This window comes from Spiroplasma endosymbiont of Halictus nicosiae (assembly GCF_978018445.1).
In genome coordinates this window covers 576,715-634,385 of record NZ_OZ389573.1, presented here as the reverse complement: position 1 = coordinate 634,385, position 57,671 = coordinate 576,715, and the positions used below count along the sequence as shown (strand labels likewise).

General features: G+C 24.4%; 96 protein-coding genes and 1 pseudogene (2 of these 97 only partly in view). 50 read left to right on the top strand and 47 right to left on the bottom strand.

Features of this window, described 5'->3' with window-relative positions:
* The 4 genes from ACZ91P_RS04390 to ACZ91P_RS04375 form a co-directional block, all read right to left on the bottom strand.
* Positions 1 to 61 carry the start of a spiralin repeat-containing protein gene (locus tag ACZ91P_RS04390; RefSeq protein WP_465158952.1) on the bottom strand. The gene continues 125 nt to the left of window position 1, outside the view, so 61 of the gene's 186 nt are visible here — the first part of the coding sequence; the start codon lies at positions 59 to 61; its stop codon lies off the left edge, out of view.
* A 234-nt stretch (positions 62 to 295) separates the two neighbouring features.
* On the bottom strand, positions 296 to 436 hold the full coding sequence (locus ACZ91P_RS04385; RefSeq protein WP_465158203.1) for a hypothetical protein: 141 nt from the start codon (positions 434 to 436) through the stop codon (positions 296 to 298).
* A 142-nt stretch (positions 437 to 578) separates the two neighbouring features.
* Complete coding sequence (locus ACZ91P_RS04380) at positions 579 to 2,180, bottom strand: hypothetical protein (RefSeq protein ID WP_465158202.1); 1,602 nt, start codon at positions 2,178 to 2,180, stop codon at positions 579 to 581.
* Between the two features lie 287 nt (positions 2,181 to 2,467).
* Complete coding sequence (locus ACZ91P_RS04375) at positions 2,468 to 3,019, bottom strand: DJ-1 family glyoxalase III (RefSeq protein WP_465158201.1); 552 nt, start codon at positions 3,017 to 3,019, stop codon at positions 2,468 to 2,470.
* A 78-nt stretch (positions 3,020 to 3,097) separates the two neighbouring features.
* Here ACZ91P_RS04375 and ACZ91P_RS04370 point away from each other — a divergent pair, with 78 nt between their 5' ends.
* The 13 genes from ACZ91P_RS04370 (at position 3,098) to ACZ91P_RS04310 (ending at position 7,909) form a co-directional block, all read left to right on the top strand.
* Positions 3,098 to 3,355, top strand: coding sequence for a hypothetical protein (locus ACZ91P_RS04370; protein WP_465158200.1), 258 nt, complete (start codon positions 3,098 to 3,100; stop codon positions 3,353 to 3,355).
* Positions 3,356 to 3,435: 80 nt separating this feature from the next.
* The gene (locus ACZ91P_RS04365) at positions 3,436 to 3,672 is read left to right on the top strand and encodes a hypothetical protein (protein ID WP_465158199.1); all 237 of its coding nucleotides are present in this window, start codon (positions 3,436 to 3,438) and stop codon (positions 3,670 to 3,672) included.
* A 518-nt stretch (positions 3,673 to 4,190) separates the two neighbouring features.
* Complete coding sequence (locus ACZ91P_RS04360; RefSeq protein ID WP_465158198.1) at positions 4,191 to 4,475, top strand: hypothetical protein; 285 nt, start codon at positions 4,191 to 4,193, stop codon at positions 4,473 to 4,475.
* Between the two features lie 127 nt (positions 4,476 to 4,602).
* Entirely contained in the window at positions 4,603 to 4,761 is a 159-nt protein-coding gene (locus ACZ91P_RS04355; protein ID WP_465158197.1) for a hypothetical protein, read from the top strand.
* 13 nt (positions 4,762 to 4,774) lie between these two features.
* Positions 4,775 to 4,963 carry a hypothetical protein gene (locus ACZ91P_RS04350; protein WP_338988976.1) on the top strand — a complete coding sequence of 63 codons (189 nt, stop codon included), beginning with the start codon at positions 4,775 to 4,777 and terminating at the stop codon, positions 4,961 to 4,963.
* 3 nt (positions 4,964 to 4,966) lie between these two features.
* Complete coding sequence (locus ACZ91P_RS04345; protein WP_465158196.1) at positions 4,967 to 5,101, top strand: hypothetical protein; 135 nt, start codon at positions 4,967 to 4,969, stop codon at positions 5,099 to 5,101.
* A gap of 28 nt (positions 5,102 to 5,129) precedes the next feature.
* Positions 5,130 to 5,267 carry a hypothetical protein gene (locus ACZ91P_RS04340; protein WP_465158195.1) on the top strand — a complete coding sequence of 46 codons (138 nt, stop codon included), beginning with the start codon at positions 5,130 to 5,132 and terminating at the stop codon, positions 5,265 to 5,267.
* A gap of 47 nt (positions 5,268 to 5,314) precedes the next feature.
* Positions 5,315 to 5,476, top strand: a complete 162-nt coding sequence (locus tag ACZ91P_RS04335; protein WP_465158194.1) for a hypothetical protein — start codon at positions 5,315 to 5,317, stop codon at positions 5,474 to 5,476.
* On the top strand, positions 5,476 to 5,853 hold the full coding sequence (locus tag ACZ91P_RS04330) for a hypothetical protein (RefSeq protein WP_465158193.1): 378 nt from the start codon (positions 5,476 to 5,478) through the stop codon (positions 5,851 to 5,853). The genes ACZ91P_RS04335 and ACZ91P_RS04330 overlap by 1 nt, the downstream gene beginning before the upstream one ends.
* A 63-nt stretch (positions 5,854 to 5,916) precedes the next feature.
* Positions 5,917 to 6,168 carry a hypothetical protein gene (locus ACZ91P_RS04325; protein WP_465158192.1) on the top strand — a complete coding sequence of 84 codons (252 nt, stop codon included), beginning with the start codon at positions 5,917 to 5,919 and terminating at the stop codon, positions 6,166 to 6,168.
* Between the two features lies 1 nt (position 6,169).
* Positions 6,170 to 7,558, top strand: a complete 1,389-nt coding sequence (locus ACZ91P_RS04320) for a recombinase RecT (RefSeq protein WP_465158191.1) — start codon at positions 6,170 to 6,172, stop codon at positions 7,556 to 7,558.
* A 14-nt stretch (positions 7,559 to 7,572) separates the two neighbouring features.
* Positions 7,573 to 7,767 carry a hypothetical protein gene (locus ACZ91P_RS04315; protein WP_465158190.1) on the top strand — a complete coding sequence of 65 codons (195 nt, stop codon included), beginning with the start codon at positions 7,573 to 7,575 and terminating at the stop codon, positions 7,765 to 7,767.
* Between the two features lie 52 nt (positions 7,768 to 7,819).
* Positions 7,820 to 7,909: a lipoprotein gene (locus tag ACZ91P_RS04310; protein ID WP_465158189.1), complete on the top strand. Its 90-nt coding sequence runs from the start codon at positions 7,820 to 7,822 to the stop codon at positions 7,907 to 7,909.
* Here ACZ91P_RS04310 and ACZ91P_RS04305 read toward each other — a convergent pair.
* Entirely contained in the window at positions 7,880 to 8,629 is a 750-nt protein-coding gene (locus ACZ91P_RS04305) for a hypothetical protein (RefSeq protein ID WP_465158187.1), read from the bottom strand. The genes ACZ91P_RS04310 and ACZ91P_RS04305 overlap by 30 nt on opposite strands.
* 181 nt (positions 8,630 to 8,810) lie before the next feature.
* The gene (locus tag ACZ91P_RS04300; protein WP_465158186.1) at positions 8,811 to 8,996 is read right to left on the bottom strand and encodes a hypothetical protein; all 186 of its coding nucleotides are present in this window, start codon (positions 8,994 to 8,996) and stop codon (positions 8,811 to 8,813) included.
* A 395-nt stretch (positions 8,997 to 9,391) separates the two neighbouring features.
* Between ACZ91P_RS04300 and ACZ91P_RS04295 the strand changes: the two genes are divergently transcribed.
* The 3 genes from ACZ91P_RS04295 to ACZ91P_RS04285 all read left to right on the top strand — a co-directional run bounded on the left by ACZ91P_RS04295 (position 9,392) and on the right by ACZ91P_RS04285 (position 10,531).
* Positions 9,392 to 9,748 (top strand): transposase family protein, encoded by a 357-nt coding sequence (locus ACZ91P_RS04295; protein WP_465158185.1) that lies wholly within the window; start codon positions 9,392 to 9,394, stop codon positions 9,746 to 9,748.
* A 62-nt stretch (positions 9,749 to 9,810) separates the two neighbouring features.
* On the top strand, positions 9,811 to 10,035 hold the full coding sequence (locus ACZ91P_RS04290) for a hypothetical protein (protein ID WP_465158184.1): 225 nt from the start codon (positions 9,811 to 9,813) through the stop codon (positions 10,033 to 10,035).
* Between the two features lie 55 nt (positions 10,036 to 10,090).
* Complete coding sequence (locus ACZ91P_RS04285) at positions 10,091 to 10,531, top strand: hypothetical protein (protein ID WP_114565104.1); 441 nt, start codon at positions 10,091 to 10,093, stop codon at positions 10,529 to 10,531.
* A 41-nt stretch (positions 10,532 to 10,572) separates the two neighbouring features.
* On the opposite strand, the gene ACZ91P_RS04280 is transcribed toward ACZ91P_RS04285, so the two are convergent.
* Entirely contained in the window at positions 10,573 to 10,881 is a 309-nt protein-coding gene (locus tag ACZ91P_RS04280) for an HPF/RaiA family ribosome-associated protein (protein ID WP_465158183.1), read from the bottom strand.
* Between the two features lie 100 nt (positions 10,882 to 10,981).
* Here ACZ91P_RS04280 and ACZ91P_RS04275 point away from each other — a divergent pair, with 100 nt between their 5' ends.
* The 9 genes from ACZ91P_RS04275 (at position 10,982) to ACZ91P_RS04235 (ending at position 15,117) form a co-directional block, all read left to right on the top strand.
* Positions 10,982 to 11,218, top strand: a complete 237-nt coding sequence (locus tag ACZ91P_RS04275; protein ID WP_465158182.1) for a hypothetical protein — start codon at positions 10,982 to 10,984, stop codon at positions 11,216 to 11,218.
* Positions 11,219 to 11,740: 522 nt separating this feature from the next.
* Positions 11,741 to 12,025 (top strand): hypothetical protein, encoded by a 285-nt coding sequence (locus ACZ91P_RS04270; protein WP_465158181.1) that lies wholly within the window; start codon positions 11,741 to 11,743, stop codon positions 12,023 to 12,025.
* A 127-nt stretch (positions 12,026 to 12,152) separates the two neighbouring features.
* Entirely contained in the window at positions 12,153 to 12,311 is a 159-nt protein-coding gene (locus tag ACZ91P_RS04265; RefSeq protein ID WP_158613866.1) for a hypothetical protein, read from the top strand.
* Between the two features lie 13 nt (positions 12,312 to 12,324).
* The gene (locus ACZ91P_RS04260) at positions 12,325 to 12,513 is read left to right on the top strand and encodes a hypothetical protein (RefSeq protein ID WP_465158180.1); all 189 of its coding nucleotides are present in this window, start codon (positions 12,325 to 12,327) and stop codon (positions 12,511 to 12,513) included.
* Positions 12,514 to 12,516: 3 nt separating this feature from the next.
* Positions 12,517 to 12,678 (top strand): hypothetical protein, encoded by a 162-nt coding sequence (locus ACZ91P_RS04255; protein WP_465158179.1) that lies wholly within the window; start codon positions 12,517 to 12,519, stop codon positions 12,676 to 12,678.
* A 347-nt stretch (positions 12,679 to 13,025) separates the two neighbouring features.
* Positions 13,026 to 13,436 carry a hypothetical protein gene (locus ACZ91P_RS04250; RefSeq protein ID WP_465158178.1) on the top strand — a complete coding sequence of 137 codons (411 nt, stop codon included), beginning with the start codon at positions 13,026 to 13,028 and terminating at the stop codon, positions 13,434 to 13,436.
* 30 nt (positions 13,437 to 13,466) lie between these two features.
* On the top strand, positions 13,467 to 13,718 hold the full coding sequence (locus tag ACZ91P_RS04245) for a hypothetical protein (protein WP_465158177.1): 252 nt from the start codon (positions 13,467 to 13,469) through the stop codon (positions 13,716 to 13,718).
* Position 13,719: 1 nt separating this feature from the next.
* Complete coding sequence (locus ACZ91P_RS04240; protein ID WP_465158176.1) at positions 13,720 to 14,415, top strand: recombinase RecT; 696 nt, start codon at positions 13,720 to 13,722, stop codon at positions 14,413 to 14,415.
* A 213-nt stretch (positions 14,416 to 14,628) separates the two neighbouring features.
* The gene (locus ACZ91P_RS04235; protein ID WP_465158175.1) at positions 14,629 to 15,117 is read left to right on the top strand and encodes a hypothetical protein; all 489 of its coding nucleotides are present in this window, start codon (positions 14,629 to 14,631) and stop codon (positions 15,115 to 15,117) included.
* A gap of 146 nt (positions 15,118 to 15,263) precedes the next feature.
* Here ACZ91P_RS04235 and ACZ91P_RS04230 read toward each other — a convergent pair whose 3' ends face one another.
* The 3 genes from ACZ91P_RS04230 to ACZ91P_RS04220 form a co-directional block, all read right to left on the bottom strand.
* Positions 15,264 to 15,569 (bottom strand): hypothetical protein, encoded by a 306-nt coding sequence (locus ACZ91P_RS04230; RefSeq protein WP_465158174.1) that lies wholly within the window; start codon positions 15,567 to 15,569, stop codon positions 15,264 to 15,266.
* Positions 15,539 to 15,790, bottom strand: coding sequence for a hypothetical protein (locus tag ACZ91P_RS04225; RefSeq protein WP_465158173.1), 252 nt, complete (start codon positions 15,788 to 15,790; stop codon positions 15,539 to 15,541). The genes ACZ91P_RS04230 and ACZ91P_RS04225 overlap by 31 nt, the downstream gene beginning before the upstream one ends.
* Positions 15,791 to 15,896: 106 nt before the next feature.
* Positions 15,897 to 16,139: a hypothetical protein gene (locus tag ACZ91P_RS04220; RefSeq protein WP_465158172.1), complete on the bottom strand. Its 243-nt coding sequence runs from the start codon at positions 16,137 to 16,139 to the stop codon at positions 15,897 to 15,899.
* Positions 16,140 to 16,425: 286 nt separating this feature from the next.
* Between ACZ91P_RS04220 and ACZ91P_RS04215 the strand changes: the two genes are divergently transcribed.
* On the top strand, positions 16,426 to 17,406 hold the full coding sequence (locus tag ACZ91P_RS04215; RefSeq protein ID WP_465158171.1) for an IS30 family transposase: 981 nt from the start codon (positions 16,426 to 16,428) through the stop codon (positions 17,404 to 17,406).
* A gap of 235 nt (positions 17,407 to 17,641) precedes the next feature.
* Here the strand turns inward: ACZ91P_RS04215 and ACZ91P_RS04210 are convergent, their stop codons facing one another.
* The 5 genes from ACZ91P_RS04210 to ACZ91P_RS04190 all read right to left on the bottom strand — a co-directional run bounded on the left by ACZ91P_RS04210 (position 17,642) and on the right by ACZ91P_RS04190 (position 20,730).
* Complete coding sequence (locus ACZ91P_RS04210) at positions 17,642 to 17,818, bottom strand: hypothetical protein (protein WP_164028212.1); 177 nt, start codon at positions 17,816 to 17,818, stop codon at positions 17,642 to 17,644.
* Between the two features lie 4 nt (positions 17,819 to 17,822).
* Positions 17,823 to 18,002 carry a hypothetical protein gene (locus ACZ91P_RS04205; protein ID WP_465158170.1) on the bottom strand — a complete coding sequence of 60 codons (180 nt, stop codon included), beginning with the start codon at positions 18,000 to 18,002 and terminating at the stop codon, positions 17,823 to 17,825.
* A 221-nt stretch (positions 18,003 to 18,223) separates the two neighbouring features.
* Complete coding sequence (locus ACZ91P_RS04200) at positions 18,224 to 18,577, bottom strand: hypothetical protein (protein ID WP_465158169.1); 354 nt, start codon at positions 18,575 to 18,577, stop codon at positions 18,224 to 18,226.
* A gap of 973 nt (positions 18,578 to 19,550) precedes the next feature.
* Positions 19,551 to 20,231, bottom strand: coding sequence for a hypothetical protein (locus tag ACZ91P_RS04195; protein WP_465158168.1), 681 nt, complete (start codon positions 20,229 to 20,231; stop codon positions 19,551 to 19,553).
* 199 nt (positions 20,232 to 20,430) lie between these two features.
* Positions 20,431 to 20,730, bottom strand: coding sequence for a hypothetical protein (locus ACZ91P_RS04190; protein WP_465158167.1), 300 nt, complete (start codon positions 20,728 to 20,730; stop codon positions 20,431 to 20,433).
* A 235-nt stretch (positions 20,731 to 20,965) separates the two neighbouring features.
* On the opposite strand from ACZ91P_RS04190, the gene ACZ91P_RS04185 reads away from it, so the two are divergent.
* Entirely contained in the window at positions 20,966 to 21,580 is a 615-nt protein-coding gene (locus tag ACZ91P_RS04185; protein ID WP_465158166.1) for a hypothetical protein, read from the top strand.
* Between the two features lie 522 nt (positions 21,581 to 22,102).
* Complete coding sequence (locus tag ACZ91P_RS04180; protein ID WP_465158164.1) at positions 22,103 to 22,567, top strand: hypothetical protein; 465 nt, start codon at positions 22,103 to 22,105, stop codon at positions 22,565 to 22,567.
* A 188-nt stretch (positions 22,568 to 22,755) separates the two neighbouring features.
* Here ACZ91P_RS04180 and ACZ91P_RS04175 read toward each other — a convergent pair whose 3' ends face one another.
* Positions 22,756 to 22,932: a S1 RNA-binding domain-containing protein gene (locus ACZ91P_RS04175; RefSeq protein ID WP_465155259.1), complete on the bottom strand. Its 177-nt coding sequence runs from the start codon at positions 22,930 to 22,932 to the stop codon at positions 22,756 to 22,758.
* 303 nt (positions 22,933 to 23,235) lie between these two features.
* Between ACZ91P_RS04175 and ACZ91P_RS04170 the strand changes: the two genes are divergently transcribed.
* Positions 23,236 to 23,748 carry a lipoprotein gene (locus ACZ91P_RS04170; protein ID WP_465158163.1) on the top strand — a complete coding sequence of 171 codons (513 nt, stop codon included), beginning with the start codon at positions 23,236 to 23,238 and terminating at the stop codon, positions 23,746 to 23,748.
* A gap of 35 nt (positions 23,749 to 23,783) precedes the next feature.
* Here the strand turns inward: ACZ91P_RS04170 and ACZ91P_RS04165 are convergent, their stop codons facing one another.
* Genes ACZ91P_RS04165 through ACZ91P_RS04150 form a run of 4 tightly spaced genes read right to left on the bottom strand, consistent with a single transcriptional unit; the run spans position 23,784 to position 25,795 of the window.
* Entirely contained in the window at positions 23,784 to 24,089 is a 306-nt protein-coding gene (locus ACZ91P_RS04165) for a hypothetical protein (protein ID WP_465158162.1), read from the bottom strand.
* Positions 24,055 to 24,789 (bottom strand): hypothetical protein, encoded by a 735-nt coding sequence (locus tag ACZ91P_RS04160; RefSeq protein WP_465158161.1) that lies wholly within the window; start codon positions 24,787 to 24,789, stop codon positions 24,055 to 24,057. Before ACZ91P_RS04160 ends, ACZ91P_RS04165 begins: the two co-directional genes overlap by 35 nt.
* A complete protein-coding gene (locus ACZ91P_RS04155) occupies positions 24,789 to 25,331 on the bottom strand; it encodes a hypothetical protein (protein ID WP_465158160.1) in 543 nt (180 codons plus the stop codon). The genes ACZ91P_RS04160 and ACZ91P_RS04155 overlap by 1 nt, the downstream gene beginning before the upstream one ends.
* Before the next feature lie 20 nt (positions 25,332 to 25,351).
* A complete protein-coding gene (locus ACZ91P_RS04150; RefSeq protein WP_465158159.1) occupies positions 25,352 to 25,795 on the bottom strand; it encodes a hypothetical protein in 444 nt (147 codons plus the stop codon).
* A gap of 58 nt (positions 25,796 to 25,853) precedes the next feature.
* Here ACZ91P_RS04150 and ACZ91P_RS04145 point away from each other — a divergent pair, with 58 nt between their 5' ends.
* Positions 25,854 to 25,985, top strand: a complete 132-nt coding sequence (locus ACZ91P_RS04145) for a hypothetical protein (protein WP_465158158.1) — start codon at positions 25,854 to 25,856, stop codon at positions 25,983 to 25,985.
* 69 nt (positions 25,986 to 26,054) lie between these two features.
* On the opposite strand, the gene ACZ91P_RS04140 is transcribed toward ACZ91P_RS04145, so the two are convergent.
* The 16 genes from ACZ91P_RS04140 to ACZ91P_RS04065 form a co-directional block, all read right to left on the bottom strand.
* Positions 26,055 to 26,324, bottom strand: coding sequence for a hypothetical protein (locus tag ACZ91P_RS04140; protein ID WP_465158157.1), 270 nt, complete (start codon positions 26,322 to 26,324; stop codon positions 26,055 to 26,057).
* 15 nt (positions 26,325 to 26,339) lie between these two features.
* On the bottom strand, positions 26,340 to 27,275 hold the full coding sequence (locus ACZ91P_RS04135; RefSeq protein ID WP_465158156.1) for a hypothetical protein: 936 nt from the start codon (positions 27,273 to 27,275) through the stop codon (positions 26,340 to 26,342).
* Between the two features lie 82 nt (positions 27,276 to 27,357).
* Positions 27,358 to 27,507: a hypothetical protein gene (locus ACZ91P_RS04130; protein ID WP_465158155.1), complete on the bottom strand. Its 150-nt coding sequence runs from the start codon at positions 27,505 to 27,507 to the stop codon at positions 27,358 to 27,360.
* A gap of 79 nt (positions 27,508 to 27,586) precedes the next feature.
* Positions 27,587 to 28,195, bottom strand: coding sequence for a hypothetical protein (locus ACZ91P_RS04125; RefSeq protein ID WP_465158154.1), 609 nt, complete (start codon positions 28,193 to 28,195; stop codon positions 27,587 to 27,589).
* Positions 28,196 to 28,368: 173 nt separating this feature from the next.
* Positions 28,369 to 28,884 (bottom strand): hypothetical protein, encoded by a 516-nt coding sequence (locus ACZ91P_RS04120; protein WP_465158152.1) that lies wholly within the window; start codon positions 28,882 to 28,884, stop codon positions 28,369 to 28,371.
* Positions 28,885 to 28,986: 102 nt separating this feature from the next.
* Positions 28,987 to 30,141 carry a hypothetical protein gene (locus tag ACZ91P_RS04115; protein WP_465158151.1) on the bottom strand — a complete coding sequence of 385 codons (1,155 nt, stop codon included), beginning with the start codon at positions 30,139 to 30,141 and terminating at the stop codon, positions 28,987 to 28,989.
* A gap of 637 nt (positions 30,142 to 30,778) precedes the next feature.
* Positions 30,779 to 30,919: a hypothetical protein gene (locus ACZ91P_RS04110; RefSeq protein WP_465158150.1), complete on the bottom strand. Its 141-nt coding sequence runs from the start codon at positions 30,917 to 30,919 to the stop codon at positions 30,779 to 30,781.
* On the bottom strand, positions 30,919 to 31,200 hold the full coding sequence (locus tag ACZ91P_RS04105; protein WP_465158149.1) for a hypothetical protein: 282 nt from the start codon (positions 31,198 to 31,200) through the stop codon (positions 30,919 to 30,921). Before ACZ91P_RS04105 ends, ACZ91P_RS04110 begins: the two co-directional genes overlap by 1 nt.
* 217 nt (positions 31,201 to 31,417) lie before the next feature.
* Complete coding sequence (locus ACZ91P_RS04100) at positions 31,418 to 31,654, bottom strand: hypothetical protein (RefSeq protein WP_465158148.1); 237 nt, start codon at positions 31,652 to 31,654, stop codon at positions 31,418 to 31,420.
* Positions 31,641 to 31,910, bottom strand: coding sequence for a hypothetical protein (locus ACZ91P_RS04095; RefSeq protein ID WP_465158147.1), 270 nt, complete (start codon positions 31,908 to 31,910; stop codon positions 31,641 to 31,643). The genes ACZ91P_RS04100 and ACZ91P_RS04095 overlap by 14 nt, the downstream gene beginning before the upstream one ends.
* 1,883 nt (positions 31,911 to 33,793) lie before the next feature.
* Positions 33,794 to 34,546, bottom strand: coding sequence for an NAD(+) synthase (gene nadE / locus ACZ91P_RS04090; RefSeq protein ID WP_465158146.1), 753 nt, complete (start codon positions 34,544 to 34,546; stop codon positions 33,794 to 33,796).
* On the bottom strand, positions 34,546 to 35,850 hold the full coding sequence (gene obgE, locus ACZ91P_RS04085) for a GTPase ObgE (RefSeq protein ID WP_465158145.1): 1,305 nt from the start codon (positions 35,848 to 35,850) through the stop codon (positions 34,546 to 34,548). Before obgE ends, nadE begins: the two co-directional genes overlap by 1 nt.
* Positions 35,851 to 36,300: 450 nt before the next feature.
* Positions 36,301 to 36,921: a tRNA (adenosine(37)-N6)-dimethylallyltransferase gene (locus tag ACZ91P_RS04080; RefSeq protein WP_465158144.1), complete on the bottom strand. Its 621-nt coding sequence runs from the start codon at positions 36,919 to 36,921 to the stop codon at positions 36,301 to 36,303.
* 268 nt (positions 36,922 to 37,189) lie between these two features.
* Entirely contained in the window at positions 37,190 to 38,206 is a 1,017-nt protein-coding gene (locus ACZ91P_RS04075) for a hypothetical protein (protein ID WP_465158143.1), read from the bottom strand.
* Positions 38,207 to 38,651: 445 nt separating this feature from the next.
* Positions 38,652 to 38,906: a hypothetical protein gene (locus ACZ91P_RS04070; protein ID WP_465158142.1), complete on the bottom strand. Its 255-nt coding sequence runs from the start codon at positions 38,904 to 38,906 to the stop codon at positions 38,652 to 38,654.
* Between the two features lie 264 nt (positions 38,907 to 39,170).
* Positions 39,171 to 39,437, bottom strand: coding sequence for a hypothetical protein (locus ACZ91P_RS04065; protein ID WP_465158141.1), 267 nt, complete (start codon positions 39,435 to 39,437; stop codon positions 39,171 to 39,173).
* A 73-nt stretch (positions 39,438 to 39,510) separates the two neighbouring features.
* Here ACZ91P_RS04065 and ACZ91P_RS04060 point away from each other — a divergent pair, with 73 nt between their 5' ends.
* Together ACZ91P_RS04060 and ACZ91P_RS04055 are read left to right on the top strand one after the other, a co-directional pair.
* A complete protein-coding gene (locus ACZ91P_RS04060; RefSeq protein ID WP_465158140.1) occupies positions 39,511 to 40,296 on the top strand; it encodes a DNA adenine methylase in 786 nt (261 codons plus the stop codon).
* A 157-nt stretch (positions 40,297 to 40,453) separates the two neighbouring features.
* Entirely contained in the window at positions 40,454 to 40,933 is a 480-nt protein-coding gene (locus ACZ91P_RS04055; RefSeq protein ID WP_465158138.1) for a DUF3627 domain-containing protein, read from the top strand.
* On the opposite strand, the pseudogene ACZ91P_RS04050 reads toward ACZ91P_RS04055, so the two are convergent.
* Positions 40,870 to 41,538: pseudogene (locus ACZ91P_RS04050) on the bottom strand (IS30 family transposase); the annotation flags it as partial. The gene ACZ91P_RS04055 and the pseudogene ACZ91P_RS04050 overlap by 64 nt on opposite strands.
* Positions 41,539 to 41,604: 66 nt before the next feature.
* Between ACZ91P_RS04050 and ACZ91P_RS04045 the strand changes: the two are divergent.
* The 4 genes from ACZ91P_RS04045 to ACZ91P_RS04030 all read left to right on the top strand — a co-directional run bounded on the left by ACZ91P_RS04045 (position 41,605) and on the right by ACZ91P_RS04030 (position 44,249).
* On the top strand, positions 41,605 to 42,615 hold the full coding sequence (locus ACZ91P_RS04045) for a hypothetical protein (protein WP_465158137.1): 1,011 nt from the start codon (positions 41,605 to 41,607) through the stop codon (positions 42,613 to 42,615).
* 212 nt (positions 42,616 to 42,827) lie between these two features.
* On the top strand, positions 42,828 to 43,328 hold the full coding sequence (locus tag ACZ91P_RS04040) for a hypothetical protein (protein WP_465158136.1): 501 nt from the start codon (positions 42,828 to 42,830) through the stop codon (positions 43,326 to 43,328).
* Positions 43,329 to 43,764: 436 nt separating this feature from the next.
* Entirely contained in the window at positions 43,765 to 44,049 is a 285-nt protein-coding gene (locus tag ACZ91P_RS04035; protein WP_465158135.1) for a lipoprotein, read from the top strand.
* On the top strand, positions 44,022 to 44,249 hold the full coding sequence (locus ACZ91P_RS04030; protein WP_465158134.1) for a hypothetical protein: 228 nt from the start codon (positions 44,022 to 44,024) through the stop codon (positions 44,247 to 44,249). The genes ACZ91P_RS04035 and ACZ91P_RS04030 overlap by 28 nt, the downstream gene beginning before the upstream one ends.
* 24 nt (positions 44,250 to 44,273) lie before the next feature.
* Here ACZ91P_RS04030 and ACZ91P_RS04025 read toward each other — a convergent pair whose 3' ends face one another.
* The 10 genes from ACZ91P_RS04025 to ACZ91P_RS03980 form a co-directional block, all read right to left on the bottom strand.
* Entirely contained in the window at positions 44,274 to 45,992 is a 1,719-nt protein-coding gene (locus ACZ91P_RS04025; RefSeq protein WP_465158133.1) for a hypothetical protein, read from the bottom strand.
* Complete coding sequence (locus ACZ91P_RS04020) at positions 45,961 to 46,425, bottom strand: hypothetical protein (RefSeq protein ID WP_465158131.1); 465 nt, start codon at positions 46,423 to 46,425, stop codon at positions 45,961 to 45,963. The genes ACZ91P_RS04025 and ACZ91P_RS04020 overlap by 32 nt, the downstream gene beginning before the upstream one ends.
* Positions 46,403 to 47,656 (bottom strand): hypothetical protein, encoded by a 1,254-nt coding sequence (locus ACZ91P_RS04015; protein WP_465158130.1) that lies wholly within the window; start codon positions 47,654 to 47,656, stop codon positions 46,403 to 46,405. Before ACZ91P_RS04015 ends, ACZ91P_RS04020 begins: the two co-directional genes overlap by 23 nt.
* A gap of 13 nt (positions 47,657 to 47,669) precedes the next feature.
* A complete protein-coding gene (locus ACZ91P_RS04010; protein WP_465158129.1) occupies positions 47,670 to 47,939 on the bottom strand; it encodes a hypothetical protein in 270 nt (89 codons plus the stop codon).
* A 15-nt stretch (positions 47,940 to 47,954) separates the two neighbouring features.
* Positions 47,955 to 48,890 carry a hypothetical protein gene (locus ACZ91P_RS04005; RefSeq protein ID WP_465158128.1) on the bottom strand — a complete coding sequence of 312 codons (936 nt, stop codon included), beginning with the start codon at positions 48,888 to 48,890 and terminating at the stop codon, positions 47,955 to 47,957.
* A gap of 12 nt (positions 48,891 to 48,902) precedes the next feature.
* Entirely contained in the window at positions 48,903 to 49,319 is a 417-nt protein-coding gene (locus ACZ91P_RS04000) for a hypothetical protein (RefSeq protein WP_465158127.1), read from the bottom strand.
* 86 nt (positions 49,320 to 49,405) lie between these two features.
* Complete coding sequence (locus ACZ91P_RS03995; protein ID WP_465158126.1) at positions 49,406 to 49,684, bottom strand: hypothetical protein; 279 nt, start codon at positions 49,682 to 49,684, stop codon at positions 49,406 to 49,408.
* 11 nt (positions 49,685 to 49,695) lie between these two features.
* On the bottom strand, positions 49,696 to 50,214 hold the full coding sequence (locus ACZ91P_RS03990; protein ID WP_465158125.1) for a hypothetical protein: 519 nt from the start codon (positions 50,212 to 50,214) through the stop codon (positions 49,696 to 49,698).
* 18 nt (positions 50,215 to 50,232) lie between these two features.
* Entirely contained in the window at positions 50,233 to 50,496 is a 264-nt protein-coding gene (locus ACZ91P_RS03985; protein ID WP_465158124.1) for a hypothetical protein, read from the bottom strand.
* A gap of 36 nt (positions 50,497 to 50,532) precedes the next feature.
* Entirely contained in the window at positions 50,533 to 50,934 is a 402-nt protein-coding gene (locus ACZ91P_RS03980) for a hypothetical protein (protein ID WP_465158123.1), read from the bottom strand.
* A gap of 768 nt (positions 50,935 to 51,702) precedes the next feature.
* Here ACZ91P_RS03980 and ACZ91P_RS03975 point away from each other — a divergent pair.
* From ACZ91P_RS03975 to ACZ91P_RS03910, 14 genes are all read left to right on the top strand, one after another.
* Complete coding sequence (locus tag ACZ91P_RS03975; RefSeq protein ID WP_465158122.1) at positions 51,703 to 51,867, top strand: hypothetical protein; 165 nt, start codon at positions 51,703 to 51,705, stop codon at positions 51,865 to 51,867.
* On the top strand, positions 51,848 to 51,988 hold the full coding sequence (locus ACZ91P_RS03970; RefSeq protein ID WP_465158121.1) for a hypothetical protein: 141 nt from the start codon (positions 51,848 to 51,850) through the stop codon (positions 51,986 to 51,988). Before ACZ91P_RS03975 ends, ACZ91P_RS03970 begins: the two co-directional genes overlap by 20 nt.
* Positions 51,943 to 52,257 (top strand): hypothetical protein, encoded by a 315-nt coding sequence (locus ACZ91P_RS03965; RefSeq protein ID WP_465158120.1) that lies wholly within the window; start codon positions 51,943 to 51,945, stop codon positions 52,255 to 52,257. Before ACZ91P_RS03970 ends, ACZ91P_RS03965 begins: the two co-directional genes overlap by 46 nt.
* A 156-nt stretch (positions 52,258 to 52,413) precedes the next feature.
* Positions 52,414 to 52,674 (top strand): hypothetical protein, encoded by a 261-nt coding sequence (locus tag ACZ91P_RS03960; RefSeq protein ID WP_465158119.1) that lies wholly within the window; start codon positions 52,414 to 52,416, stop codon positions 52,672 to 52,674.
* Positions 52,674 to 53,072, top strand: coding sequence for a hypothetical protein (locus tag ACZ91P_RS03955; RefSeq protein ID WP_465158118.1), 399 nt, complete (start codon positions 52,674 to 52,676; stop codon positions 53,070 to 53,072). Before ACZ91P_RS03960 ends, ACZ91P_RS03955 begins: the two co-directional genes overlap by 1 nt.
* A gap of 11 nt (positions 53,073 to 53,083) precedes the next feature.
* Entirely contained in the window at positions 53,084 to 53,542 is a 459-nt protein-coding gene (locus tag ACZ91P_RS03950) for a hypothetical protein (protein ID WP_465158117.1), read from the top strand.
* A 212-nt stretch (positions 53,543 to 53,754) separates the two neighbouring features.
* Positions 53,755 to 54,786 carry a hypothetical protein gene (locus ACZ91P_RS03945; protein WP_465158116.1) on the top strand — a complete coding sequence of 344 codons (1,032 nt, stop codon included), beginning with the start codon at positions 53,755 to 53,757 and terminating at the stop codon, positions 54,784 to 54,786.
* A gap of 98 nt (positions 54,787 to 54,884) precedes the next feature.
* Positions 54,885 to 55,463, top strand: coding sequence for a hypothetical protein (locus tag ACZ91P_RS03940; RefSeq protein ID WP_465158115.1), 579 nt, complete (start codon positions 54,885 to 54,887; stop codon positions 55,461 to 55,463).
* Positions 55,445 to 55,846: a hypothetical protein gene (locus tag ACZ91P_RS03935; RefSeq protein WP_465158114.1), complete on the top strand. Its 402-nt coding sequence runs from the start codon at positions 55,445 to 55,447 to the stop codon at positions 55,844 to 55,846. Before ACZ91P_RS03940 ends, ACZ91P_RS03935 begins: the two co-directional genes overlap by 19 nt.
* A gap of 86 nt (positions 55,847 to 55,932) precedes the next feature.
* The gene (locus tag ACZ91P_RS03930) at positions 55,933 to 56,349 is read left to right on the top strand and encodes a hypothetical protein (protein WP_465158113.1); all 417 of its coding nucleotides are present in this window, start codon (positions 55,933 to 55,935) and stop codon (positions 56,347 to 56,349) included.
* Positions 56,350 to 56,361: 12 nt separating this feature from the next.
* Positions 56,362 to 56,769 (top strand): hypothetical protein, encoded by a 408-nt coding sequence (locus ACZ91P_RS03925; protein ID WP_465158112.1) that lies wholly within the window; start codon positions 56,362 to 56,364, stop codon positions 56,767 to 56,769.
* A complete protein-coding gene (locus ACZ91P_RS03920; RefSeq protein ID WP_465158111.1) occupies positions 56,673 to 57,254 on the top strand; it encodes a hypothetical protein in 582 nt (193 codons plus the stop codon). Before ACZ91P_RS03925 ends, ACZ91P_RS03920 begins: the two co-directional genes overlap by 97 nt.
* Positions 57,255 to 57,269: 15 nt before the next feature.
* Positions 57,270 to 57,539, top strand: coding sequence for a hypothetical protein (locus tag ACZ91P_RS03915; protein ID WP_465155212.1), 270 nt, complete (start codon positions 57,270 to 57,272; stop codon positions 57,537 to 57,539).
* Positions 57,540 to 57,552: 13 nt separating this feature from the next.
* Positions 57,553 to 57,671, top strand: the beginning of a protein-coding gene (locus ACZ91P_RS03910) for a hypothetical protein (RefSeq protein ID WP_465158110.1). 1,135 nt of this gene lie beyond the right edge of the window; only the first 119 of its 1,254 coding nucleotides appear in the window; it begins with the start codon at positions 57,553 to 57,555; its stop codon lies off the right edge, out of view.

Sequence of the window (57,671 nt, the reverse complement as noted above, 5' to 3'; positions counted from 1 at the left end):
CTTGATCATTTGTAACAATAAAATCATTTGTTGTAATTGTAATTTGTAATTTATTATTAATGGTACCAATTTAAACGCTTGATATGTTAACTTTGGATTTGACACAATTAACATTTTGTTAATTTCCACACTAGAAATATCTTTGCGTGCTAATAAAATACTACTAAAAGTAAATGAACCTTGAATTAAACTACTACTTGTTGTCGCAGTGACTGTAAAAGTAATAATCGTATTAGGAACTTGTTTATTTTGTGGAACTTGGATTAAGTACCACCTAAAATAAAACCTTCTTGAACTAAATTTTAATATTAATAATTTTATCACGAGTAACAGTTGTTGTCTTGTCGTTATTAATATTTTTATTATTATATCAAATTTCATATTTAGCAATTTTAACTGCTGTTGGGTCTTCCTTTATATTATATCGTGTTTGCATAAAAGTATGAAGATTATTAAGATGTCAGGTCCTGTCTGGTTAGTATTAATTTGAAATGTTTGTAAAATATTTTTTTCATATTGTTGTGGCGGATTACAAGCAATTAAATTAAAACTAGGTGATATTATAGTTCCTAAACTAGTTAATTATTCATATTATCTGATAATCACAAATCAAAACGAGATTGGCCACTAGTTTCATAAGCAATTTTGTCATTAGTTTTTGTTGTAACTTTAAATTTAACATTTGTAAAACTTAATTTAAAGTCAACAACAGTATTTAAAATTTGTGTTAAGTTAGGAGTATTATTTTCATCAATAATTGCACTAAAATTTTCTCACTTACCATCTTGCCCAGGAGTTTTAAATTGTAATTTAACTGTTCCGGCACTCATTGTAACATCATTACTTTTTAACTCAGTATTACTTACTCCAAAATCACGTAAAATATTAGAACCAGCATAATTCATTAATTGTGGACCTAAGAAAAACTCAATTTTAGGAAGAAAAATAGTGACAATTGTGCTAATCCCTTGTCATGTCTTTGGCTGAACAAGATTTGTCTTAACAGCATCAATTCCTTTATCACCTTTTGCAGCAAAAATATCTAAAATACTTCTAATTAATAAAGCTGGTTTTAAACTAAGTAAATTTTTTACTTTACTTTGGTTAATTTCATCACTAAAAAATAGTACATCTAATCATAATCAATATTTACTATCCGTTTTTTTGTAATCACTTCGATAACCAGTTAAAGTATGAAATATTAAACTGTCTAAATTTGTATTAGTATTTTGATAAAAATACTCTGTTTCACCAAAAGCAATTTTAATATTTTCTTTTAAATTGGTATTAACTGGTGAGAATAAATATTGGATTAATGGCAGAACTGTATTATGTGTTGATTCAATTTTTTCTTTTCCTTTTTTAACAAATCATTGTAATAAAGCAATTAAATCAGGTGCCATATTATGTAAAAGATCTTTAACTGTTCCTTTTCCAACAAGAGTTTGATTAAAAGAAATATCTTTTTTAAGATAATCACTAATATCAAATTGTAAAGTCTTAAGATTTTCAGCAATAATATTTAATAGTGTGTCAAATTTTTCAAGAAAATCTGGTTCATTAATTTTAGTTAAATCAATCTCCATAATTTCTTTCTCTGGTAAAGGCAATAAGCCAATAAAAGTATATAAATCAGCAAAAGTTATATTTACTCCTTTTACTAATGACGGCAATGGTAAATTAATATTTTGTAATTTACTACTCATATTGTCAATTTTATTGACAGTATTTTTTAAAAGAATTAACTCATTTGTAACTCATTGAATTTTAACATTGAATTCTTCTTTATCTTTTTTTAAAATACTAACACTAGCAGTTCCATTAACAACATCTAAACCTTTTTTAGAGTCTTGTTGTTGTAAAATAGTTGACATATTATCTTGTGCTATTTTTTCATCTGAATGATTATTATCAATAATCTTTGGTTGCACAAATGTTGCATCATTTTTAACAGCTAATTTATAACTGCCTAAATTAAGACGACTACTTAACATTGTTGCGAACTCCTCACTTGTTGCATTTGATGATGAAGCAAAAAATGATGTTTCAACATATTGTGACAATTCGCGCTTAAGATTTTCAAGATTTGCATCTTCTTTTTTACTAGTACGTGCTGTCATTAAAGCAGCATTTGACCCTACTAATGAAATAGCTCCTAAAAAGGCTAGTAACTTTTTCATTTTCTTTCCTCCTTATTGTAGTTCAGTTTTAAATAAAACAAAATATAAACTAATATTTATTTAAATTATAGTTAAAAAAACCGTATTGTTATTTAAATATAACAAAGTAACATATCTACCTCAACTAAAATTTTAAACTCTTTTTTATCTGAACAAAGGATTAAGAAAATTTATCAGAATGACTTTTAAGAGTTGCTAAAAAATTTGTACAAAATTAATGTGCTCATTTGAGGTATATTAATTTTACTCTTTTACAATTTATTATGCAAACATTTAATATAACTAAATTAATCACGAATTACTAATTCATTTTGAAGTTTCATTACTTTTTCTGCTCCTAAAACTCGATCAGCAATTGCTAAAGCAAAATTCATTGTTGAACCAACTGAAGCCCCAGTAATAATATGACCATCAGTAATAGCAGCCATTTCATCATTATAAATTGCCTTTTCCATCCCTTCGATACATCCCGGATAACTAGTGGCTTCTTTATTGTCTAAAATTCCTAAATGTCCTAAAATTTGGGGTGCTGCACAAACTGCAGCAATTGTTTTTTGATCATTATTGGCTTTTAATAACCAATCTTTTAACATCTCATTTTTTGCAAGATTATTAACACCAATGCGACCACCTGGTAAAATGAAACCATCATAATCTTCATATTTAATATCTTCAATTAATTTATCAGCCTTAATCGTAACATCATGGGATGAAACAACTTCTAATGCTTTAGTAATACTAATTAATTCTAGCTTAATGCCTCCTCGTCGTAAGACATCAGTTGTAATAATTGCTTCGCCTTCTTCAAAACCTGTTGCTAAAAACAATGCAAATTTCATAAATAACACCTCTTTTCTCTTGGTAATTATAATATAATTTTATATAATTGTTAAGAAAAAAGGAAAAAGGTGTTATTCATGGGATTTTTCTCAAAAGTAGTTTATAAATTTGATCGGACAAAACATAAACGAAATAAAAAATATTATTTATTAAAAAATCGTAAAGCATTAACTGTTAATAGTATTCCCCAAGACATTAATATTCATGTGATTAAAACTTTTCGGGAAAAATTCACGAGTTTAATTCAACCAAATCATATCACAATGAAAGATGGATATTTATTACGTAAAGTACGTGGTTTTAATAGTTTTGGAATTTTTTATCAACTTGTATAGTGTAAACCAATTAGAACAAAACAACTCTTATTAAAGGGTTGTTTTTTTATTTGAAATAAAACAACTCCTAAAAGGAGGTAATGATAATTAAGCAACAAAAAATATGTGATGTTAATGATTGTTATAAAGTAATATCATTCATTACCGAAGAATTTTTATCAAATAAAGTTTTATGAACTTGTGAAAAATATAAAGATTTATTGAATAAAGTAAAAGATAAAACACAAAAGCGGTTTTATAAACGTTTAGAAAATTCAAAAATTATCTTTGATTGAGAAACTGGGTTTTTAAAACTTAAATTTTACAAAACAACTTAATGCAGAGTGGGACGGTTATTTTAAATAACTAAGTGCTTCCATAAGAACATGAGTTTATACTCATTCTCACAGCCAGCCGAGGCGAGTACTGAAACAGTGTATGAGGAAATATGTAAATCGACGCTAATTCATTAGAACTAAGCGATAGTCGTGTTGTGTCCAAGGCTAACATCAAACGACAATAAATATTGAGATGATGACACAAACAATTAAATTTGCGTTTAGCATTCGGTCCTTTGCATGGGTGCGAGTAAATTTAATTTCAAAAACTGAGCGTCAAATCCCAGAGCGAAAGCACAAATGGGAACGGATAAAGGAAGACATATATATGTCTGGCGTCAATATTAAAAAACAACTGTGTATTATTAAACATTCAAATAATTAACATACCGCCACCGCTCACCCCAGTGAAGCGGATGGCGTAGTAAATAAATAGATAAATACTTATATAACTAATTCTCGCTTGGCACTTTCACTTGGGAGTGAGTGCAAGCGAGTTAAAACTAGGAGGAATTATAATGACAGAATATAAAAGTAAATATATTAATAAAACTTGGAATGAAATAACAACATCATTTGATTGAGTTAATTGTCACCCTATTAATTGTCGTATTTCACATCATAAAAATCATTATGATTTGCAATGTTTAGAATGAGCCAAAATGTACTTAAATTTATTTAAAAATAGATGAGATGTTATTGTTTCTTATATGCAACATTACAAAATTAACGATATTTTAGATTTAGCATCCGATGGATGAAAAATATTACAAATTAACAAAAAAATTAAAGGAGTAATTTAGGAGGTTTATATGAAAAAGTAAAATAAAAAACCTTGAAAGTTTTTAAGTAAAAAGCAATTACATAAGAAAAAAATTGAGCGTGCTAATGAAAGAGCAAGAATAAAAAATAGTAAGGAATTAAATAAATATGAAAAAGTTAAATAAAACTTGTCTTAAACAAAGATATTGAGGTTATTGTTCAAAATGCGATCAAAAAAATAAATTACAAGAATTAATGCTTAAAAGTTATCCAGTATCATTTAAAGATATGACTGATGAGCATTGAGCATTAGGAAAACAAAATTAGAAGAAACTAACCTATGAAATGTCAAAAAATTAATTGTAATAATAAAAATGCTTATTTTGGAAATAATTATATTGAAAAAATTGGTGATAAATTAGAGTGAAATTTAGGTTATAAAAAAGAAATTATATTATGTGAAGAACATTGATTAAAAATTTATCAATTAGAAAATTTAATTGTAAATAAAAAGAATTCGGAGGAATAAATTATGACTAAAAGATACTTATTAATTATTAAAAATGAATATTTAACTACATATTCATTTTATACTTTTGAAGAAGCAAAAATAACTGCTAAAAATGAAAAGTATTATCCAACAGTAATTATTGATTTAGAAAATTAAAATATTAAATGAAAAGGATGTGAATAATATGTGAAAAGATGAAGATGGTAAGGTTTATACCGAAGAAGATTTATTTAATGAAGCATTAGAAGAATGTCATTCAGAAGAAAGTACTTATGAATATATTGATACTTTAATTGAAGAAAAGAATTTGGAGGAACTTTAAAATGACTATAACAGAATCAATTAAATTTGACAAACTAAAAGAAGAAAATGAAACACTTAAAAAAACTTGCTAAAAAAGATAAAAAAATTGATCAACAAGAATTATATAAAGAAAATTTTTACAAAAATCCATATTCAACAGGTTCTATCGATTGAATATTAGTTAACAGTTCAAAATATGACAAATTACCTAGTAAGGAGGATAAATAATGAGTGATATTGTAAAAAATACAGTAAATAATATTACATTTCCGTTTTATATAAAAGGTTCTGATTTTAAAGAATTAAGTTTAAAAGCATTAACAATTAAAAAATGAATTGATGAAAATGGACAAGAATTAGCAGAATTTATATATCGACAACAAGCTTGATTAATAAATGGAGAATATAAATCACAATCATTAAAAGATTTAAAATTAGTAGTTTCAAAAATTGATTATATTTTTAGAGAACCATTAGAATTAATAAAAAATTTTAAAGATGAATTAAATTTTATTAGAAAAGATATTTTGAATTTAGAAAATAATATTAAAAGTAATCATGATTCTTTAAAAAATAGTGTTATTAATATTCAATTTCAAAAATAAAATGAAATTATTGAAAATCATAAAAAAGAACAATTTTTAGAAATTAAAAGTATAGCAAAACAAGTGCAAGAATTAAAAATTATTACTAGTAATTTTCGTAAAGAAAAATTATTAGTTAAAGATATTGAAATAATTGGAATTGATGATGATTTTGTAGAAAATGCTAATCAATATGAATTAAAACAACTAATTAAATATTTAATTGTTGATGAAAAGTTAGTTAAAAACATAATTAAAGCACAATGAGATATAAATACAGAAAATAAAGTAATTGGTACTAAAGGAATAAATATTCAAATTAAAGGAGTGAAATAAAATGGCAAATATAGTAAAATTTTTAAGAACAGATGTAGCAAATGATTGAATTAAAAGTAAATTTTCAAATGAAAATGAAATTGTAAGATTTAAAAGTAATTTGATAGCAATAACAAATAGTAATGAATTGTTACAAAAAGCAGATCCAAAAACAATTATGACTGCTTGTTATCAAGGAGTATTATTAAACTTACCGATGGAAAAACAATTTGGATATGCTTATGTAGTTCCATATAATACTAAAATAACAAGAATTATTAATGGTCGCGAAATACAAGAATGAGTTATTCAAGCACAATTTCAAATGGGTTATAAAGGTTATATTCAATTAGCCCAAAGAAGCGGTCAATATTTAGATATGTCAGTATCTGATGTCAAAGATGGTGAATTAATAAATTATGATCGTTTAAAAGGAACTAGTTTTAATTGAATACAAAATAAAGATGAACGAGAAAAATTACGAATTATAGGTTATGCAGTATATTTTAAAATGGTTAATGGTTTTGAAAAAACTTTATATATGACAAGAGAACAAATGGAAAATCATTTTATGAAATATTCTAAAACTTATGCTAAAAATAAAAAGTTTATGATTGCTACTTTTGATGAAATGGCATTAAAAACAGTATTAAAATCATTATTAAGAAAATGAGGTATTATGTCAGTTGAATTACAACAAGCATATAAATCAGATCAAGCAGTTATTACAACTAATGATAAAAAGATTTATATTGATAATGATAGTAATATCGTTAAAAATCAGGGGCATATGAGCCATGAACCATTATCAAATAATATAAATTTTACCCCATGTAATGATGAAATAGCGTACACAAACGATAATGTAGTTAAAGAAGAAGATATCTCTAATGTAGTACCATCAATTAACAATGATGAGGATGTATACGCATGAAAAAAAATAGGTATTGACCCTTCTGGATCTGGTACTACGGCTATTGTTGTTTTTGAAAATAATATCTTATTAGATAAACAAGAGTTTATAAATAAAGATTGAAAAAAAAATTCTAAATTTATTATAAATTATTTAAAAAATGAAAAACCATTTGGGAAAATATTATCAAATAATCATAAACTAGAATATTTAGTTTTTATAAAAAATTGTTTATATACAAATGCCAATTGCTCAAAAGATAGAGATGATTTATTGAAATTATTAGGTTCGTTAGAAACACAAGGATATATTGCTAATGTTTCACCACGCCATACTAAATCAGTTGTTAAAAATATAGAAAATGAAAGTAAGTATTATGGAAATAAAATTTATTGGGGAATTGATAGTAATTTAACTTATCAATATGGTAAAGGTTGAAAATATAATAATGACAAAATTAGTAATCATTTACGAGATGCCATTATTATTGCTAATTAATAAGGGTTAATATTATGAAACATTCATTTAATCAAAAAACAGGAAAATATTATTCTAAATTAATTCGTAATGTTAATGTTTACTTAAATGAAAACCAAGAAAAAGTTTGAAATGAATTTAATGACTTTACTTATTCACAACGAATCGAATATCTTATTAATTTTTATATAAGTCACAACAAAAGTGATAAAGATAATAATTCTAACTAACTTAACCTTGTATATATAATGTAAGAAATTAATAGAAAGAGGGTTAATTGGAATGAAAAAATTATTAAGTATAATAGGAACAATTTCATTAGTAGCAACAAGTACAAGAAGTTTAATTGCTTACAATCATTTTTTTCCATAATTGACCAGTTGCTAATGTATCTGCTCCTATTTGGTCTAAAATTTTAGTATATGCTTTTGTAAATTGAGCAAATGCTGGCATTGCAACATGTACCATTAAATCGTCTTTTTTAGTACCAAACATTAAAGCATTTACTTTTTGTACTAAATTAATTGAAATATCATTAATTTTATAAAATGTTTCTTGTGCTGTATCAGTATCTTTTGGAATAGGTAATTTAATAAATTGACCTGTTGCAATACATGAATCTATAACACCTTGTAAATAAATTGCATTTATATTTGAATATCAATTACGAGTAATTGTTCTCATTCACTCTCCAATTGTAGTAGTTCGTACTTCAACTGGTGATTCCATAAAACGAACAACATCAAATGTAGGAACATCATATTTAAATGTTAACATTTGATCCATCATAACAGTTGCTATTCGCACTGCTACGGATTGTTGTTCCATTCCAGAATCTTTATCATAATCATTACCCCAAACCATACGCTCTGGAAATACATATTGTCCTGCTTCAAAACCTTCTGCCATAGACACTTGTTGAGCAGTTAACATCATCATTTCAGTAGCATCAATATATTCACTATCTGCTTCTAAAATCTTTTTAATTTGTAAAACAGCAACATCTACAATTGCTTTTTCTGTTGCAGTATTACCACCAACTTGAAAAACTGTTGGTAATGCAATACTTGATTTTCCACCTACTTTTGCCATAGGTTATTATCCTCCTTATTATTGTCATGTTAAACTTTTAGAATAATCAATAATATCTTGGTCAGTTTTAGCACCATTTTTCTTAATTTCTTCTAAACGATTAGATTTAATTTCTTCACTTCTTTTTAGCATTTGGTCAATAACTGACCCACCATCAACAGTACCATCTACTGAATTAATATTATATTCTTAAAATAGTTTCATTCATTTTAATTTGAAACTCTTTAAAATGACTAATACATAATTGCACTGGTCAATCACCTTGCATTTTTCTTACTAAATCACCATTTTTATCTTTTTTAAATCTTGCTAATACCTTTCTTTTACAATTTGGCATTTTTTGGCCATTTTTTACTCCTTTTTGCATATTAAAATTGCTATTATTTAAACAATATGATTAAATAAAAGAGTAAAAAACTGTATTAAAAGAACTCTCACAAGTTCTTTTTTTATTATCTATATTTTACATAAAAAAAGACTTTTACAAGTCTATATTTTTGTAATTTTCTAAAACAAGTTAAAAGTAGAAAAATTCTGCCTTTTTAGATTTACAATATTATCTTATCATCATTAAATTTAATGTCAATAATTTACTTTTATTTTTTTTATTGTATTATGTAAATATTTTAAGAAAGGGTAGGAAAAAATGAAAAAGTTTAAACATTTAAGTTTTATTGAAAGATGTAATTTAAAAGAAGCGTTAGAATCTGATATTTTTAAGAAAAAAATGGCACTCTTAATATATCAAAAATAGCAAGATATATGGGTCGTAGTAAAAGTACTATTAAATATCACTTAAAACATTATAAACATATTAAACGATATCATCCTATGCAAGAACATAAACGATATTTAGAAAATCGTAAAAATTGTAAAAAGAAAACTACTTTAACTTTTAAACAATTATTATGATTAAATGAAAAATTTAATAAATTTCATTATACACCTAAACAAATATGTAAATTATATGAAATTGAATTTAATGATAAATTCCCTATGTGTTTTAAAACACTTTATAAATATATTTATTTAGATTTATTTGGTTTAAATAAACGTAATTTGTATTTTCATAGTAAAAAAAGATACATAAAGGGAAAAAATATAAACGTGGTAATTTAAGCAATGATTTTAAAATTATTAAACAAGCAAAACATGAAAAAGGTACTTTTGGTTGATTTCAAATGGATACTATTGTTGGTAAAGATAAAAAATCAGCATGTTTAACATTAACAGAAGAATTAACTAAATTTACCTTTTTAAAAAAATTAAAAGAAAAAAATTTAACAGAAGTATTAGAAACTTTAAAACAAATTTTTAAAAATAAACTTTTAAAAAAACATTTAAAGGGAATTATAACTGATCAAGGAAAAGAATTTTGAAATTGAAAAGATATTATTGTCTTGTAATATTTTTAAAACTAAGTTATAATATAAATAATGTTATGGTTAAGGAGGAAAAACAATGGCAAAAATGAAATATGCAACAATTAAAATTAATGTGACATTCCAAAAAGTAATGATTTGAATTTCTGGGTTATGATTATTTATCTTAGCAATCTTAAATTCTTTTCCAAACGTTAATGTTAACACAAAACTTTTTGTTCACAATAATACTGGTGATAATGGTGCAATTATTTTGATTACAGCTTTCTTATTTATCTGTGTTGCAACCTTTATTCGTCATAAAATTGCTAAATTAGTTGCCGGAATTATTTTTATTACTATTGCAATTATTGGAATGATTGGTGCAATTATTACTTCAACAAAAGAAGTTTCAACATGAGTAATTGTTGTTGGTGAATTAATTGCTCTAATTGGTGCTTTAATATGATTATTAGAAGGAATTGGAGCAATTCGTGTTAATAAAACAAACACAGCAAGTACACCAAGTAATAACAAGTAATTATTATAAAAAATGTTTAACTAAATTTAATTAAACATTTTTTATTTATGAACATTATTCAAGATCAAGTTCTTCCTCTTCTGCAGCAATCACTTCACTATAAAATTTTCATAATGATTGATTTTTTTATGACGGTCTTCTTGTTTGCCTTTAATTTTTCGTAATTGTTCTTCAACTTTATATAAACTTTGATCAACTGCCTTATAAAAATCACTATTGCGAACTTCTGCTTTTAAAAAATTATTTCGCCCTCTAATATCAATTAAAGTATCAACTAAATGTTGGTTCATTACATCGGTAATAATAATATTTTTACTACGAATTTTGTATTCTATAAATATTCGCCTCACTTCTATATCATCATGTATAGTGTAAACCAATTAGAACAAAACAACTCTTATTAAAGGGTTGTTTTTTTATTTGAAATAAAATAACTTCTAAAAGGAGGTAATGATAATTAAGCAACAAAAAATATGTGATGTTAATGATTGTTATAAAGTAATATCATTCATTACCAAAGAATTTTTATCAAATAAAGTTTTATGAACTTGTGAAAAACATAAAGATTTATTGAATAAAGTAAAAGATAAAACACAAAAGCGGTTTTATAAACGTTTAGAAAATTCAAAAATTATCTTTGATTGAGAAACTGGGTTTTTAAAACTTAAATTTTACAAAACAACTTAATGCAGAGTGGGACGGTTATTTTAAATAACTAAGTGCTTCCATAAGAACATGAGTTTATACTCATTCTCACAGCCAGCCAAGGCGAGTACTCAAACAGTGTATGAGGAAATATGTAAATCGACGCTGGTTCATTAGAACTAAGCGATAGTCGTGATGTGTCCAAGGCTAACATCAAACGACAATAAATATTGAGATGGTGACACAAACAATTAAATTTGCGTTTAGCATTCGGTCCTTTGCATGGGTGCGAGTAAATTTAATTTCAAAAACTGAGCGTCAAATCCCAGAGCGAAAGCACAAATGGGCACGGATAAAGGAAGATATATATATGTCTGGCGTCAATATTAAAAAAACAACTGTGTATTATTAAACATTCAAATAATTAACATACCGCCCCCGCTCAACCCCCCAGTGAAGCGGATGGCGTAGTAAATAAATAGATAAATACTTATATAACTAATTCTCGCTTGGCACTTTCACTTGGGAGTGAGTGCCAGCGAGTTAAAACTAGAAGGAATTATAATGACAGAATATAAAAGTAAATATATTAATAAAACTTGGAATGAAATAACAACATCATTTGATTGAGTTAATTGTCATCCTATTAATTGTCGTATTTCACATCATAAAAATCATTATGATTTGCAATGTTTAGAATGAGCCAAAATGTATTTAAATTTATTTAAAAATAGATGAGATGTTATTGTTTCTTATATGCAACATTACAAAATTAACGATATTTTAGATTTAGCATCAGATGGTTGAAGAATATTACAAATTTACCAAAAAATTAAAGGAGTAATTTAGGAGGTTTATATAAAAAAGTTAAATAAAAAACCTTGAAAGTTTTTAAGTAAAAAGCAATTACATAAGAAAAAAATTGAGCGTGCTAATGAAAGAACAAGAATAGAAAATAGTAAGGAATTAAATAAATATGAAAAAGTTAAATAAAACTTGTCTTAAACAAAGATATTGAGGTTATTGTTCAAAATGCGATCAAAAAAATAAATTACAAGAATTAATGCTTAAAAGTTATCCAGTATCATTTGAAGATATGACTGATGAGCATTGAGCATTAGGAAAACAAAATTAGGAGAAACTAACCTATGAAATGTCAAAAAATTAATTGTAATAATAAAAATGATTATTTTGGAAATAATTATATTGAAAAAATTGATAATAAATTAGAGTGAAATTTAGGTTATAAAAAAGAAATTATATTATGTGAAGAACATTGATTAAAAATTTATCAATTAGAAAATTTAATTGTAAATAAAAAGAATTCGGAGGAATAAATTATGACTAAAAAATACTTATTAATTATTAAAAATGAATATTTAACTACATATTCATTTTATACTTTTGAAGAAGCAAAAATAACTGCTAAAAATGAAAAGTATTATCCAACAGTAATTATTGATTTAGAAAATGAAAATATTAAATGAAAAGGATCTGAATAATATGTGAAAAGATGAAGATGGTAAGGTTTATACCTAAGAAGATTTATTTAATGAAGCATTAGAAGAATGTCATTCAGAAGAAAGTGCTTATGAATATATTGATACTTTAATTGAAGAAAAGAATTTGGAGGAACTTTAAAATAACTATAACAGAATCAATTAAATTTGACAAACTAAAAGAAGAAGATAAAACACTTAAAAAAACTTGCTGAAAAAGATAAAAAAAATGATCAACAACAATTATATAAAGAATATTTTTACAAAAATCCATATTCAACAGGTTCTATCGATTGAATATTAGTTGACAGTTCAAAATATGACAAATTACCTAGTAAGGAGGATAAATAATGAGTGATATTGTAAAAAATGCAGTAAATAATATTACATTTCCGTTTTATATAAAAGGTTCTGATTTTAAAGAATTAAGTTTAAAAGCATTAACAATTAAAAAATGAATTGATGAAAATGGACAAGAATTAGCAGAATTTATATATCGACAACAAGCTTGATTAATAAATGGAGAATATAAATCACAATCATTAAAAGATTTAAAATTAGTAGTTTCAAAAATTGATTATATTTTTAGAGAACCATTAGAATTAATAAAAAATTTTAAAGATGAATTAAATTTTATTAGAAAAGATATTTTGAATTTAGAAAATAATATTAAAAGTAATCATGATTCTTTTAAAAATAGTGTTATTAATATTCAATTTCAAAAACAAAATGAAATTATTGAAAATCATAAAAAAGAATAATTTTTAGAAATTAAAAGTGTAGCAAAACAAGTGCAAAAATTAAAAATTATTACTAGTAATTTTCGTAAAGAAAAATTATTAGTTAAAGATATTGAAATAATTGGAATTGATGATGATTTTGTAGAAAATGCTAATCAATATGAATTAAAACAACTAATTAAATATTTAATTGTTGATGAAAAGTTAGTTAAAAACATAATTAAAGCACAATGAGATATAAATACAGAAAATAAAGTAATTGGTATTAAAGGAATAAATATTCAAATTAAAGGAGTGAAATAAAATGGCAAATATAGTAGAATTTTTAAGAACAGATGTAGCAAATGATTGAATTAAAAGTAAATTTTCAAATGAAAATGAAATTGTAAGATTTAAAAGTAATTTGATAGCAATAACAAATAGTAATGAATTGTTACAAAAAGCAGATCCAAAAACAATTATGACTGCTTGTTATCAAGGAGTATTATTAAACTTACCGATGGAAAAACAATTTGGATATGCTTATGTAGTTCCATATAATACTAAAATAACAAGAATTATTAATGGTCGCAAAATACAAGAATGAGTTATTCAAGCACAATTTCAAATGGGTTATAAAGGTTATATTCAATTAGCCCAAAGAAGCGGTCAATATTTAGATATGTCAGTATCTGATGTCAAAGATGGTGAATTAATAAATTATGATCGTTTAAAAGGAACTAGTTTTAATTGAATACAAAATGAAGATGAACGAGAAAAATTACCAATTATAGGTTATGCAGCATATTTTAAAATAGTTAATGGTTTTGAAAAAACTTTATATATGACAAGAGAACAAATGGAAAATCATTTTATTAAATATTCTAAAACTTATGCTAAAAATAAAAAGTTTATAATTGCTACTTTTGATGAAATGGCATTAAAAACAGTATTAAAATCATTATTAAGAAAATGAGATATTATGTCAGTTGAATTACAACAAGCATATAAATCAGATTAAGCAGTTATTACAACTAATGATGAAAAGATTTATATTGATAATGATAGTAATATCATTAAAAATCAGGGGCATATGAGCCATGAACCATTATCAAATAATATAAATATTTACCCCATGTAATGATGAAATAGCGTACACAAACGATAATGTAGTTAAAGAAGAAGATATCTCTAATGTAGTACCAGCAATTAACAATGATGAGGATGTATACGCATGATAAAAATAGGTATTGACCCTTCTGGATCTGGTACTACGGCTATTGTTGTTTTTGAAAATAATATCTTATTAGATAAACAAGAGTTTATAAATAAAGATTGAAAAAAACATTCTAAATTTATTATAAATTATTTAAAAAATGAAAAACCATTTGGGAAAATATTATCAAATAATCATAAACTAGAATATTTAGTTTTTATAGAAAATTGTTTATATACAAATGCCAATGGCTCAAAAGATAGAGATGATTTATTGAAATTATTAGGTTCGTTAGAAACACAAGGATATATTGCTAATGTTTTACCACGCCATACTAAATCAGTTGTTAAAAATATAGAAAATGAAAGTAAGTATTATGGAAATAAAATTTATTGGGGAATTGATAGTAATTTAACTTATCAATATGGTAAAGGTTGAAAATATAATAATGACAAAATTAGTAATCATTTACCAGATGCCATTATTATTGCTAATTATAAGGGTTAATATTATGAAACATTCATTTAATCAAAAAACAGGAAAATATTATTCTAAATTAATTCGTAATGTTAATATTTACTTAAATAAAAACCAAGAAAAAGTTTAAAATGAATTTAATGACTTTACTTATTCACAACAAATCGAATATCTTATTAATTTTTATACATTTTTTTCCATAATTGACCAGTTGCTAATGTATCTGCTCCTATTTGGTCTAAAATTTTAGTATATGCTTTTGTAAATTGAGCAAATGCTGGTATTGCAACATGTACCATTAAATCGTATTTTTTAGTACCAAACATTAAAGCATTTACTTTTTGTACTAAATTAATTGAAATATCATTAATTTTATAAAATGTTTCTTGTGCTGTATCAGTATCTTTTGGAATAGGTAATTTAATAAATTGACCTGTTGCAATACATGAATCTACAACACCTTGTAAATAAATTGCATTCATATTTGAATATCAATTATGAGTAATTGTTCTGATTCACTCTTATTTTTTAATTCTTGTAATTTAGTATTAACAATTTCAAAATCTGTTTTATCAACTACATCTTCACGATTTTTAATTGATTCAGGAATTTGTTTAGCCTGAGCAGATAATAATTCATCAACTGCTTTCGCTTTTTCATCATCAATTTCTAAAATTTCTTTAATTTTTTCTAAATTTGCCATTATTTTTCGCTCCTTATTTGAGTGTAGGATTAACACTTTTAACAAATTATAGGTAAGACTCTTTTATAAAAGGAAGATTAACCTTATAAAAATATCATACCATAATTTAATTCTTTTTTACAATCATTGTGTTAATCATATCTTTATACTCTTTATTTTTTTGTTCCATATATAAAATAGTTTCATTCATTTTAATTTGAAACTCTTTAAAATGACTAATACATAATTGCACTGGTCAATCACCTTGCATTTTTCTTACTAAATCATCATTTTTATCTTTTTTAAATCTTGCTAATACCTTTCTTTTACAATTTGGCATTTTTTGGCCATTTTTTAATCCTTTTTGCATATTAAAATTGCTATTATTTAAACAATATGATTAAATAAAAGAGTAAAAAACTGTATTAATGTATAAAAGAACTCTCGCAAGTTATTTTTTTATTATCTATATTTTACATAAAAAAAGACTTTTGCAAGTTTATATTTTTGTAATTTTCTAAAACAGGTTAAGAGTAGGAAAATTCTTCCTTTTTAGATTTACAATATTATCTTATCATCATTAAATTTAATGTCAATAATTTACTTTTATTTTTTTTATTGTATTATGTAAATATTTTAAGAAAGGGTAGGAGAAAATGAAAAAGTTTAAACATTTAAGTTTTATTGAAAGATGTAATTTAAAAGAAGCGTTAAAATCTGATATTTTTAAGAAAAAAAATGGCACTCTTAATATATCAAAAATAGCAAGATATATGGGTCGTAGTAAAAGTACTATTAAATATCACTTAAAACATTATAAACATATTAAACGATATTATCCTATGCAAAAACATAAACGATATTTAGAAAATCGTAAAAATTGTAAAAAGAAAACTACTTTAACTTTTAAACAATTATTATGATTAGATAAAAAATTTAATAAATTTCATTATACATCTAAACAAATATGTAAATCATATGAAATTGAATTTAATGATAAATTCCCTATGTGTTTTAAAACACTTTATAAATATATTTATTTAGGTTTATTTGGTTTAAATAAACGTAATTTGTATTTTCATAGTAAAAAAAAGATACATAAAGGGAAAAAATATAAACGTGGTAATTTAAGCAATAATTTTAAAACTATTAAACAAGCAAAACATGAAAAAGGTACTTTTGGTTGATTTCAAATGGATACTATTGTTGGTAAAGATAAAAAATCAGCATGTTTAACATTAACAGAAGAATTAACTAAATTTACCTTTTTTAAAAAATTAAAAGAAAAAAATTCAACAGAAGTATTAGAAACTTTAAAACAAATTTTTAAAAATAAACTTTTAAAAAAACATTTAAAGGGAATTATAACTGATCAAGGAAAAGAATTTTGAAATTGAAAAGATATTAAAAAACATCTTAAAACAAATGTATATTTTTGTGATAAAGGTAGTCCTACACAAAAACCAATTGTAGAAAGAATGAATAGAGATATAAGGCGAGAATTACCAAAAAGTACTGATTTTAGAATTATTAAACAAGATAAAATAGATTGAATAATTAATACAATTAATGATAAGATAAGACCTTGTTTAAATTGAGAAACACCAACACAGTTATTTAATAAATATATTAAATAAATTTATTAAATAAAAAAACTTAATAAATTATTTTTTAGTGTGCCCAAATATACTAATTTTAAATAAATTAAAAAAATAATTTAAAAATACTTGCAAACTTATTTTTAAGTGATATTATTTTAAATAATAAGAGTAGGAAATAATTAATTGCATTTACACTATACATCATATAACAAAACAAAAGATAATTTTATGTTAAAACAAAAAAGAAAAAAAGGTAAAATTAATAAAATTTTTAACCTTTATCATCTAATAAGAAAAAATCAATATACTCATTTGTTACTTCTTCTAATGTTATTTTTTCAATTAAAACTTTGCTAGCATTAATTTGGCTAATTTTTTCATTATATTGTTTAACTAATTCAACTAATGGTGCATTAACTTCTTTTAACAATTCTTGTAATTCTAGCATTTCTTTAATTATGTTTTGACTTTTCTTGTAAATGCTGTATTGATTGCTTTTTTTGTTTTGCTAATTCATATAAATGACTAATTTCTTGATCAAGCTGAATTTTTAATTTTTTTAAAAGTTCTAAATTTTCAAGAGTAAACTTTACTAAAAAATCAGTATTATCTTCAATCAGTTTATCATCCATGTTAATTACTCCTTAAATTATCGTTACTATTTCCACTAATTATAAATATACTTTAAAATGCCTTATAAAACAAGTATTGCTAAAAAGCAAAATAAATTACTTTCAATAAGTTTTACAAACTTAAAAAAGATTTAAAGATGATATTTTAAAATATCATCTTTAAATCTTCGGCATAAGATTAATAACTAACTTTATTAGTTATTAATAAATTTTATTTGTCTTTAACCTTTATACTGTCAAAGTTCAGCAATTAAACCAGCTGCCATATTATCATTAGTTTTAGAAATTCCTTTTCCTGAGTCACTAGCATTTGGTTTAATCATAATTAAATCATTATAGTCGTGTAAAAATGGCATATATTTTCGACCAATTCGGCCACCATCTCGATCATTAATAAATGAGAATCCGCGATTAGGATTTCTTAAGACTCATACAGAATTATTATTTGCTGAATCATGTGCATGTTTTCCAACATTTCCTGATGTTACTCCGGCTGTGCGACCTGCTATTAATGTATGCTCATCAGTTATATTTACTTTAACTCAACCTGAAGGCATTTTAGAACCAACCAGCATTCACTTATATTCACCAATAATTCATTTTTCTTTATTTAATTTATCTTCTAAATTATTAATGATTTGATTTTGTTTTTCTTCTAAACTTTTTATTTTTTCATCAATGGTATTTGTTATCTCAATTAAATTTTTGCTATTTTCTTCGCGATGTTTTTCTTCTAAAGCAATAATTTTTTGGTCAACTTTTGCTTCTGATTCTTTTAGTGCGCCCGTAACCTTCTCATCAGTACTATTTACTACATCACTTAATTTTTGATCAATATTTCCTTCTGACTCTTTTTTTTATAAATTTATTTAATGTTGCACATATTATGCAGAGGACTTTGAGTTTGGGTCTTGTTAAATTTAAATTATTTATAAAAATTTATTATTATATTTTGGAAACTATTTAACACAAAAAAACATCTAAATTTTATTTGTTAATTTATTCAATTATATTTAAATTATGTTTTTAAACGTAAATTAATATAATTAATCCAAATTGATATAAACGATTATTACATCAGATGTATATCAATCTAATTCTTATTAATTTTATTATATAGCAAAAATAATAAAAAGCAATTTTTTAAAAAATAAAAACCACTTTATCTAACTTAATTATCAACAATTAAGTTAGATAAATAAAGTAGCATTATTTATTGTTATTAAAAATCAAGATTATTTATCATTATAGCATCAGGGATGCGCTGGTTGTAAATTTTCTAAAGCGTTATTGGAAAGATTACCATCAATATAATTAATAGTTCAAGAATAAGGTAGTATTCATTATTCTTAGGTTTTTAATAAAATTAAGTAATTAGAAGCAAATTAAGTTTCGCTTATAATTGAATGATAACAAAATTTATAAAAAATTCAACTTTTTTTAAAAATATAATTTTTAGTTGAAAAAATAATTTATAAATTTATGAAATTTGACACACTAAAAAATACTTTTTAAAGTTATTGCTAATTTTAAAAGGTTTTTATTTTTTTATAAAGATAAAAATTGATTTTGAAATTGATTTAAATTAAATATATTAAATTCAATTTTTTCTTTATTATTTTTATTAGTTTTATCAACTTTCTCATCATTAATTTGATTATTAAGTCTTAACATAGAAGCAATTAACATATTGATAAATATTTCTTTACAATATATTTTTGCGCCACGCCCTTTAACAGCCTTAATATAATTCGATACATCACCCTCAACATGACAACCAATATTATATTCTAATGATTGATTTACAATACCTTCTTCATTACTTTTAATTAATTCAATGGTTTTTAATAAAAATATTTTTTTATTACCATCAACATATGGTAAATGACATATTAAAAAATCTAATAATAATTTATAATTTCCAGTAAAGAAATATATTTTTGCTAATTTATATTTTATTCTATGAATTTTGATTCTATTTCGATTTGGAAATAATTGTTTAAATCTATTTGATAAATGAAATTTATCTAAACTATATGATACAGTGTTATTTTTATATTTTTCTTTTACTGCTCTATAAATTTTTTTAATTTGTTTTTCACGATCACTTAATATTAATATTTTAGTATTTTGATTAATATCATAAGTATCCATTGATTTAAAAATTTTATCAATAAAATTATCAATATTAGATTTATTATTTTTATTCTTATGATTTTTATTTATCATTTGAAAAACGCCTTTTTTCTTTTTCATTTTTATTCTGGTTTTTGTTGACTTTTATTGATCAACACCAACATGCATAGTCGCAAGAAATATTTTATTTTCAATTTTTTTTATTTTCTCACATTGGTTGAAAAGCTCCGTCAATTTGAATATATAAAACATTATTTGGAATTTTAATTTTATTATTATTTTTATTACTAATCTAATCGATTTCTTCTAAATCGTCATTTTTAAAAATATTAGATATTGTTCTTTCACTAATATTTGCATTCTCTGTTGTATGTAAAATATCTTTATATCTTTTTCCATTATCTATAAAAGACATATATTTATTTTTTAAATTTATTTCAATTCTTTCGTATTTTTTTAAACCTAATTCTTCATCTAAAGGATAACGATTTATATTTTCTTTTTTTTCTTCATCATATTTAACATATAATCTTCTTTTAATAGGAATATCTCCATATTCTGTTTTAATTGTTTTTGGCAATTTTGATATCACCTTATATCCTTGTAATATTTGTCCTTGTTGATATAATTTAAATATCTAATTATCTCTTTTAATCAAGAAATTTTTACTTTCATTGTTTGTTTCTATTATTTTATCTTTTTTATAATCTTCTAATAAATTTTGTTTTAATTCCATTTTATAATTTCCTTTCACATAAACAAATTATTTTAAAATATGATACTCAATACTTCACATAATCTTATCAAAAAAAGGAGGCTATTTAAAAATGCAGGATTTTACCAAAATTAATAACAAAAAACGGATTACTAGTTATAAATATTTAAATAAAAAATATGATTTGAATTTTAGTGACTATAATTTTGGTTTTGATTGAGAAGTATTTAAAGACTTTGTTGGTGATAGTTATGCCCGATATTTTACTTCACCAACTTTTTTTAAGTTTGTTTCAGCGGGGCGTGGTACTAATAAGACATGAAATCACATATCAGAAAAATTATTTTTTGCTTGTAATTTTACTGATGCTTCATCTAACATTTTACGAAGATATGCCAATACCCATGAAGATACTACATTTGGCGATATAATTAATGTATGTAATTATTTATACGATAAATATGGGATTAATATAGGAGCCGACAATGAAAATTGCATTGTTTGACCTAAAAATGTTAAAGAAGGTGGCGAAATTGTTTTTCCTAGTGGTGTGAGAATTGCTTTTGCGGGTTATGCTAATGGTAATAAAATTATGGGAAAAGTTGGTAAAGGTAGTGGTATTATATCAGCGTGAACAGATGAAATGATACATGCTGAAGAAAAAGAAATTTTAACTGATAAAGAATTAGAAAGTATCTTATGAAAAATATACTGATGAAAATGATAATGAACAATATAATTTAGATAATCCTATTCCAGTAAAAGAATTATCTTGGACATTTCAAGAATGAGACAACATAGCAAAACAATACATAACAGTAATAACATATTTTCATAAAACATATTCTAATCAATTTACTTTTAATCCTTTTGATAAATACCATGTCTTTTATGAAAAATTTGTAACCCCATATTTACCCTTAAATGAAAGAATTAAAAATATTTTAAAAGAACACAATCAAGTATATTCAGAAAACAAACAAGCATTTAATGGTTTGGGTATTTTTAATTTACGATTAACAATGGGTGCTGTTTGAAATAAAATACCTAATATTACTAAAAAACTTGTTTTAACAAACAAGAGCGACCTGATTTATTTGAACTTGAATACTACGGATTTGAATATAACGATAATGACCCCAGTATTTATGTTTTACGAAATTATCGTAAATATATTAAAGAGTATAATTTACAAGATTTTTATAATTCCAATACAAAACAGTATCAATTTGATAGTTATTCAATTGGTGTGGATTATGCTAATGGTAGTGAAGACCACACGGTGTTTTTATTTAGTGGTTATAAAATTAATGAAAATAATGAATATGATAAATATTTAATTAAAGAAAATGTTGTTACCCCAAAATATGCTACATTTCATTATGATATTAATGCACACGACTTTATGCAAAAATTACAAGAAGATATTTACCCTTATTTAGGCTATAAAATTAAGATGTTTAAAGCAAAAAAACATCAGACATCTCTTAATAAAGAAGCAGGTATAATCAATCGCGTAACCTGAATAAGAAAAATGTTTGTTCAAGGTAAAATATATGGCATATTAGATAACTTCCCATTTTTAGATAAGTGCATTAGTGAACTAAGATTTAGTGATACCAAAACAAATACACCCGATAGTAAAATGTACCATGACCCATATAATGCTTTGTTTTATGGTTCTTATCCATATCGTTTTAAAATGGGAATATAAAAAAGGTTTTAAAAACCTTATAAAATTTATAAATTTTATTTACTTTTTATTTATTAAATAATTAGTATTTAATGTTTTTTCTAAACTAGGTGATTTTTCTTGTATTTTATTACCATCATCATTTTTCAATAGTTCAGGATGACAATTTTTATAACTTAATTTAAGATGTTTTCTAACTGAATTAAAATCTAGTATCTCAACTTCAATTTCATCACCAACATCAAAAAATCTCTAATATCTCTAACAAAGTAATCTGAAATATCACTAATATGAATTAAACCATCAGCCTTTTCTGCTCTACAAAAAGAACCATAAGGTATAATGTTTGTTATTTTAACATTAACTTTATTTCCTTTTTTATACATAAAATTAAATATACTTCCTTTCTTTAAATGCTTTAATTATATCATTAAGACTATAAAAATCATTTGCAGGAATTGGGCGAGCGGTTGATTTTCTTAAATTTTTGTGATAAAATAACTTACAAGTTAAAAAAGTTTTGAGGTTCTTTCAAACAAATTTGGGAACCTTTATAAAATTCTTCGCTTAACGCTTAGAATTTTTCCCAAGTATTTTGAAAAGCGCGGCAAAAGTTTTTTAAACTTTAAGTAATTTTTCGCAAAACTTATGAAAATCACCGCGAGCCCAGATTGACCCTTTCCATATAAATGAAAAAGATATTAAGTCTTTTAAATACAATCACTTTAATTGGAACAAGTACAACAAATTTAGTTGCTTCTAATAAACCACAATATAGCGAAAAAGAATTAGCAGATTTAAAAGAAAAGAATAATATAAAAACAAACGATGGTATTTTAGAATGAATAGCACCACAAGAAAAACCATTTAATCAAGTGGATAATAAATGATATTTTGCTATATGGAAACCTAATAATTCTATTTATTGGAAAATATCAAAATTTAAACACGATACAAATAAAGGAAAAAAATGAGGCTTGAGATCCATTAAAACCATATTATATTGATCTCTTTTTATGGGTTTTTGAAAAAAAGAACAAGATTTATTAATAGATGATCAATCAGAAGATAAAATAGAACGAATTTTTTGAAATGAAGATAAGGGACAAAATTTTAAAGCAGTTTATCGTTGAAATTTAGAAAATACTAATGTACCTAATTTAATTATTGATAAAACCGATAATGTAAAAGTTAATGAATAATAAAAAGTCATTTATTAAAATGACTTTTTATATTTCTAATACAAACCATCAATTACATCTTCGGGTTTTTGTCCTTCAAATTTTTGGCGTAATTCAGCCACTTTATTTGTAGGATTACCTTTTTCATCGTATTTTACCCCTTGAAATTTACGGTCATAATTATAACCATATGTTAAATAATTCAATAAAACTTTATCTAAACCATTTTTATTTATTAAATCTAAAATATCTTTACCTTGAATATAGTTTTTTGCAATACTTCATGATAAAAAACTTTCGGTAAATCAATATTGAAATACTCTTAAATTAGGGTTTGTTTCAATTGGCAGAATAAACACCATTGATATTGCCTCAACACTTAATATTTCTAAATAACATTGATTTAGGATATTTAATTTCAATGCCAGTAAATACTGTATCTTCTGGCAATGATTTTTGTAAAACTAAATGAATACTATTCTGATTTTTTCACTTAAAATCAGTTATTTTAACTAAGTGGGTAGATTTAATAATATCAATGCCATCAGGTGAATAAGGACGCTTATATTCTTCAATAATATAACATTCATTTTTATTGTTTTCGGTAATTGGTTCATTAATAGAAACTATTTTTAAGTCATAGGATTCTAAAAATTCTTTATCTTGTTTTGAAATATCATTAATTAAAATATCTTTTTCATCAATCATTACATAACTTGTGCTATTATCTTGGACTGTGGTGTTTTGTTGAATTTGTAATTTAAAATTAAAATCACTAATTTCATAACCAGTTATTTTAATATATTCATCTTTGTCAATAAAACCTATTTTAACGCTATTTTGAGAATAGTTTAAGGTTGGTTTTTGTTTTGTCTTAACAAGATTATTAATTTTATAAATATATAAGGTTCTTGCACGGGCTTCTGTAAATAATTGTTCTAAATCAGGGTCGATGTACTGCGATTGACTAGCAAAATCTAACGGAATACTATCAATTGAATAGTCAATTGGTTCATCATTTTCTGCTAATTGTGCTAACATTTTTTCAGATGGTTTTAACATTATTCTTGTTTTCCTTCTTCATTAGGCATATTGATAATAGTTTCGTTGTTTTTTAATTGTCTGTTTAAAGTAGCATTTACTGGTAAGCGAACATCAACAATTAACTCGTCAATATTTTTAATATTGAATGTTCTACTGTTTAAAATAGCATTATCATATTTAATTAACTTAATAATAAATTCAGTTAATTTAATTTCTCTAATATATATCATTTGTTCGTATGATGCGTTTGTTTGAATATTTACACCAGCAACTTCTGCCTGAGTTTGTTGTGCTCCCTTAGCAATGGCGGGAACATGATGTCGATTTATTTTATAGTAATTTGTTAATAATCAATCATATATTTTAGTTAATTGCTCACCTTTAAAATTACCAGCAATATAGTCTACTGGTTGAAAATTACTATCAGGGTCTCCTTCAACTAATAACAAGTCATTTCCAATAAATGATGCCAGCATTTTACTAATTTCTTGGTCAACCACACCAGTAACTCCATTAGTATTAATAGTAAATTTACCACTATTTAATAATGGATCTAACATTATCTTTTCAGCAATAATATCTAAATACTAGCAAATTGTTTACCATAACGAGCAGAAGGCTCAAAATTAGGGTTATTAGGAATAATTTGAATTGGAATAAAATTAAGTGGTAATATTTCTTCTCTTTGTAAAGTTGTATAGTTATTTCATTTAGCATCATCAATATATAAGTCGGTAATAGTACTATATAATCGTGTTTTTAACTTTCTAATAACTTTAACTTGTTTAGTTACAGCATCAATCTCTAATTTTTCAGTAATAAAAATACTCTGGTCATTTTTAATATAAGGGTCATAATCAAAAGTGCAAGATACTAAATTACCTAATTCATCATACTGGTCATTGTAAAAATCAATAGTAAAAAAATTAAGTTTTGAATTATTAGCAAAAATAAAATATGCACCTTTACCATTCTTATTAATTTTATATTCGTTATATCAATTCTTATTGGTAAAGTCCTGCATTTTTAAAAAGCTATTAATTAATTTAGTATCTATTTTTTGATTAGTAAGTGGATTATAAATGCTAATTTCTAAATCTCGCGGATTTAAAAAATTAGCATTATCTTCACAAATTCTTTTTTCTAAAATCTCATTATGTTTTTGAACAGTAACATTTTTACAATTAGTAATCGTTGATGCTAAATTAAGATAATAACTATCAATATCATATTCTTTTTTTAATTTCTTTTTTGCTGGTAATAATCCGATTTATAACACCTATTTATTTTGTATCTTCTTTTTTAATAACATCTTCAATACTATCTTGTTTTTGTTGTTTGTTATGTGTTTTGATAAATATAATTGTTTCAATAATCAAAACTATAATTCCAGCTCCGATAAGCATTGCTGAAACAATAACATATGCTGGTCAAGAAATACCTAATGTTTTTTCTCCTATAAAACAAATAATAATTCCTGCAATAAAAAACAATGATGAAACTCCAAATATTTTCAAAAACATAATTACATCTTTAACTTCTACTTTTGGCATAATAACATCTCCTTTCTAATTTACCTTTTTTCTTTCAATAAACACAAATCCCAAAGGTCTAAATGTTGCTGGACCATTAACTCCAATATTAATCAATCCATCAGGATTAATAGATAATGCTAAACATGCACTATTAACACCTATTTGATCATATATAACACCTATTGTTTGTCTAAAACTATGCCTTGTTTGCAACATCCCTTGACTTTTTAAATCTCCTTTGATATTTTTTTCTGAGACTCAAATTCTATAAATATAATTTTCTTTATCAAAATTAGGAATATTATATCCTTTTTGACCAACTTTAAAATCACTAGTATCAACAATTTCTCAATCTGGAACTTTTGGTATAACAATTGATTTTTTTAATTCATCTAAAATTTCTTCTTTTATTTTTGCAAGTTTTTTATCTTTAATTTTTTCTATAACAAGTTTATCTAATAAAGCATCAACTTCTAATTGAGTATAATATGCTTCTAAATCAATCATTGTTAAATCAATACCTTCTTCTTGAAAAGTACGAAACATTTTCTTTAAAGTTGTTAAATTAGCCAATGATTTTGCATAGGTAGGCAATAGACCTTGTCATGTTGCCATAGGGTCATTTTGTGAAGAATAATTAATATCACCAACACTCATATTTGCCGAAGTAAAAAATTCAATTGGAATACGGTTAAATGTTCAATGTTCAATCGTAATAAACACCATATTAATACAAATTTTCTTTAATAATGGGTCTTTAAATGTTTCAAATTTTAGCTTTGAAAATGGATAGTTTAAGTAAGAATTAATCATATTTTGGGCTCTTAAAGCAAATGTTTTAAATCATAATTCTACATCACCTTTAAAGAACTTATTATAACGAACTGGAACTTTTGTAATTTTACCTGTCATTGGAATAAAATTATTATAATTTTCCAAAGTAACATTTTGTCATAATTCATTTAACATTTAATCATCTCCTTATCATTTACTTTTTTTAGAATATATTTTCTTTAATATAAATTTTTTACTATTTAGTAATGTTTTTGTTTTAATTTTTTTTGTTTAAATCTTGTTTTGTTCTGAGTTGTTTATATGCTTGAAATACTAGTCCATTACCCAATAAACTAGTAATTGCACTATCTTCTAGCGTATTTAACAATTTATCTTTATTAAAGTTATTTTTAAATTGTTCTTGCATTTTTAATATCTTAGCAATTGTCCGATATATTTTAAAACTATCTTTTACTACTTGCTGATAGCAAGTGGGGCAAAAGAAACTAAATTAAACAAACTTGTTTTTTTAAAAATCCCCAACCAATAAACCACTCACTGTTCATATAGAATTTAAACGGTTCAGGAGCCAAAACAAACTGTTCTGCTTTGATTAAAGTTGTCATAACGACAATAGGGACATATTTAGGATTTTTATAATATATTGTTAAAGCAACTTCACCCGCAACTGATAAAGGAACAATTTTAACTGCTAAAAAAACATCAGAACCATAAGCAAAAGGTAATAATTGACTTTTTTTAATAGCCTTAGTTTCAAATTTAGATAATATTTTTTTAGTTTTATCAGTAATTTTACTAATTACTTTTTGTTTAATAGTAATTATTTGTTTTTCAATTGGGGCTAATAATTTTTTAGTTACTTTTTGAATATAAAAATTTGGATTTAAATGATTTAAAATTTTATTTAATTTAATTGGTGTTTGATGAAAAATATTTAATAATTTATTATTATATATTTTACTGCCCCTCATTAAATTAGCATTTAATAGTAGATTTTTACCAACACCTTTTTTATGAAGATTAGTCATAATGTTATATCACTCATTAGTATTAATTTTACTTATTTTATCAATATTTAATCCATATTCAGACAATTATTTATTAGCATTTTTTCATTCACGCGTGGTATTTTTTGAACTAATTTAGGATTTATTTTTTGAATATTTTTCTCAATTTTTAATAAATTATTAATTGTTTCTAAATTAGAAACTTTAAAACCTTTATAAAAATCATTTCGGGCTAATTTTCCAATTGTATATAATAAAGTTTAATTATTAGCCTGCTTTGTAAAATCAAATATTAATTTAGAAGATAAAATCTTTTTACCTGTAACTTGCCTTACAACATCTTCTAAATTATTAGCAGTTATTACACCTAATTTTTCAAGTAGTTTAGTTTCTTTTGCTAATTTTAAAATTCTAGTTGTTCGAACAGCACGCGTTAATTTACCAATTCCACCAATTGCTGGTAAAAAATTTAAGGCGGTACTTTTTGCTGTTACTTCTGATGTTAATTTAACATATATTTGATTTACGGCAAAATCGGTTGCTGTTTCTACTCCAAACGAGATAAATGCTGCGGAAAAATTAGATAATCCCGCACCAAGACCAACAGCCGAAGCAATACCACCAGTTAAAACTGATAAATCAAGAGCTAAAACTTGAATTCCTAAAAATTCTAATAACTGTAAACCAAAATTTTTTTCTTGTTGTTGGATTGACAATCTAGTTGGATTTTTTTTAACAGCATAAATAAGGGCTGTTTTAGATGTTCCAATTGGCATATATATCAAACGAAAAAGTACTATTTTTTAGTACTATTAAGAATTTTTAATTTTAACATCAATCGGATTTGTTTGACCAGTAGTGTTGTTTTTACCTTCAATTTAAACAAAAACCTTGGTATCATTTGTAATATTTATTGGTCAATCAACACCAGCACTTTCAATAAAGTAATCAAAATCACTTTCAGTTAAAGAACTATTTACTGCTTTTACTGCTTTTAAAACAACATCTTTAAATTGTGGTTTTAACTGTTCGGCTGTTGCTTTTGTTGGGTCTGCAACATGAATAGTTGGTTTATCTAATTTATTAATTTTACTAATATCAATTTTTGAAACAATATGTTTAATAATTCCTTTTGGTTCAACCACTGCTCCACCTAAATATAAAACTCTTTCCATAATCAAAGTATTACCCATTCCAGTACCTAAGGCAGCAGCACCAACTCTTAACGGAGTATGATCTTTTTTGCGTAAAATAAGAGGGTCATATTTTTTGCTAAACTTAAAGGCAATTGCATTAACACCATCTGGTAATAATTCAATTGTTCCTTCTGAACCATCTTTATTAATAATTGATAATTTTTTAGGAACCATATAGTATGTTGTTCCTTCAACAGTTTTCATTGCTCCACTTGTTGTGATTACACTATTTATTTGGTCGTTTGCTCCAAGTTGTAACTGTAATTTATTACGAATTCCACGAATAAAATCAGCCGAACCTAAAACAATTGTTTCTGATGGAGTAAAGCCGTTTTCATATATTTTATCCATAATTTCATCATGAATTTGTAAAGCATTTGTATCATCTGCTTTTTTGCCTTGAATAGTTGTAACTGTTCCTTTATTAATAATTTCTAAAATTTTATTGCGTTTATAAGCAACCTCAGTATCCATTGCTTGCTCAATATCGGCAGCGCAAAGATTAGGATTAAAATCATTTTCTACAGGGTCTAATTTACGAGCAAAAGTTAAAATTGTATCTAATTCAACAACTCCATCTTCAAATTCTACTGTTAAATATTTTAGAAGATTATCATCGGTATTAAATACTTGTCCATCTTTTCCCAAGCCTTCATTATATTTAATATTTTTCTTTCTTTTATATGTTAAACCAAATTTATTTGCTTCTTTTCACGCAAATAAAGTTTCTCAACTAAATTTTTGTTGATAAGTTTGTAAATATCATTGTTCAAATATTTCTCGGTCTCTTTGTGTTGCTTGATTAGCAATATCGCCAAAAATTGTTTTTGGATCCATATTTTTATTCCTTCTTTCTTTTTATTAAATACATTGTCTGTATCTAAAATATTGTTTTCTTTGTTTACTACTTTTGGTACGCCCCCAGTATTAACTGTTTGTACCTTAATTAATTCATCATAAACACTTTGTAATTGTGTTTTAATGATTTCAATATCATCAGTAATATCATAAGATTTTAATAAAACATTTTTAAAATCTTCATTATCAGTTGAAGAATTAATAAAATCAATTACTTCAATTTGTTTTAGTTGAATTGTTTGTTGTTCAATTTGTGAAGTTAACTCAGTATTTTTTGCTTGTAGTTCATTGATTTGCTGATTATTATTTTCTAAATTAATTGCATTAAATTCTTCAACTTCAGCAGTATTTTTTAAAATAATTTCAGCAGTTTTAATATCTAAACTACCATCTTTATTTTTAATAGGTTCATTATTTTCATTTATAAGAACATATTTTACATTTTTTAATGCCATTGTTTTTCCTCCTATTTTTTAATATTTGTATTTGTTCTTTTTCTAATCGCTTTTTGTATAATTTCAAAACTATCTACTCTAAAAGACAAAAAAATAGCGTTTAGTTTTTATATTTAACTGATTAAATACTGAGCCTTTAATTTTTATCTCATCATCTTTTTTTAATTTCAAAAACTAATTTTTGTTTTAATAGGATTTTCATGTAATCTAACAGTTAATTCTAACTTATTAACTTTTTTATTTTTTATTTTAGGTTTATTAGTTATTGATTTTTTAGGTAAATTACTTTTTGTTTGAGACATTATTTAACATCCTTATTAGATAATTTGTCATATTTTAAACTGTCAACTAATATTCAATCGATAGAACCTGTTGAATATGGATTTTTGTAAAAATCTTCTTTATATAATTGTTGTTGTTTTAATTCTTCAATTTCACTACCTAAATTTTGATTAAAATTATGTGCCATATCTATTTGTTGTTTAAAACTATTTATTTCTTGTTCTTTTTCAGCAAGTTCTTTTTTAAATGTTTCATTTTCTTCTTTAAGTTTGTTAAATTTAATTGATTCTGTTATTGTCATTATTTATCACTTCCTTTTTTTAAAAATATTGTAAATGTTTTCAAGCATCTAATTCGTGCTCTATCATTTTAATATTTCCTTTATAAATATAATTTTTCTTAACAACTGGTGATTGTAAAACATAATTTAAATTAAATAGATATTTGCATAAAACTTTTAAACCACCAATGAATTTAGGAGTAGATAATGGATTTTTTATTTTTAAACCTTTGTGAAGTTAAAAATCTTCAATTATTACAATAACTTTATTTAAATAAGAACAAATTTTATTTTTAAACTCATTTAATATTAAATACATATTATTTATTGCTTCTTCTTCATTTTTGGAATTAAAAGTAATATTATTAATTATTTTATTTTGTAAAACATTATAAATAATAATACCAATTTGACCAATTCCAGCAGGATCAATTGCAATAATATATTTTAATTTATCTGGTTTATTTTTTTTCAATTTGTAATATTTTTCATCCATCTGATGCTAAATCTAAAATATCGTTAATTTTGTAATGTTGCATATAAGAAGCAATAATATCTCACTTGTTTTCAAATAAAATTAAGTACATTTTTGCTCATTCTAAACATTGCAAATCATAATGCTTTTTATGATGTGAAATACGACAATTAATAGGTTGACAATTAACTCAATCAAAAGATGTTGTTATTTCATTTCAAGTTTTATTAATATACAAACTTTTATATTCTGTCATTATATATACTCCTTAATTTTTTTATTTGTTGATCAAATTTCATCATTAATATTATTTGCAGTTACTGGATAAGCACATATCATTAATTCTTGTAATTTATTTTAGTATTTAATTACTTCACCGCTCACTCCCCAAAGTGAAGCGGGGGCGGATAGGATATTTTGATAGAGTTTACCCCCATACAGAAATAAAAAAACAGTTTACCCAGTTATTAATTACGCTTCATCCATCCCTACACAACTTTATATAAAGAAAATAACCTTTTGGAGTTCCAATCCTCTTTTTTTAGTGTCCGATATTGTTTTTTCGGTTTAACAGCACTTTTTTATGAAAACAAACCAAAAAACACATGCTCTGACATTTCACAAGTGATTAATCTTGTCGAGAATTAAAGAAATAAATAGGAGAGTAAATCCAATCGCTTTCACACTTTCTTTAAGATTTCGTGCCATAGATGAGTTATCCATTTTTAAGCATCAAAATATTAAGTTTTAGTATTGCATTATTCATTAGATAGTACCTTTATTAAAAATGATATTATTAGTTGTTAAACCGAAAAAATATAATAAATCACAGAAAGGAAATTATAAAAATTAACTAGTTTGTACGGCAAAATAGGTTAATTTTTAATTTTAAAGATACTATCTGATGAATAATGCAAATAAAAAAATCGTTCTAATAAGCGATTACTTTAATTTGTATTTAATTACTTTATTTATAATTTTTATAAAACCTAAGATTTTTTCCGACTACCAAGAATCTTTATCAGGTTGAATATCTTGTTATTGAGCTTTTAGTATTAATTGACCACAATATTTGCATGGTGCTTCTTGAAAAAGATCATATTTACTATAATCTTTGTGAATCTTTGTGTTCAAAATATTTTTGAACTTTATTCATTGCATATGATTTTCAAATTGAATTTCTTTCGTATCTTCCTCATTTATGATTTATATGTTTCATAAAAACCTCCATAATTCTTTTCTTATAAAAAATGTTTCTAATTTTTTATTACTTAATAGGTTTCTTTAAAGAAATACGGAAACATGCTTCTTTAAATATAAAATTTTATAAATACATAATAATATCCTAATTGCATTTTTGCAATTTAACATAATTAAAGTAACAATTAAGGTAAAAAACATTAATTGTTAAAATTACATTATTTAAACTATATTTTTACTTTTAAATCGATATAAACAATAATTACATCAGATATATATCAATATTATTATTTTCATTATATAACAAAAATAAACAAACAATCCACTTTAAACAAAAATGTATTAACTTTATCATAAAGGTGGTGCTCACACTTTTGGGAAACATTTAATTTCCTTGATTTTATTAAAAATCCTAATTAAAATTAATTGTTTTAGTTTACTTAATTTTGCTATCAAAATAATAATTAATAATCACATTTTAAAAGCATAGACTGTTTTTGACTCCTAAAATATGATATGTAAATAATAAATTAAGTAATAAAAACAAATTAATAATAAATAATAAAAAAATAATTTTTTATAAAACCTAAATGTATGCCCATTCATAAATAAAATATTCCTTCCAATAAATTACTTTTGTAATAAAAAATAATCTAATATTCTATGTTTTAAAAATATCTTAACATTATTTAGTAGTAATATTTAAATTTAAAAAAACTAAATTATCTACATTAGTTAATTTCAATTTCTCATTTAAATATAAGTTTACTTAAAATAAATATTATAATTGTTCAAAGACATAATGTAATAATTGAAATATATAACTTTTGAAATTCTAAAACTTAACTTCAAAAAAATGTTCTTTCTTTGAAATTACTAAAAGATAAAGACATTAATTCTAATTAAAAAAAGTTTTACAATACTAATTGCAAAACAATTTTAATTTTTGCTAACAGAAATTAACGAACTAAAAATATTGGGTGGTCCTTTAGGTAATCGTCGTTTATGTTCAGAACTTTGATGTAATTGTTTAATTTGTTGTGCAATAGCTGCTGGAACCGATTTTCCTTGTAAATAATAATCTAATTGTTGATAGGTAAATCCTAATTCTTTTTCGTCAGTTTGATTAGTTCATAATCCCGCTGTTGGTGGACGTGAAATAATTTGTGATGGCACACCTAATAGTTGTGCTGCTTGCTGAACTTCAGATTTTAGTAAATGAATAATAGGAACTAAATCAGCAGCACCATCACCATATTTAGTAAAATATCCAACATGTCATTCATCAGCATTATCTGTACCCAAAACCATATAATTATGGCTTTGTGCTAAAGCATATAGGGTCGTCATTCGTAACCGTGGTTTAATATTAGCGAATGCTAATTGATGTGGTAATAAAGCTAATGTTGCAATTAAATTATCATATGTTGCTGTTAAATCAACAAGATGATAATTTAATTGATGATTATTAATTAATAATTGTGCACATTCTTGATCAAAATAATCAGAATGACAGGGCATGATAACTGCTAAATGATGATTAGGAAAAGCTTGTTTTGCTAATAAACTAACAACAGCTGAATCAATTCCGCCAGATAAACCAACAATAACCCCTTCGCATTTGGATTTTGTTACTTCTGCTTTAATTCATTTTACTAAATAACTCAAATATTGTTTTAATTCTTTCATCATTATCCATCCCATTCTAATTCGTAATCAAAAATGCGAACAATATCTCCTGCTTTTGCTCCTTTTGCTCGTAATATTTCAAAAACTTTTAAATCTTGTAATTTTTTATTAAATAATAATAGATTATCATAAGTTGTAATTGGTGTTTTATGATAAGCTTGATAAACTGCTGCCCCCGCTACTTTTCAAACACCATTGCCAAGATTAACAACTTCCACCTCTTGTTCAATTGGTGCGGTATACTTATATACTTTATAATCTTCTTCCGTTGATGTTATTTCATCTAATTGCCATAATGCTTTATTATCCTTAATTTTTGTCAAAGCTGCCCGAATTTGATTTATTAACAATGATAAATTTTGATTCATTAAACCACTAACTTCAATAATTTCTGCAGTTGGAATTTGCGTCTTAAATTTAATTAAATTTTTTGCTGCAATCTCAAGATCCATTTTATTTGCTACAATAATTTCTGGTCGTAATTCTAATTTATAATTATATTTTTTTAATTCTGTTTTAACATTTAAATAATTTTGGTAAACATCTTCTGTTCCATAATTCCCTGACATATCTAAGACATGGACAATCAATTTACAACGTTCAATATGGCGTAAAAAATCATGTCCTAGTCCCTTACCTGCTGCTGCGCCATCAATTAACCCTGGTAAATCTGCAACAACAAAACTATGATGTTTTCGATCTTGAACCACTCCTAATTGCGGGGTTAAGGTAGTAAATGGATAATCAGCTATTTGTGGTTTAGCTTTTGAAATTTTTGCTAATAAAGTTGATTTACCAGCATTCGGTAAACCAACTAGACCAACATCAGCTAAAACTTTTAATTCACAATGAATCTCTAATGTCTCCCCTAAATCACCAGCTTCAAAGATAGTCGGTGCTTTATTTTTAGAATTTGCAAAGCGAGCATTACCACGGCCACCCTGGCCACCTTTTGCTAAGACAACTTCTTGCTGATGAGTAGTAATATCACCAATAATTTCATTTGTTTGATTATTATATATTAATGTACCTAACGGAACTTTAATATACTTATTAATAGCATTTTTACCATGCATATTTTTAATGCTTCCATTTTGACCATCGGCTGCTTTAATTTCTCTCTGATATTTTAAATCAAGTAATGTATTCATCCCTTCATCGCCAACAAAAATAATGCTACCACCATTACCACCATCGCCACCAGAAGGACCACCTTTTGGAACATATAATTCACGATGAAAAGCAACGGCACCATCACCGCCTTTTCCTGCAAATAATTTAATTGTTGCAACATCAATAAATTTCATTACGTATCCTTTTCTCGTTATGTTAATTTTGTGCCCTTAAAAATAATCACCATTGTCATTACATTATAAATAATTTTTATCTACTAACAATGTTATCTTTGTTTTTCCTAGCTTAATACTTCTAATTGTTTTAAAACTACTTTGTCAATTAAAAGTAACCCTTTTTATTTTTTGCTTCAATAACTTATTATAAAATTAGAAGATACTTTTAGTATATTAAAATATTTCTTGCACTAATTCTCCTTATATTAAAAAACTTATTAATTAAGTTATATAAATTTATCTTGATAAGTAAAGAAACCTACTTTAAATTTTTTCTTTAATTCTTAAATCGTTTTTATATTTAGACATATTATATTATAACAAAATTTAAATATTTTAGGAGTTATTTAATCTTTAAAAAAGAAAAAAACAATTAAAATTTTTTTAGAAAATGTTATTAAAAGTAAATTATGATTTTAAATAATTACTATTTTTAAATTCAACCATAATTTGTTGACAAAGATCATCAAACTGTGAATAAGAAAATGAATATCAATGAACATTTGTTAATTTATTTTTAAATCATGTTATTTGTTTTTTAGCATAAATTTTATTAGCTTGAACCATTGTTGCTAATGTTGCATCATATGAAAGCTCGCCTTTTAAATAACGAATAATCTCTGGACAGTCAATAATTTTCATACTTTGTTTTGCTGAATCATAATTGCAATATTTATATGCTGCTTCAACTTCAGCAAATAAACCCCGCTCTGTTAATCGTAATACTCGTTCAGATAAATATTGATGCAGTTCTGTTTTATCTGGTAATTGAGCTAATATTTTTCGCCCTTCTTGTTGATACATCTTAATGGAATAATTCTCATTTAAATCAATTGTTGATAATAAATGGTGTAGAATACCAACTTGTTCAGATGGTGTTATTTTATTTGTTACAAGATTTAACCCATTAAAAATTTGAGTAGCATCAGCATTAATACATTCCCCATTAAAACGCTGAGCCATCTTAATTGATAAATCAGTTTTACCACTTCCTGTTGGACCAACAATTAAAATAACTTTTTTCTGCACAATCAAAACCTCACTAATCTCTTTATAAATTTTATCAGTTGGTATTTACAATTTACAAATAAAAAACTAACATTCAACTGTTAGCCTTTACTTTATTTTAAAAATAACTCTGAACCGCTTTAAGTACTTGGGTGTAGAGTTACTGATTTATATAGCGGTTAATAACCCCAAACACACCTTAACGTTATAATAAACGTAGAAAATTGTCCTTGCGGACAATTATATTTTATCATATTTTATTTCTTTTTTAAAAAATGGTAAACCGCATTTATTCAATTCTTAATAAATTAGAAATTACAAATCTTCCGATTAAATAACTAGAAACTGTTCCATAGATATTTGCAACAACTAATTTAACTCCAATTTTTTGTTCAATTGGTAAAATTGGTAAGTTTTCAAAAATATTTTCGTTACTATTAACAACAGGATGGCCATCAATAAAATATTTGGTTCATTTTTCAGGATCTCAGACCGTAAAAGTTAAAGTGATTCCTGCAATATCATGACTAATAATATTTTGAATGCTTTCTTTATCGTTTTTGTTGCTATATTCTTTTCAAATATTTTTTAATTGAACATTATAATGTGTCTGCACTTTTTGCAAGTAAGTGTTAAGTAAAACATAATAAAAAATTCCTTGATCAAATTTTGTGTTTTCATTATAATTTGCGCTAGTAGGATTTAAAGTCCATGAATGAGAATCTTTAAATCAATCTTTTATATTTTCACTACGAAGTTGGTCAACATATAATCAACGTTTTTTGTCATATAAATCTGATTTTTCTGAAATTGGATTATCATAATAAGATACTAAAGTTTCTAAATCAGTTACTGTTTTATTTTTACTTGTTTGATCTAAATATCAATTATATTTCTTAACAACCGTTGGTCACGGCTGACTTCTTAAATCTCGCGATGACAGTAAACTTTTTTTCATATATTCTAAACTATCTTTTGCTAAATTTTCTTCACTATGAATTTTTTTTAATTGCGACATAGTTAGTTGCGTTTGTTTTAAAATATCTTTGTTTTCAATATTAATATTCATAATATTTTCTTTTGGGAAAAAAGTTGGTTTTACTCATGTATCAAAATTATAATCAAATAATGTGTTAACCTTACTATTTTTATCCAAAACAAAGCTATTAATAGTTTTCTTAGTATTTTCTGAAATTTGATTATCTGAAATATAAGGTAAATCAGGGATTGGATTACATCCAATTGTGTATGTTACCGGAGCAGCTAAGATGCTAATTGCAGCAAAGACACTGAACAATTTTTTCATTCCTTTTTATCTCCTTTACCAAGAATTTCACATTTGGTATTGTGTAATTATAAATAATAATATATCATTTTTATAAAAAAACAAGATTAAATTATCTTTTTTTGTGAAAACCCCACACATTTAAGAATTTAGCTCATACTTTAGTTTTTTCATTATTAATACAATTAAATAATTCTTGATATAAATAACCATTCTTTTTACTAATATTTCTTTATCATTAAACGTTTTATAAACATCTAAATTATTACTAAAATAAATTTTTCCTTCGGCTAATAATTTTTTTCATTTATAGTGTCGATCTTGTACACTTCATCCTTTTACACCAGTAACTAAAATAGTAGAAAATCTTGTAATATCTAAATCGATATTTTTCCAATCATTATTTTCGAATAGTGTTTTTCTAATAAAATGGCCAACTGTACGAGCGTCATGTCCAATACGATAACTAAAGGTCTTCTTTTAAGTTATGATAAATTTGTGATCAACTATTAATTTTATTAACCATACTATCAACTTTTTCAGTCATATCCTTAAATTCTGTACTTGATATTGATTGTTCTTCAAGAATATAAATTCCTTCAATAAATTCTTCCTTGTCAAATTCAAATCCTATTAAAATTTGAGTAGCATCGTCTTGTCCTTTGATACTATCAGCATAATCAGCACCAATTTTAATTTTAGTAAATCAATATTTATTCATATCTTTTCAAAAAAATCTTTTGGATTAAAAAATTTTTCGCCAGTAATTAAATCTTTTTTATAGATATAACGTTCAGCATTAAATTGTCTTTCTCCTCCACGAAATAAAAAATCATATACTTCTGGTTTATTTTCATTTAATCAATTTCCTAAATCAAATACTCTTTGACTAAGATTTTTATTATTTACTTTAGTAGTGCCTCTGACAACTGTTACACCAATATTATTCATAAAAGTTGGATCATTAAAATATGTTATATCATTGTTATCTAATTCTTTTTGGACCTTCATCTGTTAATGGAAAAATCGATTGAACAAATGTCTCATAAATAATATGATCAGCATTATGATTATTGAAACCAAAAATAATAACCTGTTCTTTTCGCAATTCCATTGTTACATCCTCGTCTGAATAACATAATTGTGGAACTACTTCTCTTGTAGTTGTAATATTTTTCCCATCTGAAATTTGAATTATGATATTGAATAATCGATACATATATTCGTTTTCATCTAAAATTGTTGCATCCAATGGAATGACTTCGTCTAAGTTTATTACAATACATATACATTATTTAAACATTTTATAGTAAAGGAGGATTAGAATGAAATTTATTAGTCCGTTGTCTTGGCCAGGCGGAAAAGCTAAACACTTTGATAAAATTAAAGCATTATTACCGGCTAAATTTGATAAATTTATAGATTTATTTTGTGGCGGTGCTTCAGTTGGCTTAAATGTGTTAGATCAGCAGTTATGTAACAAAGTAGTTTTTAATGATTTGCATACTAGTTTAATTGAATTTTGACAATATGGTATTTATTTAATTGAATTGGATTATTTGAAAAAATTAGCATATCCTAATTCAAAAACTATTAATGAATTGAAAGAAAAAATGTTTGATGATTATTGTTTAAATTTTGGTGAAGAATTTTTAATTAAGAACGCATTAACATTTAATGGTGAAGAATGAGGTACTTGAACAGATAAAAGATTACAACAAAATTTTAATGTTAATAAATTATTGAGAATTCAAAATGTTAGAAAACTATTAGTTGATCCTAAAAATAATATTGAGTTCTATAATTTGGACTATAAAAATATTATTAATAAATATTATATGGATAAAAATATTGTTTGATATTTAGATCCACCATATTATTATAATAAAGGAAAAATTTATAAACATTCAAAAATGAACTTTTATGAACTAAAAGATAATATTTTAAAGATTAAAGGTAAATGAATTTTAAGTATTGATAATTCTGAATTTATTAAAGACTTGTTTAAAGAATTTAATATTAATGAATTTCAATGAGTGTATAGTTCTACTAATTGTCATAATAAAAAGCCAAAACTTGGCCAAGAATTAATTATTACAAATTTTAGGTAGTGTGATTAATTATTAAACTTAAATGTCAAATTTGTCATTCTATTTTGAATAAAAAATTTGTTGGTAGTTTGTTTTGAGTAATGTATCATAAACCAAGTTATAAAAGTGTTTTTAATATGGCATTGTGTAAATATAATATGAAAAGTAAGGTGTTTTTATGAGTTTTTATAAGAAGAATATTAACGTACAAAATTATTTTATTCGAACAGAATTTATAGTTTTTCAAAATGACAAAGCTTCGTTTATAAATTTACCTAACCACAATAAACATATTGGTTTTTGATTAAATAATAAGTTTATTTATTTTAGTAAAAAACATTCTGATCAAGTAGCTATTGGTTTGATTTATTATAATTCTTATTCTATTGTGAAATATGATGAAAATTTAAAACGACATATTTGAAAATATTTAACTGGAACACAAATAATTAATTTGTATAATCAATATAAACAAAATTATTTTACACAAATGAAAAAAGCATTATTCCCTGCTGAACCACAAAAAGTAAAAACAAATAACAATAATAATTTAACAAATTGAACTGTTGAAAAAGACCAAGAATTAATTTTAGCAATATCTTTAAATTTTTCTAAAACTTCATTAGCAGTATTATTTTTTAATTTCATTACAAAATAATTTTTACTTGATTGTTCTACTAAAACTAAATTACTAGATTGATGGTCTTTTCCTACAACAGTATCCATTTCAAATCATCCAACATTAGAAACTTTATTTTCAATATCTCAAATTGATTTAAAGTTAATTAATTTACCACGATTATCAGTTTTTCCTTTTGTTTTATATTTTTTACCACGATGGGGTAAATTTTCTTTTTTTAATCCAAATTCACCTAAGTGAATTCATTTATACAATGTTTTAACACAAGCAGGAAATTTAACACCAAACTCCAAGAAATAACGATAAATTAATTGTGCGGGTGTATCGTGGTATTTATTAAATCTTATTTTAATAAAATCTAACTGCTCTTTTGTAAATCTAGGTAGTTTTTAAATGCATTTTTTACGTTTTTGTTTATAATCTTTTTGTGCTTGATATGGATTATAATCTTGTATATTTTTAAATCGATTTATTTCTCTTTTAACAGTATTAACTCCACGACCCGTTTTTCGTGATATTTCAGATAAATTAATTGTGCCATTTTTCTTTTTACAAGTATCAGATAATAATAAATCCTTAAATAAATCTCGTTCATCAAATATTAAATGTTTAAATTTTCTCATTTTTATACAAATTCCCTTCATTTTTTCTTATAATGTATTATATATAAAATAAAGAGGTTAATAAATATGCAAGAATTTAGTAAAGTTAACAATAAAAAACGAATTATTAGTTATGAACATTTAAATAAAAAATATGATTTAAATTTTAGTGACTATAATTTTGGTTTTGATTGAGAAGTATTTAAAGATTTTGTTGGTGATAGTTATGCTCGATATTTTACTTCGCCAAGTTTTTTTAAGTTTGTTTCAGCCGGTCCTGGTACTAATAAAACATGAAATCATTTAGCAGAAAAATTATTTTTTGCTTGTAATTTTACTGATGCTTCATCTAATATTTTGCGAAGATACGCCAACACCCACGAAGATACTACATTTGGCGATACAATTAATGTGTGTAACTATTTATATGATAAATATGGAATTGATATAGGGCCCGACAATGAAAATGGAATTGTTTGACCTAAAAATGTTAAAGAAGGCGGCGAGATTGTTTTTCCTAGTGGTGTTCGTATTGCTTTTGCTAGTTATGCTAATGGTAATAAAATTATGGGTAAGGTTGGTAAAGGTAGCGGTATTATATCGACATGAACAGATGAAATGATACATGCTGAAGAAAAAGAAATTTTAACTGATAAAGAACTAGATAAAAGATATAATAATTTAAGAGTTTCAATGTTTCGTTCAAAAAGTTTAAAAGTATCTTATGAAAAATATACTGATGATGATGGTAATAAACAATATAATTTAGATAATCCTATTCCTAAAAAAGAATTATCTTGGACATTTCAAGAATGAGATAATATAACAAAAAAATATATAACAGTAACAACATATTTTCATAAAACATATTCTAATCAATTTACTTTTAATCCTTTTGATAAATACCATGTTTTTTATGAAAAATTTGTAACACCATTTTTACCTTTAAATGAAAGAATTAAAAATATTTTAAAAGAACACAATCAGGTATATTCAGAAAACAAACAAGCATTTAATGGTTTGGCTATTTTTAATTTGCGTTTAACTATGGGTGCTGTTTGAAATAAAATACCTGATATTACTAAAAAATTGTTTTAGCAAATAAAGAAGAACGACCCGATTTATTTTAACTTGAATACTACGGTTTTGAATATAACGATAATGACCCCAGTATTTATGTTTTACGAAATTATCGTAAATATATTAAAGAATATAATTTACAAGATTTTTATAATACAAATACAAAACAGTATCAATTTGATAGTTATTCAATTGGTGTTGATTATGCTAATGGTAGTGAAGACCACACGGTGTTTTTATTTAGTGGTTATAAAATTAATGAAAATAATGAATATGATAAATATTTAATTGAAGAAAATATTGTTACACCAAAAAACGCAATGAATTTAAATGAAATAGTTGAACATTACGGGCAATGAATAATTAATACATTTGATAAATTTGATGGTTTTGAATATGCTACATTTCATTATGATATTAATGCCCACGACTTTATGCAAAAATTACAAGAAGATATTTACCCTTATTTGGGTTATAAAATTAAAATGTTTAAAGCTAAAAAACATCAGACATCCCTTAACAAAGAAGCAGGTATAATCAATCGTGTAACATGAATAAGAAAAATGTTTGTTCAAGGCAAAATATATGGCATGTTGGATAACTTCCCATTTTTAGATAAGTGTATTAGTGAACTAAGATTTAATGATACCAAAACAAACACACCCCATAGTAAAATGTACCATGACCCCATATGATGCTTTGTTTTATGGTTCTTATCCGTATCGTTTTAAAATGGGAATTTAAAATATTTATGTTAATACTATTGAAATAAAATTAAAGAATATTTCACTTAACTTTTATCTATATGTTTATTAAATCTGAAATAGCAGATTTTTTTAGGTTTTGGGCGAGCGGTTGATTTTCTTAAATTTTTGTGATAAAATAACTTACAAGTTAAAAAAGATTTTGAGGTTCTTTCAAACAAATTTGGGAACCTTTATAAAATTCTTCGCTTAACGCTTAGAATTTTTCCCAAATATTTTGAAAAGCGCGGCAAAAGTTTTTTTAAACTTTAAGTAATTTTTCGCAAAACTTATGAAAATCACCGCGAGTCCAGATTGACCCTTTCCCTATAAATAAATTAAATAATTTCCTTTCAAACTCTTAAATAGCCCTTGTATATATAATTGTGATTGTAAGAAAATTTTAATGAAAGGAATTATAATAATGAAAAAGATATTAAGTCTTTTAGGTACAAGCACTCTAATAGGAACAAGCACAACAAGTTTAGTTGCTTGTAATATTTTTAATAAAGATTTTAATAATAAAATTAAAACACTTGAATATACAAAAGAAGAATTAAAAAAACTTAAAGAAAAAAACAAAATAAAGACAGCAAATCAACAAATAAAAGATAATTTAGAATGACTAGCACCACAAGAAAAGCCACTTAATAATGTTGATAATAGATATTATTTTGTTGTATGGCGTGAACAAAAACTAGAACAATAGACAGATTATTAGCTATTACTAAGGGAGGGGGATTCCTTGATTTATTTGCAGGTGGTCGCGGTGGTGGCATTTTAGAAAGAGCATGAATTAATGATAATGGTACATATTTTAAATCAGTTTATCGTTGAAATAATAATACAGATATACCCAATTTGAATATAAATAAAAAAACTGGTGAAGTAAAAGTTAATGAAATATAAAAAGTCATTTATTAAAATGACTTTTTATATTTCTAATGTAATTAATGATAATTTTTCATTGTTTTTATTAAATAATTCTAAATTACTAATATTAATTTGTACTTTTTCGGTAAAAATTGTAATTTCATAATGTCCATATCCTCATATTCCATATATTTTAATTTGATTTAAATTAAATAGTTTTTTATCAAAAGTTATTTTAATACTATAATCAATTAAATCTTCGATTGTACTAATTCAATCTATTTTAGAATAAATTAATTTATATCATTCAGAAAAATAATTTAAATAGTCTTCTATTTTGTCATTAGAAATAATTAAATTAGTTAAATATTTTCCATATTCTCCGTTTGATAATTTAATTTCAACAGGAATAAGGAAGGGTATATTGTTTGTTTTTAATTCATTTGTTATTGATAATCAATTAAAGTAATTTGCCTCTAATTGATAAAAAGGATTTTCTGAAATATCTTTATTTTTAACATTTACTTTAATTTCATTATCTTTGTTATTATTAACTTGTTGTTTTAAATTTCAATCTATAATTTGTCCTGTTATTGGGTCAATAATTGGTGTATTCGGGTAATTATTTGTGTCTCAACGATAAACTGATTTAAAATAATTTGGATAATTTGTTCAATCTTTTCAACTTCTACCATATCCAACTTGTAAATCATCAAAATTTTTCATTAATCAATCGCTAGTGGTATCAACTCGTATTTGTACTGCATTATTATTAAACACATTAATTTTTCATTCATTATTAAATAAACCATGTCATATAACAAAATATCATTTATTATCAACTTTTTTAAATGGTTTTTCTTGTGCATAAACTTCTTTTCAATAATTTATTGGTTCAGGTGGAATAGGACCACTATCACTAAAATTAAAATACTTTGAATTTAATTCAACCACACAATTTTTAAATTCTCAATAACCAACTTCCCCTATCTCTGTAGGTTTAGATATTAACTTAAAATAGTAAGAAGAAAATAACTTGATATCATCATTATAACCTTTATTAATGGAGTATTTGCTATACGTGTAATTTGAAAGCATATAGATAATTTTTTTAAATATTTTGACAGATTTGTGATTAATAAGGGTTGGATTATCTAATTTTCAGTTTTCAAATAAACCATCAATTACATCCTCGGGTTTTTGCCCTTCAAATTTCTGTCTTAATTTAGCACTTTTATTTATAGGATTACCCTTTTCATCGTATTTTGCCTCTTTAAATTTTCTATCATAATTATAACGATAAGTTAAATAATTTAATAAAACCAATTTTAAACTATCTTTGTCTATTAAATATAAAATATCTTCTCCTTGAATATAGTTTTTGGCAATATTTCATGGTAAAAAACTTTCGGTAAATCAATATTGAAATATTCTTAAATTAGGTTCTGTTTCAATTGGCATTGATAATAATGGTACTAAACTAGCATTTTCAACAATTGAAGATGGATAAGAATAAACACCATTCACATTTCCTCAACATTTAATATTTCCAAATAACATAGATTTAGGGTATTTAATTTCAATTCCAGTAAATAATGTGTCTTCTGGCAATGATTTTTGTAAAACTAAATGAATACTATTCTGATTTTTTCACTTAAAATCAGTTATTTTAACTAAGTGGGTAGATTTAATAATATCAATGCCATCAGGTGAATAAGGGCGTTTGTATTCTTCAATGATGTAACATTTATTTTTGTTGTCTTCTGTAATTTTGTTCATTAATAGATACTATTTTTAAGTCTAATGTTTCTAAAAATTCTTTATCTTGTTTTGAAATATCATTAATTAAAATATCTTTTTCATCAATCATTACATAACTTGTGCTATTATTATCTTGGACTGTGGTGTTTTGTTGAATTTGTAATTTAAAATTAAAATCACTAATTTCATAACCAGTTATTTTAATATATTCATCTTTGTCAATAAAACCTATTTTAACACTATTTTGTGAGTAGTTTAAAGTAGGTTTTTGCTTTGTCTTAACAAGATTATTAATTTTATAAATATATAAGGTTCTGGCACGGTCTTCTGTAAATAATTGTTCTAATTCAGGGTCGCTATATTGTGATTGAGTAGCAAAATCTAATGGAATGCTAATTGTGCTAACATTTTTTCAAATGGTTTTAACATTATTCTTGTTCTCCTTCTTCATTAGGCATATTGATAATAGTTTCGTTGTTTTTTAGTTGTCTGTTTAAAGTAGCATTTACTGGTAAGCGAACATCAACAATTAACTCGTCAATATTTTTAATATTGAATGTTCTACTGTTTAAAATAGCATTATCATATTTAATTAACTTAATAATGAATTCAGTTAATTTAATTTCTCTGATATATATCATTTGTTCATACGAAGCGTTTGTTTGAATATTAACACCAGCAACTTCCGCTTGTGTTTGTTGAGCCCCCTTAGCGATTGCGGGAACATGGTGGCGATTTATTTTATAGTAATTAGTTAATAATCAATCATATATTTTGGTTAATTGTTCACCTTTAAAATTACCAGCGATATAGTCTACTGGTTGAAAATTACTATCGGGGTCTCCTTCAACCAATAATAAGTCATTTTCAATAAACGAAGCCAACATTTTACTAATTTCTTGGTCAACAACACCAGTTACTCCATTAGTATTAATGGTGAATTTACCACTATTTAATAATGGGTCTAACATTATCTTTTCAGCAATAATATCTAAAATACTAGCAAATTGTTTACCATAACGAGCAGAGGGATCAAAATTAAGGTTATTAGGAATAATTTCAATGGGTATAAAATCAATTGGTAGTATTTCTTCTCTTTGTAATGTTGTATAGTTATTTCATTTAGCATCATCAATATATAAGTCGGTAATAGTACTATATAATTGTGTTTTTAACTTTCTAATAAATTTAACTTGTTTAGTTACAGAATCAAGTTTTAATTTTTCAGAAATAAAAATACTTTGATCATTTTTAAGATAGGGGTCATAATCAAAAGTACAAGATACTAAATTACCTAATTCGTCATATTGGTCATTATAAAAATCAATAGTAATAAAATTAAGTTTTGAATTATTAGCAAAAATAAAATATGCACCTTTACCATTCTTATTAATTTTATATTCGTTATATCAATTCTTATTAGTAAAGTCTTGCGTTTTTAAAAAGTTATTAATTAATTTAGCATCTATCTGTTTATTATTAATTGGATTATAAATGCTAATTTCTAAATCACGTGGATTTAAAAAATTAGCATTATCTTCACAAATTCTTTTTTCTAAAATCTCATTATGTTTTTGAACAGTAACATTTTTACGATTAGTAATCGTTGATGCTAAATTAAGATAATAACTATCAATATCATATTCTTTTTTTAATTTCTTTTTTGCTGGCAACAATCCCATTTATAACACCTCTTTATTTTGTATCTTCTTTTTTAATAACATCTTCAATACTATCTTCTTTTTGTTTTTTGTTATGTGTTTTGATAAATCTAATTGTTTCAATAATCAAAACTATAATTACAGCTCCGATAAGCATTGCTGAAACAATAACATATGCTGGTCAAGAAATACCTAATGTTTTTTCTCCTATAAAACAAATAATAATTCCTGCGATAAAAAACAATGATGAAACTCCAAATATTTTCAAAAACATAATTACATCTTTAACTTCTACTTTTGGCATAATAACATCTCCTTTCTAATTTACCTTTTTTCTTTCAATAAACACAAATCCCAAAGGTCTAAATGTTGCTGGACCATTAACTCCAATATTAATCAATCCATCAGGATTAATAGATAATGCTAAACATGCACTATTAACACCTATTTGATCATATATAACACCTATTGTTTGTCTAAAACTATGCCTTGTTTGCAACATCCCTTGACTTTTTAAATCTCCTTTGCTATCTTTTCCTAAGGCTCAAATTCTATAAATATAATTTTCTTTATCAAAATTAGGAATATTATATCCAGTTTGACCAACTATAAAATCACTAGTATCAACAATTTCTCAATCTGGAACTTTTGGTATAACAATTGATTTTTTTAATTCATCTAAAATTTCTTCTTTTATTTTTGCAAGTTTTTCATCTTTAATTTTTTTTATAACAAGTTTATCTAATAAAGCATCAACTTCTAATTGAGTATAATATGCTTCTAAATCAATCATTGTTAAATCAATACCTTCTTCTTGAAAAGTACGAAACATTTTCTTTAAAGTTGTTAAATTAGCCAATGATTTTGCATAGGTAGGCAATAGACCTTGTCATGTTGCCATAGGGTCATTTTGTGAAGAATAATTAATATCACCAACACTCATATTTGCCGAAGTAAAAAATTCAATTGGAATGCGGTTAAATGTTCAATGCTCAATCGTAATAAACACCATATTAATACAAATTTTCTTTAATAATGGATCTTTAAATGTTTCAAACTTTAGTTTTGAAAATGGATAGTTTAAGTAAGAATTAATCATATTTTGGGCTCTTAAAGCAAATGTTTTAAATCATAATTCTACATCACCTTTAAAAAACTTATTATAACGAACTGGAACTTGTGTAATTTTACCTGTCATTGGAATAAAATTATTATAATTTTCCAAAGTAACATTTTGTCATAATTCATTTAACATTTAATCATCTCCTTATCATTTACTTTTTTTAGAATATATTTTCTTTAATATAATTTTTTTACTATTTAGTAATGTTTTTGTTTTAATTTTTTTGTTTAAATCTTGTTTTGTTCTGAGTTGTTTATATGCTTGAAATACTAGTCCATTACCTAACAAACTAGTAACCACACTATCTTCTAGCGTATTTAACAATTTATCTTTATTAAAGTTATTTTTAAATTGTTCTTGCATTTTTAATATCTTAGCAATTGTCCGATATATTTTAAAACTATCTTTTACTACTTGCTGATAAACAAGTGGGGCAAAAGAAACTAAATTAAACAAACTTGTTTTTTTAAATCCCCAACCAATAAACCACTCACTGTTCATATAGAATTTAAACGGTTCAGGAGCCAAAACAAACTGTTCTGCTTTGATTAAAGTTGTCATAACGACAATAGGGGCATATTTAGGATTTTTATAATATATTGTTAAAGCAACTTCGCCCGCAACTGATAATGGAACAATTTTTACTGCTAAAAAACATCAGAACCATAAGCAAAGGGTAATAATTTGCCTTTTTTAATAGCTTTAGTTTCAAATTTAGAGAATATTTTTTTAGTTTTATCAGTAATTTTATTAATTACTTTTTGTTTAATTGTAATTATTTGTTTTTCAATTGGGGCTAATAATTTTTTAGTTACTTTTTGAATATAAAAATTTGGGTTTAAATGATTTAAAATTTTATTTAATTTAATTGGTGTTTGGTGCAAAATATTTAATAATTTATTATTATATATTTTACTGCTCCGCATTAAATTAGCATTTAATAGTAGATTTTTACCAACACCTTTTTTTGAAGATTAGTCATAATGTTATATCACTCATTAGTATTAATTTTGCTTATTTTATCAATATTTAATCCATATTCATATAACAATTTATTAGCATTTTTTTCATTTACGCGCGGTATTTTTTGAACTAATGTAGGGCTTATTTTTTGAATATTTTTCTCAATTTTTAATAAATTATTAATTGTTTCTAAATTAGAAACTTTAAAACCTTTATAAAAATCATTTCGGGCCAATTTACCAAATGTATATAATAAAATTTCATTATTAGCCTGCTTTTTAAAATCAAATATTAATTTATCAGATAAAATCTTTTTGCCTGTAACTTGTTTTACAACATCTTCTAAATTATTAGCAGTTATTACACCTAATTTTTCAAGTAATTTAGTTTCTTTTGCTAATTTTAAAATTCTAGTTGTTCGAGCAGCACGCGTTAATTTTCCAATACCACCAATCGCTGGTAACAAATTTAAGGCGGTGCTTTTTGCTGTCACTTCTGAGGTTAATTTAACTTATATTTGATTTACAGCAAAATCAGTTGCTGTTTCTACTCCAAACGAGATAAATGCTGCGGCAAAATTAGATAATCCCGCACCAAGACCAACGGCGGATGCTACACCACCAGTTAAAACTGATAAACCAAGAGCTAAAACTTGAACTCCTAAAAATTCTAATAACTGTAAACCAAAATTTTTTTCTTGTTGTTGGATTGACAATCTAGTTGGATTTTTTTTAACAGCATAAATAAGAGCTGTTTTAGATGTTCCAATTGGCATATCTATCAAACGAAAAAGTACTATTTTTTAGTACTATTAAGAATTTTTAATTTTAACATCAATCGGAGATGTTTGACAAGTAGCGTTGTTTTTACCTTTAATTTGAACAGAAACAGTTTTATCATTTGTAATATTAATTGGTCAATCTTCACCTTTACTTTCAATAAAGTAATCAAAATCACTTTCAGTTAAAGAACTATTTACAGCTTTAACTGCTTTTAAAACAACATCTTTAAATTGTGGTTTTAACTGTTCTGCTGTTGTTTGTGTTGGATTTGCAACATGAATAGTTGGTTTATCTAATTTATTAATTTTACTAATATCAATTTTTGGGTAGTCGGAAAAAAGTTGAGGTTTTATAAAAATTATAAATAAAGTAATTAAATACAAATTAAAGTAATCGCTTATTAGAGCGATTTTTTTATTTGCATTATTCATCAGATAGTATCTTTAAAATTAAAAATTAACCTATTTTTTCTCTACAAATTAGTTAATTTTTATAATTTCCTTTCTGTGATTTATTATATTTTTTCGGTTTAACAACTAATAATATCATTTTTAATAAAGATACTATCTGATGAATAATGCAATCTAAAACTTAATATTTTTTGATGCTTAAAGATGGATAACTCATCTATGGCACGAAGCCTTAAAGAAAGTGTGAAAGCGATTGGATTTACTACTCCTATTTATTTCTTTAATTCTCGGCAAGATTAATAACTTGCGAAATGTCAGAGCATGTGTTTTTTGGCTTGTTTTCATAAAAAAAGTGCTGTTAAACCGAAAAAAACAATATCGGACACTAAAAAACAAGAGGGTTGGAACTCCAAAAGGTTATTTTCTTTATATAAAGTTGTGTAGGAATGGATGAAGCGTAATTAATAACTGGGTAAACTGTTTTGTTTATTTCCGTATAGGGGATAAACTCTATCAAAATATCCTATCCGCCCCCACTTACTCCCCAAAGTGAAGCGGGCGGCGAAGTAATTAAATACTAAAATAAATTATTTACTAAATATCAAAATATTAACCAATAAAGGAATATTATGTTTTTTTACAGAAGGAAAAATATTTGATGAAAAAATGAAATAAAAAAATTAAAAATAAATTACAAGAATTAATGATACGAGCTTATCCAGTAACGATAAATGATATTAATGATAAAATTTGAGCAACAAATAAAAAGAATTAAGAAGTATAGATAAAATGACAGAATATAAAAGCAAATATATTAATAAAACTTGAAATGAAATAACAACATCATTTGATTGAGTTAATTGTCAACCTATTAATTGTCGTATTTCACATCATAAAAAGCATTATGATTTGCAATGTTTAGAATGAAGCCAAAATGTACTTAAATTTATTTAAAAACAAGTGAGATGTTATTGTTTCATATATGCAATATTATAAAATTAACGATATTTTAGATTTAGCATCCGATGGATGAAAAATATTACAAATTGACAAAAAAATAAAACAAATAAATTAAAATATATTATTGCAATTGACCCTGCTGGAGTTGGTCAAACTGGTATTATTATTTATAATGTTTTGCAAAAGAAAATAATTAATAATATTACTTTTAATTCTAAAAATGAAGAAGAAGCAATAAATAATATATATTTAATATTAAATCAATTTAAAAATAAAATTTGTTCTTATTTAAATAAAGTTGTTGTAATAATTGAAGATTATCAACTTCATAAAGGTTTAAAAATAAAAAATCCATTATCTACTCCTAATTCATTGGTGGTTTAAAAGTTTTATGTAAATATCTATTTAATTTAAATTATGTTTTACAATCGCCAGTTGTTAAAAAAAATTATATTTATAAAGGAAATATTAAAATGTCAGAGCACGAATTAGATGCTTGAAAACATTTACAATATTTTTTAAAAAAGGAAGTGATAAATAATGACTATAACAGAATCAATTAAATTTAACAAAATTAAAGAAGAAAATGAAACACTTAAAAAAGAACTTGCTGAAAAAGATAAAGAAATATCTAAATTAAAACAAGATGTGGCAGATTTAGAATGTAATCAATATGCTTTAGAAGCAAAACAATTATATAAAGAAGATTTTTACAAAAATCCATATTCAACAGGTTCTATCGATTGAATATTAATTGACAGTTCAAAATATGACAAATTATCTAATAAGGATGTTAAATAATGTCTCAAACAAAAAGTAATTTACCTAAAAATTCTAATAACTGTAAACCTAAAATAAAAAATAAAAAAGTTAATAAGTTAGAATTAACTGTTAGATTACATGAAAATCCTATTAAAACAAAAATTAAGGCTCTTGTTGCTGGTGGTGTTGAAGTTTATGCTTGTTCGGCTAAATGTCAGTGAGAAGGATTAAATTACTCAACATTATCAATATATAACCCATCTGTTTTAACTGAGTTTTTGAAATTAAAAAAAGATGATGAGATAAAAATTAAAGGCTCAGTATTTAATCAGTTAAATATAAAAACTAAGCGCTATTTTTTGTCTTTTAGAGTAGATAGTTTTGAAATTATACAAAAAGCGATTAGAAAAAGAATAAATACAAATATTAAAAAATAGGAGGAAAAACAATGGCATTAAAAAATGTAAAATATGTTCTTATTGATGAAAATAGTGAACCTATTAAAAATGAAGATGGTAGTTTAGATATTAAAACTGCTGAAATTATTTTAGAAAATACTGCTGAAGTTGAAGAATTTAATGCAAGTAATTTAGAAAATAATAATCAGCAAATCAACGAACTACAAACAAAAAATACTGAATTAACTTCACAAATTGAACAACAAACAATTCAATTAAAACAAATTGAAATAATTGACTTTATTAATTCTTTAACTGATAATGAAGAATTTAAAAATGTTTTATTAAAGTCTTATGATATTACTGATGATATTGAAATCATTAAAGCACAATTGCAAAGTGTTTATGATGAATTAATTAAGGTACAAACAGTTAATACTGGTGGCGTACCAAAAGTAGAAAACAAAGAAAACAATATTTTAGATACAGACAATGTATTTAATAAATAGAAAAAAGAAAGTAAATTATGGCACAAAATCTACAAAAAATTTTCGGAGATATTGCTAATCAAGCAACAAAACGAGACCGAGAAACATTTTAACAATGATATTTACAAACTTATCAACAAAAATTTAGTTGAGAAGCTTTATTTGCGTGAAAAGAAGCAAATAAATTTGGTTTAACATATAAAAGAAAGAAAAATATTAAATATAATGAAGGTTTGGGAGCAAACGGTCAAGTATTTAATACTGATGATAACCTACTAAAATATTCAACAGTGGAATTTCAAGATGGAATTGTTGAATTAGATACAATTTTAACTTTTGCTCGTAAATTAGATCCCATAGAAAGTGATTTTAATCCTAATCTTTGAGCAGCTGATATTGAACAAGCAATGGATACTGAAGTTGCTTATAAACGTAATAAAATTTTAGAAATTATTAATAAAGGAACAGTTACAACTATTCAAGGTAAAAAAGCAGATGATACAAATGCTTTACAAATTCATGATGAAATTATGGATAAAATATATGAAAACGGCTTTACTCTATCAGAAATAATTGTTTTAGGTTCGGCTGATTTTATTCGTGGAATTCGTAATAAATTACAGTTACAACTTGGAGCAAACGACCAAATAAATAGTGTAATCACAACAAGTGGAGCAATGAAAACTGTTGAAGGAACAACATACTATATGGTTCCTAAAAAATTACCAATTATTAATAAAGATGGTTCAAAAGGAACAATTGAATTATTACCAAATGGAGTTAATGCAATTGCCTTTAAGTTTAGCAAAAAATATGACCCTCTTATTTTACGCAAAAAAGACCATACTCCGTTAAGAGTTGGTGCTGCTGCGTTAGGTACTGGTATGGGTAATACTTTGATTATGGAAAGAGTTTTATATTTAGGTGGAGCAGTAGTTGAACCTAAGGGAATTATTAAACATATTGTTGCAAAAATTGATATTAGTAAAATTAATAAAATAGATAAACCAAATATTCATGTTACAGACCCAACAAAAGCAACAGTCGAACAGTTAAAATCACAATTTAAAGATATTGTTTTAAAAGCAGTAAAAGCAATAAATAGTTCTTTAACTGAAAGTGATTTTTATTACTTTATTGAAAGTAAAGGTGAAGACTGACCAATTAATATTACAAATGATAAAACTGTTGAAGTTCAAATTGAAGGTAAAAACAACGCTACTGGTCAAACAAATCCGATTGATGTTAAAATTAAAAATTCTTAATAGTACTAAAAAATAGTACTTTTTCGTTTGATAAATGATATGCCAATTGGAACATCTAAAACAACCCTTATTTATGCTGTTAAAAAAATCCAACTAGATTGTCAATCCAACAACAAGAAAAAAATTTTGGTTTACAGTTATTAGAATTTTTAGGAATTCAAGTTTTAGCTCTTGGTTTATCAGTTTTAACTGGTGGTATTGCTTCGGCTGTTGGTCTTGGTGCGGGATTATCTAATTTTACCGCAGCATTTATCTCATTTGGAGTAGAAACAGCAACCGATTTTGCCGTAAATCAAATATATGATAAATTAACGCGTGCTGTTCGAACAACTAGAATTTTAAAATTAGCAAAAGAAACTAAACTACTTGAAAAATTAGGTGTAATAACTGCTAATAATTTAGAAGATGTTGTAAGGCAAGTTACAGATAAAAAGATTTTATCTTCTAAATTAATATTTGATTTTACAAAGCAGGCTAATAATGAAACTTTATTATATACAATTGGAAAATTAGCCCGAAATGATTTTTATAAAGGTTTTAAAGTTTCTAATTTAGAAACAATTAATAATTTATTAAAAATTGAGAAAAATATTCAAAAAATAAGTCCTAAATTAGTTCAAAAAATACCACGCGTGAATGAAAAAATGCTAATAAATGATTGTCTGAATATGGATTAAATATTGATAAAATAAGTAAAATTAATACTAATAAGTGATATAAGATTATGACTAATCTTCATAAAAAAGGTGTTGGTAAAAATCTACTATTAAATGCTAATTTAATGAGGGGCAATAAAATATATAATAATAAATTATTAAATATTTTTCATCAAACACCAATTAAATTAAATAAAATTTTAAATCATTTAAACCCAAATTTTTATATTCAAAAAGTAACTAAAAAATTATTAGCCCCTATTGAAAAACAAATAATTACTATTAAACAAAAAGTAATTAGTAAAATTACTGATAAAACTAAAAAAATATTATCTAAATTTGAAACTAAGGCTATTAAAAAAGGTCAATTATTACCTTTTGCTTATGGTTCTGATGTTTTTTAGCAGTAAAAATTGTTCCATTATCAGTTGCGGGTGAAGTTGCTTTAACAATATATTATAAAAACCCCCAATATGCCCCTATTGTCGTTATGACAACTTTAATCAAAGCAGAACAGTTTGTTTTGGCTCCTGAACCGTTTAAATTCTATATGAACAGTGAGTGGTTTATTGGTTGGGGATTTAAAAAAACAAGTTTGTTTAATTTAGTTTCTTTTGCCCCACTTGTTTATCAGCAAGTAGTAAAAGATAGTTTTAAAATATATCGGACAATTGCTAAGATATTAAAAATGCAAGAACAATTTAAAAATAACTTTAATAAAGATAAATTGTTAAATACGCTAGGAGATAGTGCGGTTACTAGTTTGTTAGGTAATGGACTAGTATTTCAAGCATATAAACAACTCAGAACAAAACAAGATTTAAACAAAACAATTAAAACAAAAACATTACTAAATAGTAAAAAATTTATATTAAAGAAAATATATTCTAAAAAAAGTAAATGATAAGGAGATGATTAAATGTTAAATGAATTATGACAAAATGTTACTTTGGAAGATTATAATAATTTTATTCCAATGACAGGTAAAATTACACAAGTTCCAGTTCGTTATAATAAGTTCTTTAAAGGTGATGCAGAATTATGATTTAAAACATTTGCTTTAAGAGCCCAAAATATGATTAATTCTTACTTAAACTATCCATTTTCAAAACTAAAGTTTGAAACATTTAAAGATCCATTATTAAAGAAAATTTGTATTAATATGGTGTTTATTACGATTGAGCATGAACATTTAATCGTATTCCAATTGAGTTTTTTACTTCGGCAAATATGAGTGTTGGTGATATTAATTATTCTTCACAAAATGACCCTATGGCAACATGACAAGGTCTATTGCCTACTTATGCAAAATCATTGGCTAATTTAACAACTTTAAAGAAAATGTTTCGTACTTTTCAAGAAGAAGGTATTGATTTAACTATGATAGATTTAGAAGCATATTATACCCAGTTAGAAGTTGATGTTTTATTAGATAAACTTGTTATAGAAAAAATTAAAGATGAAAAACTTGCAAAAATAAAAGAAGAAATTTTAGATGAATTAAAAAAATCAATTGTTATACCAGATATAACAGATTGAGAATTGGTTGATACTAGTGATTTTGTATCTTTTTCTAACAAAAAATATAAAATTAAAAATTATGATTCTACAAAATATATATACAAAATATGAATTGGTATTAATGAAAATAATAAAGAAATTATTAATATTATGATTGAAACATATAAAAATCATTATGAATTTAATTTAACTGCTGGTTTTCTCCCTATAGATATTAATAAAAATGGCGAAATAATTTCTGAAAATAATAAATTAATGGCATTACATGTTGAAAGAAAAAAAGTAAGTTAGAAAGGAGATGTTATTATGCCAAAAATAGAAGTTAAAGATGTAATTATGTTTTTGAAAATATTTGGAGTTTCATCATTGTTTTTTATCGCAGGAATTATTATTTGTTTTATAGGAGAAAAAACATTAGGTATTTCTTGACCAGCATATGTTATTGTTTCAGCAATGCTTATCGGAGCTGGAATTATAGTTTTGATTATTGAAACAATTAGATTTATCAAAACACATAACAAAAAACAAAAAGAAGATAGTATTGAAGATGTTATTAAAAAAGAAGAAACAAAATAAAGAGGTGTTATAAATGGGATTGTTGCCAGCAAAAAAGAAATTAAAAAAGAGTTATGATATTGATAGTTATTATCTTAATTTATCATCAACGATTACTAATCGTAAAAATGTTACTGTTCAAAAACATAATGA